41 protein-coding genes and 2 rRNA genes (1 of these 43 only partly in view) are annotated in these 44,502 nt (G+C 71.1%); 34 read left to right on the top strand and 9 right to left on the bottom strand.

Annotated features, from left to right (window positions below):
- The 4 genes from BLU79_RS42625 to BLU79_RS48690 all read left to right on the top strand — a co-directional run.
- Positions 1–265, top strand: a 23S ribosomal RNA gene (locus BLU79_RS42625); the annotation flags it as partial.
- Between the two features lie 103 nt (positions 266–368).
- Positions 369–485: ribosomal RNA gene (gene rrf / locus BLU79_RS42620) — 5S ribosomal RNA — on the top strand.
- Between the two features lie 156 nt (positions 486–641).
- Positions 642–1,805, top strand: coding sequence for a hypothetical protein (locus tag BLU79_RS48695; RefSeq protein WP_256333683.1), 1,164 nt, complete (start codon positions 642–644; stop codon positions 1,803–1,805).
- Positions 1,697–2,455 carry a hypothetical protein gene (locus BLU79_RS48690; RefSeq protein ID WP_218137834.1) on the top strand — a complete coding sequence of 253 codons (759 nt, stop codon included), beginning with the start codon at positions 1,697–1,699 and terminating at the stop codon, positions 2,453–2,455. Before BLU79_RS48695 ends, BLU79_RS48690 begins: the two co-directional genes overlap by 109 nt.
- Positions 2,456–2,510: 55 nt before the next feature.
- Here the strand turns inward: BLU79_RS48690 and BLU79_RS42610 are convergent, their stop codons facing one another.
- Positions 2,511–3,803, bottom strand: coding sequence for a DUF1015 domain-containing protein (locus tag BLU79_RS42610; protein WP_093911421.1), 1,293 nt, complete (start codon positions 3,801–3,803; stop codon positions 2,511–2,513).
- A gap of 72 nt (positions 3,804–3,875) precedes the next feature.
- Here BLU79_RS42610 and BLU79_RS42605 point away from each other — a divergent pair, with 72 nt between their 5' ends.
- The 4 genes from BLU79_RS42605 to BLU79_RS42590 all read left to right on the top strand — a co-directional run bounded on the left by BLU79_RS42605 (position 3,876) and on the right by BLU79_RS42590 (position 8,130).
- Entirely contained in the window at positions 3,876–4,904 is a 1,029-nt protein-coding gene (locus tag BLU79_RS42605) for an HAD hydrolase-like protein (RefSeq protein WP_093911420.1), read from the top strand.
- A gap of 123 nt (positions 4,905–5,027) precedes the next feature.
- Entirely contained in the window at positions 5,028–6,071 is a 1,044-nt protein-coding gene (locus tag BLU79_RS42600) for a FecCD family ABC transporter permease (protein WP_093911419.1), read from the top strand.
- 107 nt (positions 6,072–6,178) lie between these two features.
- Positions 6,179–7,198, top strand: coding sequence for a FecCD family ABC transporter permease (locus BLU79_RS42595; RefSeq protein ID WP_093911429.1), 1,020 nt, complete (start codon positions 6,179–6,181; stop codon positions 7,196–7,198).
- Positions 7,195–8,130 carry an ABC transporter ATP-binding protein gene (locus BLU79_RS42590; protein WP_093911418.1) on the top strand — a complete coding sequence of 312 codons (936 nt, stop codon included), beginning with the start codon at positions 7,195–7,197 and terminating at the stop codon, positions 8,128–8,130. Before BLU79_RS42595 ends, BLU79_RS42590 begins: the two co-directional genes overlap by 4 nt.
- Positions 8,131–8,138: 8 nt before the next feature.
- On the opposite strand, the gene BLU79_RS42585 is transcribed toward BLU79_RS42590, so the two are convergent.
- Positions 8,139–8,486 (bottom strand): SCP2 sterol-binding domain-containing protein, encoded by a 348-nt coding sequence (locus tag BLU79_RS42585; protein WP_093911417.1) that lies wholly within the window; start codon positions 8,484–8,486, stop codon positions 8,139–8,141.
- Between the two features lie 42 nt (positions 8,487–8,528).
- On the opposite strand from BLU79_RS42585, the gene BLU79_RS42580 reads away from it, so the two are divergent.
- From BLU79_RS42580 to BLU79_RS42555, 6 genes are all read left to right on the top strand, one after another.
- Positions 8,529–8,834, top strand: coding sequence for a hypothetical protein (locus tag BLU79_RS42580; protein ID WP_093911416.1), 306 nt, complete (start codon positions 8,529–8,531; stop codon positions 8,832–8,834).
- Positions 8,835–8,889: 55 nt separating this feature from the next.
- Entirely contained in the window at positions 8,890–9,705 is an 816-nt protein-coding gene (locus BLU79_RS42575) for a TlyA family RNA methyltransferase (protein WP_093911415.1), read from the top strand.
- The gene (locus tag BLU79_RS42570) at positions 9,702–10,607 is read left to right on the top strand and encodes an NAD kinase (RefSeq protein WP_093911414.1); all 906 of its coding nucleotides are present in this window, start codon (positions 9,702–9,704) and stop codon (positions 10,605–10,607) included. Before BLU79_RS42575 ends, BLU79_RS42570 begins: the two co-directional genes overlap by 4 nt.
- 181 nt (positions 10,608–10,788) lie before the next feature.
- Entirely contained in the window at positions 10,789–12,531 is a 1,743-nt protein-coding gene (recN, locus tag BLU79_RS42565; protein ID WP_177001402.1) for a DNA repair protein RecN, read from the top strand.
- A gap of 91 nt (positions 12,532–12,622) precedes the next feature.
- The gene (locus BLU79_RS42560) at positions 12,623–13,387 is read left to right on the top strand and encodes a hypothetical protein (protein ID WP_093911413.1); all 765 of its coding nucleotides are present in this window, start codon (positions 12,623–12,625) and stop codon (positions 13,385–13,387) included.
- A 357-nt stretch (positions 13,388–13,744) separates the two neighbouring features.
- On the top strand, positions 13,745–14,881 hold the full coding sequence (locus BLU79_RS42555; RefSeq protein WP_093911412.1) for a glycosyltransferase family 4 protein: 1,137 nt from the start codon (positions 13,745–13,747) through the stop codon (positions 14,879–14,881).
- Between the two features lie 12 nt (positions 14,882–14,893).
- On the opposite strand, the gene BLU79_RS42550 is transcribed toward BLU79_RS42555, so the two are convergent.
- Positions 14,894–16,555, bottom strand: a complete 1,662-nt coding sequence (locus tag BLU79_RS42550; protein WP_093911411.1) for a PucR family transcriptional regulator — start codon at positions 16,553–16,555, stop codon at positions 14,894–14,896.
- A 222-nt stretch (positions 16,556–16,777) separates the two neighbouring features.
- Here BLU79_RS42550 and BLU79_RS42545 point away from each other — a divergent pair, with 222 nt between their 5' ends.
- Together BLU79_RS42545 and BLU79_RS42540 are read left to right on the top strand one after the other, a co-directional pair.
- Positions 16,778–18,283: an APC family permease gene (locus tag BLU79_RS42545; protein WP_093911410.1), complete on the top strand. Its 1,506-nt coding sequence runs from the start codon at positions 16,778–16,780 to the stop codon at positions 18,281–18,283.
- 10 nt (positions 18,284–18,293) lie between these two features.
- Positions 18,294–19,253 (top strand): LLM class F420-dependent oxidoreductase, encoded by a 960-nt coding sequence (locus tag BLU79_RS42540; protein ID WP_093911409.1) that lies wholly within the window; start codon positions 18,294–18,296, stop codon positions 19,251–19,253.
- On the opposite strand, the gene BLU79_RS42535 is transcribed toward BLU79_RS42540, so the two are convergent.
- Both BLU79_RS42535 and BLU79_RS42530 read right to left on the bottom strand, forming a co-directional pair.
- Positions 19,240–20,622: an FAD-binding oxidoreductase gene (locus tag BLU79_RS42535; RefSeq protein ID WP_093911408.1), complete on the bottom strand. Its 1,383-nt coding sequence runs from the start codon at positions 20,620–20,622 to the stop codon at positions 19,240–19,242. The two genes, BLU79_RS42540 and BLU79_RS42535, sit on opposite strands and share 14 nt — an antisense overlap.
- A gap of 113 nt (positions 20,623–20,735) precedes the next feature.
- The gene (locus BLU79_RS42530) at positions 20,736–22,538 is read right to left on the bottom strand and encodes a glycoside hydrolase family 15 protein (RefSeq protein ID WP_093911407.1); all 1,803 of its coding nucleotides are present in this window, start codon (positions 22,536–22,538) and stop codon (positions 20,736–20,738) included.
- Between the two features lie 530 nt (positions 22,539–23,068).
- Between BLU79_RS42530 and BLU79_RS42525 the strand changes: the two genes are divergently transcribed.
- The 13 genes from BLU79_RS42525 to BLU79_RS42465 all read left to right on the top strand — a co-directional run bounded on the left by BLU79_RS42525 (position 23,069) and on the right by BLU79_RS42465 (position 37,528).
- The gene (locus BLU79_RS42525) at positions 23,069–24,739 is read left to right on the top strand and encodes a CTP synthase (RefSeq protein ID WP_093911406.1); all 1,671 of its coding nucleotides are present in this window, start codon (positions 23,069–23,071) and stop codon (positions 24,737–24,739) included.
- A 97-nt stretch (positions 24,740–24,836) separates the two neighbouring features.
- Positions 24,837–25,463, top strand: coding sequence for an NUDIX domain-containing protein (locus BLU79_RS42520; RefSeq protein ID WP_093911405.1), 627 nt, complete (start codon positions 24,837–24,839; stop codon positions 25,461–25,463).
- 162 nt (positions 25,464–25,625) lie between these two features.
- Positions 25,626–27,713 carry a tetratricopeptide repeat protein gene (locus BLU79_RS42515; RefSeq protein ID WP_093911404.1) on the top strand — a complete coding sequence of 696 codons (2,088 nt, stop codon included), beginning with the start codon at positions 25,626–25,628 and terminating at the stop codon, positions 27,711–27,713.
- Positions 27,714–27,848: 135 nt separating this feature from the next.
- Positions 27,849–28,973 (top strand): alanine dehydrogenase, encoded by a 1,125-nt coding sequence (gene ald, locus BLU79_RS42510; RefSeq protein WP_177001401.1) that lies wholly within the window; start codon positions 27,849–27,851, stop codon positions 28,971–28,973.
- A gap of 399 nt (positions 28,974–29,372) precedes the next feature.
- Entirely contained in the window at positions 29,373–30,509 is a 1,137-nt protein-coding gene (locus tag BLU79_RS42505) for a ParA family protein (RefSeq protein ID WP_093911403.1), read from the top strand.
- Positions 30,494–31,120 carry a hypothetical protein gene (locus tag BLU79_RS42500; RefSeq protein WP_093911402.1) on the top strand — a complete coding sequence of 209 codons (627 nt, stop codon included), beginning with the start codon at positions 30,494–30,496 and terminating at the stop codon, positions 31,118–31,120. The genes BLU79_RS42505 and BLU79_RS42500 overlap by 16 nt, the downstream gene beginning before the upstream one ends.
- A gap of 18 nt (positions 31,121–31,138) precedes the next feature.
- Positions 31,139–32,266, top strand: a complete 1,128-nt coding sequence (locus tag BLU79_RS42495) for a segregation/condensation protein A (RefSeq protein WP_093911401.1) — start codon at positions 31,139–31,141, stop codon at positions 32,264–32,266.
- Positions 32,263–32,916 carry an SMC-Scp complex subunit ScpB gene (scpB, locus tag BLU79_RS42490; RefSeq protein WP_093911400.1) on the top strand — a complete coding sequence of 218 codons (654 nt, stop codon included), beginning with the start codon at positions 32,263–32,265 and terminating at the stop codon, positions 32,914–32,916. The genes BLU79_RS42495 and scpB overlap by 4 nt, the downstream gene beginning before the upstream one ends.
- A complete protein-coding gene (locus tag BLU79_RS42485) occupies positions 32,916–34,043 on the top strand; it encodes a pseudouridine synthase (RefSeq protein ID WP_093911399.1) in 1,128 nt (375 codons plus the stop codon). The genes scpB and BLU79_RS42485 overlap by 1 nt, the downstream gene beginning before the upstream one ends.
- Positions 34,044–34,334: 291 nt before the next feature.
- On the top strand, positions 34,335–34,880 hold the full coding sequence (locus BLU79_RS42480; RefSeq protein WP_093911398.1) for a TIGR03086 family metal-binding protein: 546 nt from the start codon (positions 34,335–34,337) through the stop codon (positions 34,878–34,880).
- A 138-nt stretch (positions 34,881–35,018) separates the two neighbouring features.
- Positions 35,019–35,756, top strand: a complete 738-nt coding sequence (locus tag BLU79_RS42475; protein WP_093911397.1) for an NUDIX hydrolase — start codon at positions 35,019–35,021, stop codon at positions 35,754–35,756.
- Positions 35,753–36,775, top strand: a complete 1,023-nt coding sequence (locus tag BLU79_RS42470; protein ID WP_093911396.1) for an ADP-ribosylglycohydrolase family protein — start codon at positions 35,753–35,755, stop codon at positions 36,773–36,775. The genes BLU79_RS42475 and BLU79_RS42470 overlap by 4 nt, the downstream gene beginning before the upstream one ends.
- A gap of 3 nt (positions 36,776–36,778) precedes the next feature.
- Positions 36,779–37,528, top strand: a complete 750-nt coding sequence (locus BLU79_RS42465) for a nucleotidyltransferase domain-containing protein (RefSeq protein WP_093911395.1) — start codon at positions 36,779–36,781, stop codon at positions 37,526–37,528.
- On the opposite strand, the gene BLU79_RS42460 is transcribed toward BLU79_RS42465, so the two are convergent.
- The 4 genes from BLU79_RS42460 to BLU79_RS42445 are packed head-to-tail and all read right to left on the bottom strand — an operon-like array spanning position 37,454 to position 39,927.
- Positions 37,454–38,212, bottom strand: coding sequence for a nucleotidyltransferase domain-containing protein (locus tag BLU79_RS42460; protein WP_093911394.1), 759 nt, complete (start codon positions 38,210–38,212; stop codon positions 37,454–37,456). The two genes, BLU79_RS42465 and BLU79_RS42460, sit on opposite strands and share 75 nt — an antisense overlap.
- A 22-nt stretch (positions 38,213–38,234) precedes the next feature.
- Positions 38,235–38,678, bottom strand: a complete 444-nt coding sequence (locus BLU79_RS42455; protein WP_093911393.1) for a Rieske (2Fe-2S) protein — start codon at positions 38,676–38,678, stop codon at positions 38,235–38,237.
- On the bottom strand, positions 38,675–39,259 hold the full coding sequence (locus BLU79_RS42450) for a DUF6529 family protein (protein ID WP_093911392.1): 585 nt from the start codon (positions 39,257–39,259) through the stop codon (positions 38,675–38,677). The genes BLU79_RS42455 and BLU79_RS42450 overlap by 4 nt, the downstream gene beginning before the upstream one ends.
- Before the next feature lie 17 nt (positions 39,260–39,276).
- Positions 39,277–39,927 (bottom strand): hypothetical protein, encoded by a 651-nt coding sequence (locus tag BLU79_RS42445; RefSeq protein WP_093911391.1) that lies wholly within the window; start codon positions 39,925–39,927, stop codon positions 39,277–39,279.
- A gap of 264 nt (positions 39,928–40,191) precedes the next feature.
- Here BLU79_RS42445 and aroH point away from each other — a divergent pair, with 264 nt between their 5' ends.
- The 5 genes from aroH to der form a co-directional block, all read left to right on the top strand.
- Entirely contained in the window at positions 40,192–40,560 is a 369-nt protein-coding gene (aroH, locus tag BLU79_RS42440) for a chorismate mutase (RefSeq protein WP_093911390.1), read from the top strand.
- Positions 40,557–41,642 carry a prephenate dehydrogenase gene (locus BLU79_RS42435; protein WP_093911389.1) on the top strand — a complete coding sequence of 362 codons (1,086 nt, stop codon included), beginning with the start codon at positions 40,557–40,559 and terminating at the stop codon, positions 41,640–41,642. Before aroH ends, BLU79_RS42435 begins: the two co-directional genes overlap by 4 nt.
- A gap of 117 nt (positions 41,643–41,759) precedes the next feature.
- A complete protein-coding gene (cmk, locus tag BLU79_RS42430) occupies positions 41,760–42,446 on the top strand; it encodes a (d)CMP kinase (protein ID WP_093911388.1) in 687 nt (228 codons plus the stop codon).
- A 53-nt stretch (positions 42,447–42,499) separates the two neighbouring features.
- Positions 42,500–43,087 (top strand): lysophospholipid acyltransferase family protein, encoded by a 588-nt coding sequence (locus BLU79_RS42425; RefSeq protein ID WP_093911426.1) that lies wholly within the window; start codon positions 42,500–42,502, stop codon positions 43,085–43,087.
- 80 nt (positions 43,088–43,167) lie between these two features.
- A protein-coding gene (gene der, locus BLU79_RS42420; RefSeq protein ID WP_093911387.1) for a ribosome biogenesis GTPase Der crosses the window boundary here: on the top strand, positions 43,168–44,502 show its 5' portion. It continues 147 nt past the right edge of the window; the window shows 1,335 of its 1,482 coding nt (coding positions 1–1,335); the start codon lies at positions 43,168–43,170; its stop codon lies beyond the right edge, outside the window.

Genomic DNA, 44,502 nt, shown 5'->3' with positions numbered 1-44,502 from the left:
TTGAGAAGGGCTGTCCCTAGTACGAGAGGACCGGGACGGACGAACCTCTGGTGTGCCAGTTGTTCTGCCAAGGGCATGGCTGGTTGGCTACGTTCGGGAGGGATAACCGCTGAAAGCATCTAAGCGGGAAGCCTGCTTCGAGATGAGGACTCCCACCCACTTGATGGGGTAAGGCTCCCAGTAGACGACTGGGTTGATAGGCCGGATCTGGAAGCACAGTAATGTGTGGAGGTGACCGGTACTAATAGGCCGAGGGCTTGTCCTCAGTTGCTCGCGTCCACTGTGTTAGTTCTGAGACAACGACCGTTGTCGGCTTTGAGTAGAACAACAATAGAAGAGTGTGCTTGTTCGCTCGAAACCATTAGGGTTTCGGTGGTTATAGCGTGAGGGAAACGCCCGGTTACATTCCGAACCCGGAAGCTAAGCCTTACAGCGCCGATGGTACTGCAGGGGGGACCCTGTGGGAGAGTAGGACGCCGCCGAACAATCTTTGGAGGACCCCTGGTCCCAGCGTTCAGCTGGGACCAGGGGTCCTTTTGTTTTTACAATGCTTGCGGTACCGAAGACAGGAGTCACCATGTCCACCAACTCTCCCGACGATCGACCGGAGCGCGACCAGCGGCGACGGGACAGTGGTGACCGTGGCGGCTACCGAGGAGACCGTGGCGGCTTCCGCCGCGACAACGACCGTGGTGGTTACGGGCGTCGCGACGATCGCCGTGGCGATGACCGGGGCGGCGATCGCGGCGGCTTCCGTCGTGACGACCGCCGCGATGACCGTCGTGACGACCGCGGCGGCGACCGTCGTGACGACCGCGGCGGCGACCGTCGGGATGATCGCCGTGACGACCGTCGTGGCGATGACCGCGGTGGCGACCGTGGTGGTTTCCGGCGTGACGACAACCGTGGCGGCGGGTACGGCCGGCGCGATGACCGGCGTGAGGGCGATCGTGGGCCTCGTCCGCCGTTCCGCAGGGACGACCGTTCCGGTGGGCCGCGTCGGGACGACCGCGACCGTGGCTTCCGTCGCGACGGCGATCGCCCGTCCTTCCGCCGCGACGACGAGCGCGGTGGCTTCCGCCGCGACGATCGCCGCGATGACCGCCGTGACGATCGTCGTGGTGATGACCGCCGCGATGACCGTCGTGACGATCGTCGGGATGATCGGCGTGATGACCGTCGTGGTGATGACCGTGGTGGCTTCCGGCGTGACGACAACCGTGGTGGCGGGTACGGCCGGCGCGATGACCGGGGCGGCGACCGTCGTAGCGACACTCGTCGGGATGGTGACCGCGGTGGCTTCCGTCGCGATGACCGGGACCGCGGGTTCCGTGGCGACGATCGCGACCGGGGCTTCCGCCGTGACGATCGTCGTGGTGATGACCGTCGTGACGATCGTCGGGATGATCGCCGTGACGACCGTCGTGGCGATGACCGCGGTGGCGACCGTGGGGGCTTCCGGCGCGATGATCGTCGTGACGACCGGGGTGGGTTCCGGCGGGACGACAGCCGCGGTGACCGGGGTGGGTTCCGTGGGCGGGATGACCGTGGGGGCCGTGGGCCGCGTCGGGACGACCGTGATGGTCGGCCGGGTGGGTTCCGTGGGCGTGACGGCGGTCGTGACGACCGACGCGGCGGTGGCCGGTTCCGTGATGAGCGGGATCGGGACCGTGGGGACCGCGAGCCGATCAAGCGGCTGCCGATCCCCGAGGACGTCACGGGTGACGAGATCGACAAGGACGTACGGCAGGAGCTTCAGAGCCTGCCGAAGACGCTCGCGGAGGATGTCGCCAAGAACCTGGTGATGGTCGCGCGGCTCATCGACGAGGACCCCGAGGGCGCTTACGGCTACTCCAAGGTGGCCCTGCGGCTGGCGTCGCGTGTTGCGGCCGTACGCGAGGCGGCCGGGTTCGCGGCGTACGCGAATCAGAAGTATTCCGAGGCGCTCGCCGAGTTCCGGGCGGCGCGGCGGATGACCGGGACGGTGGACCTGTGGCCGCTCATGGCCGACTGCGAGCGTGGGCTCGGGCGGCCGGAGAAGGCGCTGGACATGGCCGGGGCGCCCGAGGTGTCCAAGCTCGACAAGGCCGGGCAGGTCGAGATGCGGCTCGTCGCGGCCGGTGCCCGGCGTGACCTGGGGCAGCTGGACGCGGCCATCGTGACGCTGCAGAGCCCTGAGCTGGCCTCCAACGCCGTACAGCCGTGGACCGCGCGGCTGAGGTACGCGTACGCCGACGCGCTGTTCGCCGCTGGGCGGGAGGGTGAGGCGCGGGAGTGGTTCGCCAAGGCTGTCGAGGCCGACAAGGACGGCAGCACGGACGCCTCCGACCGGCTTGCCGAGCTGGACGGGGTCGACTTCGTGGACGCCCTCGACGAGAACGAGGATGAGAACGAGGGCGACGACAGCGACGAGCAGCAGGATCAGGGCGGGTCCGACGAGGGCCACAAGGAGTGAGCGACGTCTGATGTGAGGGGCGGGATCCCGGGCCGGGGTTCCGCCCCTTCTGCGTTCAGAGGTTCAGGGCGCGCAGGACCAGGCCAGAGGCCGGCTTCGGGCCGAACGACGTCGACTTGCGAGGCATCGTGACGCCCTGGCGGGCGAGGTCGCGTACGACGTCCTCGCGGACCGGGTGCATCAGGACGGCCGTACCGCCGTCGCGTTCCGCCTTGTCGACGGTGGCGGCGGTGTCGTGGATGTAGGCGATACGGGTGGGGTCGTCCTCGGGGATGTGCCAGACGTGGGCGAGGAGGGCGGCGTGCAGGACCGTCGCGTCCAGGGTGCGCCAGGCGGTGGGGCGGTCGGTGGGGACCGTACGGGCCAGGAGGGCCGGGTCCGGTTGGTCGACGAGGTGGAAGGTGCCGTCTCCGGCGAGGAGGTAGGCGTTGCTCGCGCAGGCCGCGTCGGCCAGCGCCGCCAGGGCCTCGGGCAGCGGGACTTCGAGGCGGCGTACCCGGAACAGACCGTCGAGGGCGGCGAGGGCGTCCGGCACGGGCAGGTTGTGCAGGAGGCGGTGGATGGCGCGGACGCGGAGGGGGTAGCGGGCGGTGTCGACCAGGAGGACGAGGCCGTAGTCCCAGGCGCTGGGTGAGGGGTGCTCCGCGCGTAGACGGCGATACGTCTCCCAGCGGTGGTGGCCGTCGGCGATCAGGGCCTGGTGGCGGGTCAGGTCGGACTGGACGCGGGCCAGCTCGGTGGGGTCGGTGATCGACCACAGGCGGTGGCTGAAGCCGTCCTCCGTGGTGGTCGCGAAGAGCGGGGGACGTTCGGCCGTTCGCTCGATGACGGCGGTCGTGTCGGCCGCCGTGCCGTTGCCGCGGTAGGTCAGGAGCAGGGGTTCGAGGTTCGCGGACGTGGCACGCATCAGGGCCGCTCGGTCGGCGACCACGTGCGGCATGACGTCCTCGTGCGGCAGGACCAGGCCCTCCGACGGCTCCGAGACGCGCAGGGCGCCGATGATGCCGCGCTGCAGCATGCCGTCGCCGTCGTGCTGTTCGTAGACGTAGAGGCCGGGCTCGGGGTCGGCGGTCAGCACGCCTTCGGACAGCCAGCGGCGCAGGGTTTTCGCCGCCTGTTCGTTGCGGGCGCCGGGAGTGTCGGCCTGGGGGAGGATCAGGCGGACGATGTTGTACGGGTCGGCCGACTCGAGATGGAGCAGGCCGTCGGGGCGGACCACGACGTCGTACGGCGGCGAAGTAACGGCCGCCAGGCTGCCGACCCGGTCGGGGTCGTAGCGAAGCCCTCGGAACGGGGTGAGTTCGAGGCCTCGGCGCACCGTTGCTTCCGGGTGACCTGCTGTGTTCATCCAGGCATCGTACGGGTGTCAGTGGCATGGGGGATGATCGGGGGAAAGCCGTCGAACGAGGAGCGATGCGGAATGAGCCAGAGCGTCAGGACGAGGCCCGAGGGCAGTGGCCAGGCCCTGAGCGAGGCGTACGACACGGCGCTGCTCGACCTCGACGGTGTGGTGTACGCGGGGGGCAACGCGATCGTGCACGCCGTCGAGTCGCTCGCCGAGGCTCGTGCGGGCGGGATGCATCTGGCGTACGTCACCAACAACGCCCTGCGGACTCCGGATGTCGTGGCCGCGCATTTGACGGCCCTGGGGATACCGACCGGGGCGGACGACGTCATCACTTCGGCGCAGGCGGTCGCGCGGCTGATCAGTGAGCAGGTGCCGGCGGGGGCCAGGGTGCTGGTGATCGGCGGGGAGGGGCTGCGGGTGGCGCTGCGGGAGCGCGGGCTGGAGCCGGTGGAGTCGGCGGACGACGATCCGGTGGCGGTCGTACAGGGGTACGGCGGGCCGGAGCTGCCGTGGGGGCGGTTCGCGGAGGCCTGTTACGCCGTCGCGCGCGGGGTGCCGTGGTTCGCGTCCAACACCGACCTGACGATCCCGGGTGCGCGGGGGATCGGACCGGGCAACGGCGCGGCGGTGGAGGTCGTGCGGATAGCCACCGGGGCCGAGCCTCAGGTGGCGGGCAAGCCGCTGCCTCCCATGCACCGGGAGACGATCCTGCGGACCGGCGCCGAGCGGGCGCTGGTGGTCGGGGACCGGCTGGACACGGACATCGAGGGCGCGTTCAACGGGGAAGTGGACTCGCTGCTCGTGCTGACCGGGGTGACCGACGGCGCCCAGTTGCTGGCCGCGCCGCCGCAGCACCGGCCGACGTATGTCGACGCCGATCTGCGGGGGTTGCTGACCGGGCAGCCGGAGGTCGTGGCGGACGGGAGCGGCTTCCGGTGTGGTGGCTGGATGGCGACCGCCGGGGCGGAGCGGCTGGAACTCGACGGTGACGGTTCGGGCTTGGACGGGCTGCGGGCGCTCTGCGCGGCTGCCTGGACCGTGGCCGGGGAGGGGTCTTGCGCGCTGGACTCGGAGAAGGCGCTGGTGCGGCTGGGGTTGTGAGCCGTCCTACGGTTCCAGAGTGGTCGTACGGCTTCGTCGTGGTTGTGCGGCTGCGGAAGGGCGGTCGGGCATGGGCGCGCAGCGGGATCGTGGCTAAATGGGAGGGTAGGCTAACCTAACTGGGTGTTGGTCGACAGTCCTCCCGAACAGCGCGCGGAGTCCGAGTCCGCGCCCCCAACCCGACGGGCGATACGAGCCGTTGGGCTGCTCGTCTCTGTCCTGATTCTGGTGGTCGTCGCGTTGGCGAGCATCGCGATCGGGGCGAAACAGCTGTCCATCGGGGAGGTCTGGCACGGCTTGTTCGAGGCCTCCGGGACCTACGGCGACGTCGTGGTCGACGACCGGATCTCGCGCACCGTCCTCGGACTGCTCGCCGGCGCCGCCCTGGGGCTCGCCGGGGCCGTGCTCCAGGCGCTGACCCGCAACCCGCTCGCCGATCCGGGGCTGCTCGGCATCAACGCGGGCGCGTCCGCCGCCGTCGTCACCGCCATCACCTTCTTCGGCGTCACAAGTCTGAGCGGCTATGTCTGGTTCGCCTTCCTCGGCGCGGCCGCGGTCGGGGCGATGGTCTGGTTCCTCGGCGGCAGCCGGGGCGCCACGCCGGTGCGGCTCGCCCTGGCGGGTACGGCGATCAGTGCCGCGCTCTACGGCTATCTCCAGGCCGTGATGATCACGGACGACGCGGCGCTCAACAAGATGCGCTTCTGGACGGTCGGTTCGCTGACCTCGGCGACCGACGCGACCATCACCCAGGTGCTGCCGTTCCTGCTCGCGGGCAGCGTCCTCGCACTCGCCCTCGCCCGGCCGCTGAACGCCATGGAGATGGGCGACGACACCGCCAAGGCCCTCGGCGCCCATCTGAACCGCACCCGGGTGCTGTCGATGCTCGCCGCGACCGTGCTGTGCGGTGCCGCGACCGCGGCCTGCGGCCCGATCGTGTTCGTCGGCCTGATGGTGCCGCATGTCGTGCGGTCCTTCACCGGCCCCGACATGCGCTGGATCCTGCCGTACGCGGCCGTCCTGTCGCCCGTGCTGCTGCTCGGCGCCGACGTCCTCGGCCGGATCGTCGCCCGGCCCGCCGAGCTCCAGGTCGGCATCGTCACCGCGATCCTCGGCGGACCGGTCTTCATCTTTCTCGTACGACGGCGGAGGACGGCGCAGCTGTGAGGACCGCAGTGAAGAGCGATGCGAAGGACGCCTCCAAGAGCGCGTCGAAGAGCGAGGCGAGGAACGCGGAGAAGGGTGCCGGGAAGACCCCCCGTGGCAACCGTGCCGTGCGGACCCCGGGCGGGCTCTCCGTCCGGCTGGACGTACGGGCGCTGATCGTCGTCGTCCTGCTGCTGGCCGCCGGGCTCGCCGCGAGCGTCCTGCTGATCGGCACCGGCGACTTCCCGATCTCGGCGGGCGATGTACTCAAGACGCTGCTCGGCAACGGCAACGCGGGGCAGGAGTTCATCGTCAACGAGCTGCGGCTGCCGCGGGTCCTGGTCGGGCTCCTCGTCGGGGCCTCGCTCGGCCTCGGCGGTGCGCTGTTCCAGGCGCTGTCCCGCAACCCGCTGGGCAGCCCCGACATCCTCGGCCTCGGGCAGGGGGCCACGGCCGGGGCGCTCGTGGTGATCGTGCTGTTCTCCGGGAACGCCGGCCAGGTCACCGTCGGCGCGCTCGTGGGCGGGCTCGCGACCGGGCTCGCCATCTATCTGCTCGCCTGGAAGCGGGGCGTGCACGGATATCGACTGGTCCTGGTCGGTATCGGCATGTCCGCGATCATGACGGCGGTCAACGGCTATCTGCTGACCAAGGCCGATCTGGTCGACGCGGCCCGTGCGGTGGTGTGGATGACCGGCTCCCTCAGCGGCCGTGACTGGGCCCAGGTCTGGCCGCTGCTCGCGCTGTGCGCCGTCCTCGTACCGCTCGTCCTCGCCAATGCGCGGGGGCTGCGGATGATGGAGATGGGCGACGACGTGTCGTACGCCCTCGGGGTGCGCGTCGAACGCGTACGGCTGCTGCTGATGCTGGCCGCCGTGCTGCTCACCGCGGCCGCCACCGCCGCCGCGGGACCGGTCAGCTTCGTGGCGCTCACCGCCCCGCAGCTCGCCCGGCGTCTCACCCGCTCGCCCGGGCCGAACCTGCTGCCCTCCCTGTGCATGGGCGCCGCTCTCCTCGTCGCCGCCGACTGGATCTCCCAGCGGGTCTTCGGCGCCGACCAGATGCCGGTGGGTGTGGTCACGGGCGTGCTCGGCGGCGTATACCTGCTCTGGCTTCTGGTCACCGAGCGCAAGGCGGGCCGGATATGAGCGCCGGCAGCAGCATCAGCAGAGAAAGCCTCAGCAGCGGGCCGAACAATGGGCTGAACAACCGAAGGAGCACTGTGAACCGCCTGTCCGCCGACAACGTCACCCTCGCCTACGACCAGCGGGTCATCGCCGAGCAGCTGTCGGTGGAGATACCCGACAACTCCTTCACCGTGATCGTCGGCCCGAACGCGTGCGGCAAGTCCACGCTGCTGCGGGCGCTGTCGCGGATGCTCAAGCCCAGCCAGGGCCGGGTCCTGCTGGACGGGTCGGTCATCCAGTCGATGCCGGCGAAGAAGGTCGCGCGCACGCTGGGGCTGCTGCCGCAGTCGTCGATCGCGCCGGACGGGATCACCGTGGCCGACCTGGTGGGCCGTGGCCGTTACCCGCACCAGGGCATCCTGCGCCAGTGGTCGACCGAGGACGAGCGGGTCGTCCAGGAGTCGATGGAGCAGACCGGGGTGGCCGAGCTGGCCGATCGCTATGTCGACGAATTGTCGGGCGGTCAGCGGCAGCGTGTGTGGATCGCCATGGCGCTCGCCCAGCAGACCCCGCTGCTGCTGCTCGACGAGCCGACGACCTACCTCGACATCCAGCACCAGATCGACGTCCTCGACCTGTGTGCCGAACTGCACGAGGAGCAGGGGCGGACCCTGGTCGCCGTACTGCACGACCTCAACCACGCCGCCCGGTACGCCACGCACCTCATCGCCCTGCGCGGCGGGCAGATCATCGCCGAGGGCGCGCCGAACGACATCGTGACGGCCGAGTTGGTCGAGGAGGTGTTCGGGCTGCGCTGCCAGGTCATCGACGATCCGGAGACGGGGACGCCGCTGGTGGTGCCGGCGGCGCGGAAGGCGCGCGCCGGGGACAAGTCCGACGTCCAGGGCGACAAGTCCGACGTCAAGAAGGTCGTGGCCACGGAAGCGTCCTGAGGGACGGGCTAGAGAATCTTTCTGAGGAGCATCAGGTCGCGCAGGCCCGCGTGCAGTTTCAGCCGACCGGAGCCCCAGGCCTTGGCGAAGTGCAGTTCGCCGTCGACCAGGGAGACCAGGTCGTCGCCGGTCATGCTGAGCCTGATCTGGGCCTTCTCGCGGGGCGGGCCCTGGAGCGTGTCGTGGACGTGGATCCGGCCGTCCGCCATGCGGCCGGTGAACGTGACGTCCAGGTCGGTGATGTGGCAGCTCACCGAGCGGTCCAGGGCCGCGGCCGTACGGACGTCCCCTTCGGCACGCTGCATGCTGTCCGAGAGCTTTTCGAGTGCGGCGCGGCACTCATCGATCGTGGCCATCGCGATCGACGGTACCCCAGCGAATCGGGGTAGCGTCTGGGCATGAGCGACACAGTTCCGGAGACGGAGATCCCGGAGGGGCAGGCCGAGGAGGAGGCCGAGCTCGCGGCTGAGCCCGAGTACGACCCCGCCGCCCCCGCCCCGCTGAACGTCCCGCGCATCCCGACCGGCAACGCCGACGTCGACGCCGGGCTGGAGCGGCTCGGTGATGCCGACCACCTCGCTACCGACGGACACGTCGAGGTGTACGAGGATGTGCATCGGGGGCTGCGTGACGCGCTCACCGCGCTCGACGCCCGCCCGGGACCTCCGGCTCCCACCCGCCACCCGACCACCACCCCTCAATGAGACCCTTCGGGTCACACCTATTGGATGCCGTACGGGAACAGGAGCTGAACCGAACGTGGCAGGAGTCGCACGCCGCCGTCTCGACGCCGAGCTGGTCCGCCGGAAGCTCGCGCGGTCACGCGAGCATGCCAGCCAGCTGATCGCCTCCGGGCGGGTCAGCGTCGGCAAGACCGTCGCGACCAAGCCGGCCACGCAGGTGGAGACCGCGGCGGCGATCGTCGTCGCGGCGGACGGCAGCGACCCCGAGTACGTGTCGCGGGGCGGGCACAAGCTCGCGGGCGCGCTGGAGGCGTTCGTGCCCCAGGGGCTCGCGGTGGAAGGGCGGCGGGCACTGGACGCCGGGGCGTCGACCGGTGGGTTCACCGATGTCCTGCTGCGGTCGGGAGCCGCGCACGTCGTCGCCGTCGACGTCGGATACGGCCAACTCGCCTGGACTCTCCAGAGTGATGAACGCGTCACCGTCAAGGACCGTACGAACGTACGCGAGTTGACGCTCGAAGCGATCGATGGGGAACCAGTGGATCTTGTCGTGGGGGATCTGTCCTTCATCCCGCTCGGACTGGTGCTGCCCGCCCTGGTGCGGTGCGTGAAGCCGGACGCCGACCTGGTGATGATGGTCAAGCCACAGTTCGAGGTGGGGAAGGAACGGCTGGGCAGCGGCGGGGTCGTCCGCAGCACCCAGTTGCGGGCCGAGGCCGTGCGCGGCGTGGCCGAGAAGGCATGGGAACTCGGGCTCGGAGTGAAGGGGGTCACGGCGAGTCCGTTGCCCGGACCCTCCGGGAATGTCGAGTACTTTCTGTGGCTGCGTGCCGGGGCGCCCGCTCTGGACCCGGCCGACGTTGACCGAGCAGTGGCGGAGGGGCCGCGTTGATGCAGAACCTAGCTCGTACTGTTTTTCTGCTCGCCCACACGGGACGACCCGCTGCCATTCGCAGCGCGGAGCTCGTGGTGAAGGGGCTGCTGCGGGAGGGCATCGGGGTGCGCGTCCTGGAGTACGAGGCCGCCGACCTGCCGTTGCCGGACGAGGTGCAACTCGTCAAGGAGGCGACCCCGAAGTGCCTCGACGGGTGCGAGCTGCTCATCGTGCTCGGCGGTGACGGGACGCTGCTGCGCGGCGCCGAGTTCGCCCGGGCGTCCGGGGTGCCGATGCTGGGTGTCAACCTCGGGCGGGTCGGGTTCCTCGCGGAGGCCGAGCGGGACGATCTCGACAAGGTTGTCGACCGGGTCGTGACCAAGGCGTACGAGGTCGAGGAGCGGATGACCGTCGACGTCGTCGTGCATCAGAACGGCGATGTCGTGCACACGGACTGGGCGCTGAACGAGGCGGCCGTGCAGAAGGCCGGGGCCGAGAAGCTGCTCGAGGTCGTGCTGGAGATCGACGGGCGGCCGGTGACGGGGTTCGGGTGCGACGGCATCGTGCTGTCCACTCCGACGGGGTCCACGGCGTATGCGTTCTCCGCGGGTGGGCCTGTGGTGTGGCCTGAGGTCGAGGCGTTGTTGATGGTGCCGATCAGTGCGCATGCGTTGTTCGCGAAGCCGTTGGTGACGTCGCCGGATTCTGTGCTCGCGGTGGAGGTTCTGCCTCACATTCCGCCGGGTGTGCTGTGGTGTGACGGGCGGCGGACCGTGGAGCTGCCGCCGGGGGCGAGGGTCGAGGTGCGGCGGGGGGCTGTGCCGGTGCGGTTGGCTCGGCTGCATCACGCTTCGTTCACGGATCGGTTGGTTGCGAAGTTCGCGTTGCCGGTTTCTGGGTGGCGGGGGGCGCCTCACTAGCCATCTGTGTGGGGGGCGGAGCGTCGGCGGCTGCGGGCGGTTTGTGGCTGGTCGCGCAGTTCCCCGCGCGCCTGGGTACCTCCACTCGCCTGGGTGACATGTGCGGCCGATACCCATTCGTCACCTGGACCTTCACATGACTGGGGCCGGGGGCCGTCGCACTTCCCGCCCCCGACCTCGTATGGTCGTGTCCGTGTTGGAGGAGATGCGGATACGGTCGCTCGGAGTCATCGACGATGCGGTCGTCGAATTGTCGCCGGGGTTCACTGCCGTCACCGGTGAGACGGGTGCGGGCAAGACCATGGTGGTCACCAGCCTCGGGCTGTTGCTGGGTGGGCGTGCCGACCCGGCGCTCGTGCGGATCGGGGCCGGCAAGGCGGTCGTGGAGGGGCGGATCACCGTCGCTGCGGGCGCCTCGGCCGTCGTGCGGGCCGAGGAGGCCGGGGCCGAGCTCGACGACGGTGCGCTGTTGATCAGCCGTACCGTTTCCGCCGAGGGGCGGTCGCGGGCGCACGTGGGCGGGCGCAGTGTGCCCGTGGGGCTGCTGGCCGACCTCGCCGACGACCTCGTGGCCGTGCACGGGCAGACCGACCAGCAGGGGCTGCTGAAGCTGTCCCGGCAGCGTCAGGCGCTCGACCGGTACGCCGGTGAGGCTGTCGCCGGGCCGTTGGCCAAGTACGGCGAGGCCTACCGGCGGCTGCGGGCCGTGGCGGTCGAGCTGGAGGAGATCGTCACGCGCGCGCGTGAGCGGGCCCAGGAAGCCGACATGCTGCGGTACGGGCTCGACGAGATCGCGGGCGTGGAGCCGCGTGCCGGGGAGGATGTCGAGCTGGCGGAGGAGGCGGAGCGGCTCGGGCATGCCGAGGCGCTGTCGTCGGCCGCCACGGCCGCTCATGCTGCGCTCGCCGGGAATCCCGAGGACCCCGAGGGCATCGACGCCGCCACGCTCGTCGCGGGTGCTCAGCGGGCCCTGGACGCCGTGCGGTCGCACGACCCGGCGCTGGCCGCGCTGGCCGACCGGATCGGCGAGATCGGGATCCTGCTGGGCGATGTGGCGGGGGAGTTGGCGGGTTACGCCGACGACCTGGACGCCGATCCCCGGCGGCTGGCGGTCGTCGAGGAACGGCGGGCCGCGCTCGGCGCGCTGACGCGGAAGTACGGCGAGGACGTCGCCTCCGTGCTGGCCTGGGCCGAGCGGAGTGCCGCGCGGCTCACCGAACTGGACGGTGACGACGAGCGGATCGACGAGCTGACCGCCGAGCGGGACGCGCTGCGGGCCGAGCTGGGCGGGCTGGCGCAGGCGTTGACCGATGCGCGGGCGGAGGCCGCCGACCGGTTCGCCGCCGCCGTGACCGCCGAGCTGGCCTCGCTCGCCATGCCGCACGCGCGCGTGTCCTTCGAGATCCGGCAGACCGAGGATCCGGAGGGGGTCGAGGTCGGCGGGCGTACGGTCGTGTACGGGCCGTCGGGTGTCGATGAGGTCGAGCTGCTGCTCGCCCCGCACCCCGGGGCGCCGCCGCGGCCCATCGCCAAGGGCGCGTCCGGTGGTGAGCTCTCGCGCGTGATGCTCGCCGTCGAGGTCGTGTTCGCGGGGACGGATCCCGTGCCGACGTACCTCTTCGACGAGGTCGACGCCGGTGTCGGTGGCAAGGCGGCCGTCGAGATCGGGCGGCGGCTCGCCCGGCTGGCCAAGAGCGCCCAGGTGGTCGTGGTGACCCATCTGCCGCAGGTGGCCGCCTTCGCCGATCGGCAGCTGCTCGTGGAGAAGACCAACGACGGGTCGGTCACCCGGTCCGGTGTGAAGGTCCTGGAGGGCGAGGAGCGGATTCGGGAGCTGTCCCGGATGCTCGCCGGGCAGGAGGACTCGGAGACCGCGCGGGCGCACGCCGAGGAGCTGCTGGCGACCGCTCGGGCGGACGGGTAGCGGGTCCTCCGGGCCGCTCTGCGAGGGGCGGCGCCGTCCGCCGGGGGCGCGTGAGAGCCGGGCTGTCAGTGGTGGCCCGTAAGGTGGCCGAATGATCGAACGTGCCCCCAGGACCACCGCCTTCGGCCTCTCCGCAGCCCTCACCCGCGCCGGCGTCGCCGCCCTGCGTGCCAAGGCCCCCGGTGGCCGCGGCCGTTGGGAGCGGAAGAACTACGCGGGCCGGACCGTGGAGCTGTACGCCGGTGCGGCCTCCGCGCTGGCGGCGACGGTCGGTGCCGGGCGGATACGGCCGGCCGCCGGGGTCGCCGTGGCCGTCGCAGGAGCCTGCGGGGCGTACGACGACGTCGCCGGGGCGGGGGATCCGCGGCGTGGGTTGCGGGCGCACCTGTCCGCCCTGCGGGACGGCGAAGTCACCAGCGGCGCGGTCAAGTTGTTCGGGATCTCCGCCGCGGGGCTCGTCGCGGGGGCGTTCCTCAAGGAGCGGCCCGTGGACAAGCTCCTCGCGGGCGTGGTGATCGCCGGGGCCGCGCACTTCGTCAACCTCGTCGACGTACACCCGGGAAGGGCCACCACCGCGGTGCTCGCGCTCGGGGCGCCGGGGCTGCTCCGCGAAGGGCCCGGTGCCGGGATCGCCGCCACCGCCATGGGAGCCGCCGCGGCCGTGCTGCCCGACGACCTCGGGGAGCGGGCGATGATCGGCGACACCGGCGCGCATGCGCTGGGCGCGGCCCTGGGCGCAGCTGTCGTCGCAGGGAACGGCCGGGCCGGGCTGGTCGCGCATGCCGCCGCGCTCGTGGCCGCCGCGGTGTACGGCGACAAGGTGAGCGAGGCGGCGGGGGCGTTGGGCGCGCGCTGAGGTGAACGGCGGCTCACCGGGGTGCGTTCGGAGGACGACGGGTCCATCGGCCCGGCGCGGCGCGCTGGTTCGGGGGCCGCACCTGTGCCGTGCCGCCGGGGCGGGCCGGCTGCCGAGACGTCCGCCACGCGCGCGTGTTCGGGCACACCGGCCCACCCCACCTCACTCGTGCAGGTGACTCGGCACGCCGTGTTGCCTGCCTTCCGCGCTCCCGCGATGCCCGGAACACCCGTGCGTCCTGGCATCCTTGGCGTAAGCACGTCGTATGCGCGGGGATCCGCGCGGTACACCCCCTCCGCGCGATCCTTCTGTACGTTCTTCGTGACCGCCCGACCCACAACCAGGAGCCCCGGCCACGTGACCTCCGCGAGCAGCCACTCACCGCACGGCCAGTCGTCGCTGCGCACCGTGCAGGTGCTGGGCGGCGGCAACGCCGGCAGTAGTGCGCATGTGCGATCGCTGGCCTCGGGGCTGGTCGCGCGGGGCGTGCGGGTTCTCGTGTGCTCACCCGTCGAGGCCGATCACCTCTACGACTTCACCGGCGCCGGCGCGGAGCACGTGCATGTGCCGCGCAGCAGCGATCCCGGTTCCGTGGCCGCCCTGCGGGCCGCCTGCGCGGACGCCGACCTGGTGCACGCGCACGGGCTGCACGCCTCCTTCCGTACCGTGCTCGCCCTCAGCGGGCGGCGTACTCCGCTCGTCGTCACCTGGCACGACCGGGCGGAGGCCGAAGGAGCCCGCGCCCATCTCGTGCGGCTGTTGGAACGGCGGGTCGTCAAGGCCGCCTCGGTCGTGCTCGGAACCACCTCGGCGCTCGTGGACCGGGCCCGCCGGACCGGAGCGCGGGACGCGCGCCTGGCCGCCGTCGCGCTGCCCGGGTCCCGCCGTGCCGTCGAACGCGACGACCCCGACCGGCTGCGGCCCAAGGTCAGGGCCGAACTCGGCGCCACCGGGCGCCCGTTGCTGATCGCCGTCGGCTCGCTCGACCGGCAGCGCGGATACGACGTGCTGCTGGACGCCTCGCGCGCGTGGCGTGGGCTCGATCCCGTGCCGTTGGTCGTGATCGCGGGGGAGGGGGCGCTGCGGGGGGCACTGCAGCGCCGGATCGAGGACGAGGGGCTGCCCGTGCGGCTCATCGGGCGGCGCGACGACGTCTCCGAGCTGCTCGCCGCCGCCGATGCCGCGCTGCTGCCGAGCAGTTGGGAGTCGCGGTCCGTGCTGGCACAGGAGGCCCTGCACACGCGTGTGCCGCTCATCGCGACCGACGTCGGCGGCATCCCGGAACTCGTCGGGGACGCGGCCGAACTCGTCCCGTACGGCGACCCGCAGGCGCTCGCCGACGCCGTCGTACGGCTGCTGGGCGATCCCGAGCGTCAGGAGCTTCTCAAGGAGCGGGGCGTGCGGCAGGCGGCCACATGGCCGACGGAGGACGAGACGGTCGCTCAAGTCCTCAGCGTCTACGACGAATTGACCCAACCCCGGCCCATGATCTAGGCGCCGCCCGCCCTATGGCACGTGTCGCCGCGCCCGCAGCGCCAGGCTCAACGCCAGTACCGTCTGCGGGTCGTCGAGGTCGGTGCCGAGCAACTCGCCGATGCGGGCGAGGCGGTTGTAGAGGGTCTGCCGGTTGAGGTGCAGTTCGCGGGCCGTCTCCGCCTTGCGGCCCGTGTGCGCCAAGTACGTCTCCAGCGTGGGCAGCAGAGGCGGTTTCGAGCGGTTGTCGTGGTCGCGGAGCGGGCCGATCGCGCGGTCCACGAAGGCCGCGAGGTCGGGCTGGTCGCGCAGCCGCCACAGCAGCAGGTCGATGTCCAGGCGGCGGGCGTCGTACCAGGGTCGGTCCGACAGGCCCTGTGCCGCCGTCGCCGTCTCCGCCGCGTGCCTGAGGCCCGCCGAGGCCGCCGCCCAGCCGCCGGCCACCCCGACGACCACCACCGGCGGCTGTGCCCCGGGCCGCTGGATCCCGGCCCGCTCCACGCCCGCCCGCAGTGCCGCCGCCACCCGGTTCGCGACCGCCGAGCGCTCCGCCTCCGAACGCAGGCCCACCAGCAGCGGGACGCGCCCCTCGACCGGCCGTACGCCCAGCAGGACCGGAACCCCCACGGCCGCCAGTTCCTCCCCGACGGCGCGCGCCAGCACCGCCCAGCCGCCGCCCGGCGACAGCACGTCCCCGAGCCTCATCACCACCGGCAGCAGCGGGCTGTTGCCCGGCTTGAAGCCCAGCACGCGCGCCTGTGCCGGGGCGTCCGCCGCGTCGACACGGCCCTCCGCGAGGTCGGTCAGGAAGTCGCCGCGCCCGCGTGCCGCCAGCTCCTCCTCCTGCCGGGCCTGCATCAGTACCACGGCCAGGATCCCCGCGGCCCGCTCGGCGGCGATGCGATGGACGGGCGCGAGCAGGCCCCGCACGGGCAGCAGGACCAGCCGCGCCCGGACCGACCCCGTCCCGGGCCCGCCGCCCGGAACATCCACCAGCACCGAACCGGCGGGCGGCGGCGCATCCTTGTGGTGCCCCCGCAGCCCCTCCCACACCTGCAACGGATCCGCGCCCTCGGGACCGGCCCCGGCGGCGTAGAGCAGCTGCCCGTCGGTCGTCTCCAGGAAGACCGGGTTGCCGCCGAAGTCGGCCAGGATGCCGAGCACTTGGGGCACACCGCCGCCGCCGAGCAGTGCTTCCGTGCACCGGCGGTGCACCTCCTCCGCCCGTTGCAGCAGCGCGTAGTGGCCGTTGACGATCTCGGTGTGGATCTCCTCGGTGACCGTCACGAAGGGCACCTCACGATGCAGCTGGACCAGCGGCAGACCGGCCGTACGGGCCGTGTCGACCAGCGCGGCGGGCAGGCGCGTGAAGCGCGGGCCGAGTTCGATGACGAGGGCCGCGATGCCGCGCTCGGCCAGGGTGCGCACGAACGCCCGCTGGTCGGCCGGTCGGGTGCCGAGGCCGTAGCCCGTGGTCAGCAGCAGCTCGCCGCCCTTCAGCAGGGAGGCGATGTGGGGCACCTCGCCCGCGTGCACCCAGCGCACGGTCCGCCCCAGCCGGTCCGCGCCCGCGAGGACCTCGGGCAGCCCACTGCGCAGCCCGGGCAGCTCCAGCGCCCGCCGCACGGTGATCCCGGCGCCGTAGGTCTCGAATCCGCTGTCCTTACCGCCCGTACCGCCCGTACCGCTGTCCATGAGCCGGACGCTACCCGCGCGTGTGCTTCCACGACATCTCCGGACGGTTACGGAGACGATCAACAGCCCCCGGCACACGACACTGCGTCGCGCCGCGCGCCGAATCGCGGGACCCCCTGTCGGTTGTGGCGTACATCACCGCCCCGCCAGACTGTCGCATCCGAAAGAAAGCAGCGCCTTCAGCTTCGGATTCCGTTGCGGAAGCACCTTGAGAGGGATGGAATGACGGAAACACCCCAGCGTGAGGTTCATCGGCTCAAGGCGAACTCCGTAGGTCTGGTGGGCGTCGTCTTCATGGCGGTCGCCACCGCCGCGCCGATCACCGCGATGACCGGCAACCTGCCCATCGCGGTCGGCTTCGGAAACGGCACGGGCGCGCCCGCCGGCTATCTCTTCGCGACGCTCGTGCTGACGGTGTTCTCCGTCGGATACGTCGCCATGGCCCGCCGTATCACCGCCGCGGGCGCCTTCTACGGCTACATCTCGCACGGGCTCGGCCGGATCACCGGCATGGCGTCCGGGATGCTCGCCGTGCTGGCGTACGTCGTCTTCGAGGCGTCCATCGTCGGAGTCTTCTCGTACTTCGCGCAGACGACGGTCCACGACCAGCTCGGCCTGGACCTGCCCTGGATCCTGTACGCCGCCGCCATGCTGGCCGTCACCGCGGTCCTGGCGTACTTCGACATCAACCTCACCGCGAAGGCCCTCGGCGTGATGCTGATCGCGGAGATCGCGGTCCTCTTCGCGGTCGCCACGGCCGTATTGCTGCACGGTGGCGGGCCCGACGGCATCCCCATCGAGCCGATCAACCCCAAGAACGCCTTCACCGGAGCCTCCGCCGGTCTCGGCCTGTTCTTCGCCTTCTGGTCGTGGGTCGGCTTCGAGTCGACGGCGATGTACGGCGAGGAGTCCCGCGACCCCAAGCGCGTCATCCCGCGCGCGACGCTCATCTCGGTGGTCGGCGTCGGGATCTTCTACATCTACGTCTCCTGGATGACCATCGCCGGCAACGGCCTCAAGGGCTCCGTCGAGATCTCCTCCGGCACCAGCCCGCTCGATCTGTTCTTCGCCCCGGCGCACACCTTCATCGGCGCCTGGGCGGTCGACGCCTTCCAGTGGCTTCTGATCACCGGCTCGTTCGCCTGCGGGATGGCCTTCCACCAGTGCGCCGCGCGGTATCTGTACGCCGTCGGCCGCGAGGGCTTCCTGCACCCCGCGCTCGGCCGTACGCACGCCCGGCACGGGTCGCCGTACATCGCGTCCTTCGTGCAGTCGCTCATCGCGGTCGCGCTCGTCGGCGCCTTCTGGCTGACCGGTCAGGACCCGTACGTCCACCTCTACACGCTGCTGGCGATCCTCGGCACGATGGCGATCCTCATCGTGCAGACCCTGTGCTCCTTCGCGGTCATCGGCTACTTCCGCCGGAACCACCCCGAGGACCGGCACTGGTTCCGCACGTTCACCGCCCCGCTGCTCGGCGGCATCGGCATGATCGCCGTCGTGGGGCTGCTGGTGGCCAACCTGGACACCGCGGCCGGTACCGCGGCCGACTCGCTGTTCTTCAAGGCCATCCCGTGGATCGTGGGCCTGGTCTTCTTCGGCGGTCTCGGGCTCGGTCTGTACCTGAAGGCGCGGCGGCCGGAGCGCTACGACGTCATCGGCCGGATCGTGCTTGAGGACTCGACGGAGCGGACGGAGGCCCCGGTTACGGCACGCTCGGCCGGGTAGCGGCGCCCCCATGGACTTCAGTGTGGTCGCCGTGGCACGGGAGGACGACAGTCCGGTCGAGGAGCCGCTGCGGGTGGCGGCGGTCGCCGACCGGCTCGGGTACCGCGAGGTGTGGGCGGGGGAGGGGCCGACCTGGGACTCCTTCGTCCTCGCCGCGGCCATCGGGCGGGCCACCGAGAGGGTTGCGCTGACGGCCGGTCCCGTGGCGGTGTCGGTGCGGGACGCGTTCGGCATCGCGCGGGGTGCCGCCTCGGTCGCCGCCGTCACCGGGCGGCGGGTCGGGGTGGCGCTGGGGACGTCCAGCAAGCGGGTCGTCGAGGGCGTGCACGGCGTACCGCGGATGCGGCCCGCCGCGGCGATGGAGGCCTCGGCGGCGGCCGTGCGCGGCTTCCTGCACGGCAGGCCCGGCGAGCCGGTCGTCCCCGGCAGCGCCTTCCCACGCCGCCTGCCGCCGCCCGGCGGCCCGCTCACCGTGGCCGCATTCGGCGACCGCGCGATCGCCACGGCCGCCGTGCACGCCGACCGGATGCTGCTCGACATCGTCTCGCCGGAACAGGTGCGGACGCTGCGGGCCAAGCTCGAAGCGGCTGCCACGCGCGCGGGCCGTTCGTCGCCGCCGACCCTGGCCGCCTGGCTGCCGGCAGCCGTCGATCCGGCCCCGGACTCGCTGGCGCAGATCCTGCGGAGCATCGCCGGGTATCTGACCGTCCCGGGCTACAGCGACATGTTCGAGGCCGCCGGTTTCGGGGAGGCCGTCGAGCTGGCCCGTACCGGTGCCGACTCCGGCACGCTGGTGCGCGCGTTGCCCGCTGAGGCGGCGGGGTCGGTCGGCCTGGTGGGCGGCTTGGACGCCGTACGCGCGCGTGTCGAGGAGTACGCCGCGGCCGGGCTCGACGAGATCGCCCTCGTCCCGGCGACGGCGGGCGATCCGGGCGGGGAACGGACGCTGACGGAGCTCAGGTCGGCTTGATGTTGTGGTTGAAGCGGAAGACGTTGTCGGGGTCGTACTGCCGCTTCAGTGCCGCCAGGCGCCGGTAGTTGTCGGCGCCCAGGCCGGCGATCACCCGTTCCTGGCCCTCCGCGCCGATGAAGTTCAGGTACACCGCACCGGTGCTCCACGGCCGGACGTCGGTGCGCACGTCACGTACCCACTGAACGCACCGCTCGTCGTCCGCCGGGTCCTCCCACATTCCGTAGGGATGGATCGCCCAGGGCGCGTCCCGGTAGGGCACCGGGTACTCGTGCGGGCCGGCCGCGATCGCGCCGCCCTGGGGGAACAGGGCGTGCTGGGTGCCGGTCGGTACGGGCATCGTCCGCGCCTCGGCGCTGTAGACGTCCACGAAGTCGTCCGGCGCGCCCGTCAGGTACTCCGCCGACCAGTAGTGCCGCATGCCGGGCGGATCGTCGAGCAGACACTGCACATCGGCGTACGGCCTCGCGCCCACGATCTCCGCCTCGTGCGGCAGCGCCAGCAGCGGCTCGGCGTACTTGCGCATGTCCTGCTCGGCACCGGCGTACGTCAGGAGCACACCGCACACCAAGGCGCCGACCAGGGACGGCGGTACGAACTCCTCGGGCGGGCCGGTGAAGTGGATGACGCCGCCGCCCACCTCGTCGGGGCCGGACTCGACCACGTCGCGGAAGGTGCGGACGGCCTCGGGCCCGAACTCGGGCCGGTACAGCACCATCGCGATGGCGAACTCCGGCAGTTCGTGCAGCTTCAGCGTGATCGCGGTGGCGACGCCGAAGTTGCCGCCGCCCCCGTGCAGGGCCCAGAACAGGTCGGGGTTCTCGTCCGCGTTGGCGTGCACCTGGCTGCCGTCGGCGGTGACCAGCTCCACGCCGAGCAGATTGTCCACGGCGAGCCCGCAGCAGCGGTCCAGCCATCCGGTGCCGCCGCCGAGGACGAAGCCGCCGACGCCGGTGGTCGAGGCCCGGCCGCCGGTCGTGGCGAGGCCGAAGGGCTCGGTGGCGCGGTCCAGGTCGCTCATCGTGGCGCCGCCCGCGATCCGAACCGCCTCGGCCGCCGGGTGCACCGTGACCGCGCGCATATGGCGCAGGTCGACGACCAGACCGTTGTCGTTCAGCGCCATGCCCGCCACGCTGTGCCCGCCGCCGCGCACCGCGATGTGGAGGTCCAGCTCCCGCCCGAACCGCACGGCCCGCACGACGTCGTCCTCGTCCACGCACTGCGCGATCACCGCGGGCCGCCGGTCGATCATCGCGTTGAAGACGCCCCGGGCGTCGTCGTAGCCGAAGTCCCCCGGGGCGAACACATCACCGGAGAGATCCTCGCGCAGCGCGTCCAGGGCCGCGCCCGCCTTCGACCGGGAAGCCATGGCCGCCCCCTTCCGAAAAACGGCAGGACAAGGGGCAATCGCTTGTTTCCAGGCTAGGCGGGCGCGTCAGGTCCGTCCTGTCGAGCGCTGCTGCGGGCCCTTCGGAGGCCCTGTCAGCCGCCGTACGCCCCCGACGCCGTCAGCCGCAGAGCGGTGTCGATCAGCGGGACGTGGCTGAAGGCCTGCGGGAAGTTGCCGACCTGGCGCTGCAGGCGCGGGTCCCACTCCTCGGCCAGCAGACCGAGGTCGTTGCGCAGCGACAGGAGCTTCTCGAACAGCTTGCGGGCCTCGTCGACCCGGCCGATCATCGCCAGGTCGTCCGCCATCCAGAACGAGCAGGCCAGGAAGGCGCCCTCGTCACCGGGGAGGCCGTCGACGCCCTCGTGCTCGCCCTGCGTCGGGTAGCGCAGGATGAAGCCGTCCGGCGTGGACAGCTCGCGCTGGATCGCCTCGATGGTGCCGATGACGCGCTTGTCGTCCGGCGGGAGGAAGCCCATCTGCGGGATCAGCAGCAGGGAGGCGTCCAGCTCCTTGGAGCCGTACGACTGCGTGAAGGTGTTGCGCTCCTTGTCGTAGCCCTTCTCGCACACGTCCCGGTGGATGTCGTCGCGCAGCTCGCGCCAGCGCTCCAGCGGGCCGTCGGCGTCGCCGGACTCGATGAGCTTGATCGTGCGGTCGACGGCGACCCAGGCCATCACCTTGGAGTGCACGAAGTGGCGGCGCGGGCCGCGCACCTCCCAGATGCCCTCGTCCGGCTCGTCCCAGTGGTCTTCCAGGTAGCGGATCAGCTTGAGCTGGAGCAGGGAGGCGTAGTCGTTGCGGGCCAGGCCCGTCATGTGGGCCAGGTGCAGGGCCTCGGTGACCTCGCCGTACACGTCCAGCTGGAGCTGGTGCGCGGCGCCGTTGCCGACCCGCACCGGCGCGGACTCCTCGTAGCCGGGCAGCCAGTCCAGCTCGGCCTCGCCCAGCTCGCGCTCGCCGGCGATGCCGTACATGATCTGCAGGTTCTCGGGGTCACCGGCGACGGCCCGCAGCAGCCACTCGCGCCAGGCGCGGGCCTCCTCGCGGTAGCCGGTGCGCAGCAGCGAGGACAGGGTGATGGCCGCGTCGCGCAGCCAGGTGTAGCGGTAGTCCCAGTTGCGGACGCCGCCGATGTCCTCCGGCAGGGAGGTGGTGGGCGCGGCGACGATGCCGCCGGTCGGGGCGTACGTCAGGGCCTTCAGCGTGATCAGCGAGCGGATGACCGCCTCGCGGTAGGGGCCGTGGTACGTACAGTGCTCGACCCACTCGCGCCAGAAGTCCTCGGTCGCCTCCAGCGACTGCTCCGGCTCCGGCAGCGCCGGCGGCTGCTTGTGCGAGGGCTCCCAGGAGATGGTGAACGCGATCCGCTCACCCGGGGCGACCGTGAAGTCCGAGTACGTCGTCAGCGACTTGCCGTAGGTCTCGGTCTCCGCGTCGAACCACACCGAGTCCGGGCCGGCGACGGCGACCGTACGGCCCTCGTGCTTGTGCACCCACGGCACGACACGGCCGTACGAGAAACGCATCCTGAGCGCCGAGCGCATTGGCACCCGGCCCGAGACGCCCTCCACGATCCGGATCAGCTGGGGCGCGCCGTCACGCGGCGGCATGAAGTCGATCACTCGGACCGTGCCGCGCGGCGTGTCCCACTCGGACTCCAGGATCAGGGAGTCGCCGCGGTAGCTGCGCCGGGCCGCGGTGGGCGGCGGGGCGTCGGAGGCGTGGGCGGGGCCGAGCCGCCAGAAGCCGTGCTCCTCGGTGCCCAGCAGGCCGGCGAAGATGGCGTGCGAGTCGAAGCGGGGCAGGCACAGCCAGTCGACTGTGCCGTCCCGGCAGACCAGCGCTGCGGTCTGCATGTCTCCGATGAGTGCGTAGTCTTCGATGCGCCCGGCCACGTGCAACTCCAGTCGAACGGCCACGTCACCCCCTCTTCTGGCAAGGGGGCTCTCGCTAGTGCGGTCAAGGGGTGGTTGTTATGCGTCGTTGAGCGGTGAAGCAAAGCAGTCGCTTCGGTCGTGAAGCAAAACGACAGTCGCTTCTCAACAATCTCTGCTCAACGAACTGACGAGCTCTCGTTGTTCCGGTGGTTACGGGCGAGGGGTGGTGCCGTGTTGCCGGCCGGGCTCGGCAGCGAATGTCCGAGCAGGATACGACGCACGTAGATGATCTGCGTGCCGCTCCGGGCAACCCGGGTCGGCCGAACGGGTGAGCAACGGGTGAGAAACCGAAACACCTGTGCAGGTTCGTGGTGACTCGTGTGCGGAGCGTGGCCGGAAGCCATCGGTCTCCGTCGCTGATACCCTGGTAGCCCGTGGACCGGTGGGCGAGAAACCCCGGAACCGCAGCGACGGCGACCCCGGAGATCTCTTCGGTCAGGCAGCCGCACCGCACCCCAGACCGCGACCACGGGAGCACCCTCTTGGCCATGACGCCCAAATCCACGACGACCAAGCACATCTTCGTCACCGGGGGTGTCGCCTCCTCGCTCGGCAAGGGCCTGACGGCCTCCAGCCTCGGCATGCTCCTCAAGGCCCGGGGCCTGCGGGTGGTCATGCAGAAGCTGGACCCGTACCTCAATGTCGACCCTGGCACGATGAACCCCTTCCAGCACGGCGAGGTGTTCGTCACCAACGACGGCGCCGAGACCGACCTGGACATCGGCCACTACGAGCGCTTCCTCGACCGTGACCTGGACGGTTCGGCGAACGTCACCACCGGTCAGGTGTACTCGACGGTGATCGCCAAGGAGCGGCGCGGCGAGTACCTGGGTGACACCGTGCAGGTCATCCCGCACATCACCAACGAGATCAAGCACCGCATCCGCCGCATGGCGACGGACGAGGTCGACGTGGTGATCACGGAGGTCGGCGGCACGGTCGGCGACATCGAGTCGCTGCCGTTCCTGGAGACCGTCCGCCAGGTCCGTCACGAGGTCGGTCGCGACAACGTCTTCGTCGTCCACATCTCGCTCCTGCCGTACATCGGCCCCTCGGGAGAGCTGAAGACGAAGCCGACCCAGCACTCGGTTGCGGCTCTGCGGAACATCGGTATTCAGCCAGACGCGATCGTGCTGCGCTGCGACCGTGAGGTGCCGACCGCGATCAAGCGCAAGATCTCCCTGATGTGCGACGTCGACGAGGCGGCCGTGGTCGCCTGCCCCGACGCCCGCTCCATCTACGACATCCCGAAGACCGTGCACGGCGAGGGCCTGGACGCCTATGTCGTCCGCAAGCTGGACCTGCCGTTCCGCGATGTGGACTGGACGACCTGGGACGACCTGCTCGACCGCGTCCACAACCCCGACCACGAGATCACCCTCGCGCTGGTCGGCAAGTACATCGACCTGCCCGACGCCTACCTCTCGGTCACCGAGGCGCTGCGTGCGGGCGGCTTCGCCAACAAGGCCCGCGTGAAGATCAAGTGGGTCACGTCCGACGACTGCAAGACCCCGGCCGGCGCGAAGCAGCAGCTCGCCGACGTGGACGGCATCTGCATCCCGGGCGGCTTCGGCGACCGTGGTGTGCTCGGCAAGGTCGGCGCGATCAAGTACGCCCGCGAGAACCGGATCCCGCTGCTGGGCCTGTGCCTGGGCCTGCAGTGCATCGTGATCGAGGCGGCCCGCAACCTGGCCGACATCTCCGACGCCAACTCCACCGAGTTCGACCCGGCCACCTCGCACCCGGTCATCTCCACGATGGCCGAGCAGCTCGACATCGTCGCCGGTGAGGGCGACATGGGCGGCACGATGCGGCTGGGCATGTACCCGGCCAAGCTGGCCGAGGGCTCGATCGTGCGCGAGGTGTACGACGGCAAGGAGTACATCGAGGAGCGGCACCGTCACCGGTACGAGGTGAACAACGCCTACCGCGCGGAGCTGGAGAAGAAGGCGGGCATCCTGTTCTCCGGCACGTCGCCGGACGGCAAGCTCGTCGAGTACGTGGAGTACCCGCGCGAGGTCCACCCTTACCTGGTGGCCACGCAGGCCCACCCCGAGCTGCGTTCGCGCCCGACGCGTCCGCACCCGCTGTTCGCCGGGCTCGTGAAGGCCTCGGTCGAGCGCCAGCAGGCTGAAGGCCTCGGCAAGAATTCGGACTGACACGAGAGTTGTACGGTGGCCGGGGTGCAAACCTTCAAAGGTTCGCACCCCGGTTTTCTTTGGCGGGTTCTTTTTGAAAGCGTGTGGAAGGCAGGGCATGACGATCAAGGACACCCCGCAGGAGTGGGAGATCCGGGCGACGGACACCCCCTTCGTGGGCAACAAGACCTCCGTCCGCACGGACGACGTGGTCATGCCCGACGGCTCGGTGGTGCGACGTGACTACCAGGTCCACCCCGGCTCGGTGGCCGTCCTCGCCCTCGACCACGAAGACCGCGTCCTGCTCATCAAGCAGTACCGCCACCCCGTGCGGCAGAAGCTCTGGGAGATCCCGGCCGGCCTGCTCGACATCCCCGGCGAGAACCCGCTGCACGCCGCCCAGCGCGAGCTGTACGAGGAGGCGCACGTCAAGGCCGAGGACTGGCGGGTGCTGACCGACGTGTACACCACCCCCGGCGGCTGCGACGAGGCCGTACGGATCTTCCTCGCCCGCAACCTCTCCGAGGCCGACGGGGAGCGTTTCGAGGTGGAGGACGAGGAGGCCGACATGGAGCACGCGCGCGTGCCGGTCGGCGAACTCGTCCGGGGTGTGCTTGCGGGCGAGTTGCACAACAACTGCCTCGTCGTGGGTGTGTTGTCCCTGGTCGCCGCTCGCGGCGGCGACGGACTCGACGCGCTGCGGCCGGCGGAGGCGCCGTGGCCGGCTCGTCCCTTCGCGTCCTGAACACACCCTTCAGTGTGAAGATCGGCTGATCCGATCGGGGGACGTCCTCTCCCTGCCCGCCGTGCTCCGCACGGAACGTAGCAGAGCGTGAACTAGGCTCTGAATACGCCCGAACCGGAGTCCCGGCGGGCTTGCGCGTGTGGTGGGACGGGAGCGTGGCCCGTGACGGATCAGGTGGTGGACACAGGCGGCGTGCAGATGTCGGCGCAGGCGTCCGGCGAGAACCAATTCCTGGGCCGTACCCGCGAGTTGAAGGAACTCCGCGCCGACATCGAGCGCGCGGGCCTGGACACCCTCTCCGGCCGCAAGGCACCACGCGCGCGCGTACTGCTCATCGCGGGCCGCCCCGGTTCCGGCCGCACCGCGGTCGCCGAGGAACTCGTACGGCAGGTGGCGGACCGTTACTCCGACGGCGTGCTGCGCGCCCGGCTGAGCGAGCCCGACGGCACCCCCGTCCCCGTCGAGCGCGCCGCCCGCGTGCTGCTCGCCGCCCTGGACTGGCCCATCCCGCCCGGCGCCGGTGCGGACCACCTCACGGCGGCCCTGCGTGTGGCCCTCGCCGAGCGCCGGGTCCTGCTCCTGCTGGACGACGCGGCCGAGGCCGAGCAGGTCGACGAGCTGCTGCCGGACTCCCCGGAGTGCCTGGCCGTCGCCGTCTCCGACGGCCCGCTGACCGGGATCTCGGACGTACGGCCCTGCACGCTCGGCGGCCTGGACACCAAGTCGGCGGTGGAGCTGCTGTCCCGGTTCGCCGGCTCGGTCCGCATCACCGTCGACCCGCGGTCCGCCGAGGGCCTCGTCGAGGTGTGCCAGGGGCAGCCCGCCGCGCTGATGCTGGCGGGTGGCTGGCTCGCCGCCCGCCCCAAGGCGGCCGTCGCCGACCTCGCCAAACAGCTGCGGGCCGAGGGCGAGGAGGGCGCGCCGCTCGGCCGGGTCTTCCGGCTTGCCTACGCCTCCCTTCCGACCCCGGCCGCCCGCATACTGCGCCTGCTCTGCCTCGCCCCCGGTGGCGTCGTCGACCCGCACACGGCCTCCGCCCTCGCCGGCTGCTCGGTCGACGGGGCCCGCACCACCCTGGACGACCTCACCGCCCTCGGCCTGCTGCACTCCGTCGACTCACCGCTGCCCCAGTACGAGGTCCCGGCCTGCCTTCACCCGTACCTCAAGACCCTCACCGAGACCCAGGACCGCCCCGCCGAGCTGCAGCTCGCCCGGGCCCGCATGCTGGAGCGGACGGTACGGCTGCTGCAGTCCTGCCGGGCGATCACCGAGACCGACAGCCCCGAGACCCGTCAGAAGCTCCTGGGCATGCCCCAGGCCCTGCGCTTCCCCAATCCCCGCGCTGCCGCCGACTGGCTGCGCATCCGCAGGCCCGCCCTGCTGGCCGCGGCCCGGGCCGCCGTCGCCGACGGGGAGCTGGACACCCTGGCCCGGCGGCTGATGTCCCAGCTGGTCAGGGCGCTGGTCGTGCACGTCGGCACGCAGGCCGCCGCCGATGATCTGTACGCCGTCCACAGCCTGGTCCTCGACGTGGCCGAGCGGCAGAACCTGCCCCGCGAGAAGGCCGCAGCCCTGCTGAACCTCGGCGACGTCGACGCCCGGACGGGGCGCAAGCAGGATGCGCTGGCACGCTATCGGGCCGCGCTGGACGCCGGACGGCAGGCGAACGATCCGTATGCGACCGGTCGCGCGATGGAATCCGTAGGCGGTGCCCATCTGGAGCTCGCGGACTACGACCGGGCCGCCGACTGGTTCGGCCGGGCACTGGCCCAGCGGCTGGCCCGGGACGAGCGCGCGGACGCCGCCCGGCTGTACGGCCGTATCGCCCAGGCCCACACCTATGCGGGCCGGTACGGCGAGGCGCTGCGGAACTGGCGGTCCGCGGTCGCCGGGCACCGCAAGAACGGCGATGTCGGCGGTCACGCCCGGGCGTTGAGCGAGCTGGCCCGGGTCCAGGAGTACGCGGGGCGGCCCGAGGAGTCGCTGCGAACCTGCCAGGAGGCGGTCGAGTGGGCGCGGCGCGCCGAGGACTCTCGGCTGCAGGGCGCCCTGTATCTGCGGCTCGCCGACACCCTCGACCACCTCGGTGATTCGGCGGCGGCGCAGCTGCACCGGAGCGCGGCCCGGCGGATGCTGGGGGAGGAGCCCGAGGAGCCCGATCTGGACGAGCTGAGCCCCCTACAAGACGCTTTCGAGCCGGAACACGACCCTAACGCCTGCGAAATCCGTAGTACATCCGCAGAAGATTGATGCAATGAAAGGCTAGACAGCGGGAACGCCTTCATTAGACTGGCTCTGCCGCACCTTCTCCTGCGGTGTCTCCCGGTGTGCCCTGCATGCCTGGGTATGTCTTGCAATGCCCCCACACCCTCTGAGCCAAGGACCGTGATCGACGTGAAGGTCGGCATCCCCCGCGAGGTCAAGAACAACGAGTTCCGGGTGGCCATCACCCCCGCCGGCGTGCTGGAGCTGGTGCGCCACGGCCACCAGGTCGTCGTCGAGCAAGGAGCCGGTGTCGGCTCGTCGATCCCGGACAGCGAGTACGTCGCCGCCGGCGCCCAGATCCTGCCCACCGCCGACGAGGTCTGGGCCACCGCCGACCTGCTGCTGAAGGTCAAGGAGCCCATCGCCGAGGAGTACCACCGCCTCCGCAAGGACCAGACGCTCTTCACCTACCTGCACCTGGCCGCCTCCAAGGAGTGCACGGACGCCCTCGTCGAGTCCGGCACCACGGCGATCGCCTACGAGACGGTCGAGCTGCCCTCCCGTGCCCTGCCGCTGCTCGCCCCCATGTCCGAGGTGGCCGGCCGCCTCGCCCCGCAGGTCGGCGCCTACCACCTGATGCGCGCCAACGGCGGCCGTGGCGTGCTGCCGGGCGGTGTCCCGGGTGTGCTGGCCGGCCGGGCCGTGGTCATCGGCGGTGGCGTCTCCGGCTGGAACGCCGCGCAGATCGCCATCGGCATGGGCTTCCACGTGACCCTGCTCGACAAGGACATCAACAAGCTCAAGGAGGCGGACAAGGTCTTCGGCACGAAGATCCAGACCGTCGTCTCCAACGCCCTCGAGCTGGAGAAGGCCTGCCTGGAGGCCGACCTCGTCATCGGTGCCGTGCTCATCCCGGGCGCCAAGGCTCCGAAGCTGGTCACCAACGAGCTGGTCTCCCGGATGAAGCCGGGAAGTGTTCTTGTCGACATCGCCATCGACCAGGGCGGCTGCTTCGAGGACTCGCGTCCCACCACGCACGCCGAGCCGACCTTCCCGGTCCACAACTCGGTCTTCTACTGCGTCGCGAACATGCCCGGCGCGGTGCCCAACACCTCCACCTACGCGCTGACCAACGCCACGCTGCCGTACATCCTCGAGCTGGCCAACAAGGGCTGGGTCGAGGCGCTGCGCCGCGACGCCTCGCTGGCCAAGGGCCTCAACACGCATGACGGCAAGGTCGTTTACCGCGAGGTCGCGGAGGCGCACGGCCTGGAGCACGTGGAGCTCGAAACGCTGCTCGGCTGAGCCGATCGGTTAAGTCACTTTCTGGTAAAGGCGATACGTCAACACGAGTCGTCAACCGTACGCACCCGGCCGGACCTTGCCCGAAAAGGTCCGGCCGGATGTGTGTATGGTCACTTTGCGACTCTCGGTCAACTCGCCTCGAACGCAACCCTTCGACCGATTCGCACACCCGTGAAACCTGCCGTGCGACGGCCGTACGCCCTTGACAGCGGGATGTTTCATTGTCGACACATCTGCTCGGTCCGGCGGATTGTGTTGCTGCGGACCACCGACACGCCATAGAGTCGCCAACCGTCGGCATGGTGCCACGCTGACCTGTCTAGAAGTTTCCTGGTCACCAAGGAGGTAAGACGACTTGTGAATGAGTCGACATTTTCTCCCGGGGGTGGTCAACCAGGAATGCCGGTACGGGACCAGGGTCCCGCGGGATTCGAGGCTGTCGGCTCCGTTGCGGTGCGCACCTTCGCAGCCCACCAGAGTCACCAGATCTCAGGGTTGACTCAGACAGCACACCAGAGCATGGATGGCCATCACGTGAACGCCATGGCCGGCGACGGAAGTGGCGCGCCCCACAACCAATTCGCCGCCTACGACGAACTGCCCGACGGGCACTTCTACGACCCCGACGCGGAGTACGAGCCCGACCCCGAGTACGCGGCCACGCTCGCGCCCGACGCTGCCCGGCAGCGCCGCGAGCGCGTCGGCCCGACCGGGCGTCCGCTGCCGTACTTCCCGATCCCGGGTCCGCTGACCGACCACGGCCCCGCGAAGATCATCGCGATGTGCAACCAGAAGGGTGGCGTCGGCAAGACGACGTCGACCATCAACCTGGGTGCCGCGCTCGCGGAATACGGACGCCGGGTCCTGCTCGTCGACTTCGACCCCCAGGGCGCGCTCTCGGTCGGTCTCGGCGTCAACCCGATGGAGCTCGACCTCACGGTCTACAACCTGCTCATGGAGCGGGGCATGTCGGCCGACGAGGTGCTCCTGAAGACGGCGGTCCCCAACATGGACCTGCTGCCGAGCAACATCGACCTGTCGGCCGCCGAGGTCCAGCTGGTCAGCGAGGTCGCGCGCGAGTCCACGCTCCAGCGCGCCCTGAAACCACTGCTGCCCGACTACGACTTCATCGTGATCGACTGTCAGCCCTCGCTCGGCCTGCTCACGGTCAACGCGCTGACGGCCGCCCACAAGGTGATCGTGCCGCTGGAGTGCGAGTTCTTCGCGCTGCGTGGTGTGGCGCTGCTGACCGAGACGATCGAGAAGGTCCAGGAGCGGCTCAACCCGGACCTGGAGCTCGACGGGATCCTCGCCACGATGTACGACTCGCGCACGGTGCACAGCCGTGAGGTGCTCGCGCGTGTCGTTGAGGCGTTCGACGACCACGTCTACCACACGGTCATCGGGCGCACGGTCCGCTTCCCGGAGACCACGGTCGCCGGTGAGCCGATCACCACGTACGCCTCCAACTCCGTCGGTGCCGCCGCCTATCGCCAGCTCGCCAGGGAGGTGCTCGCCCGGTGTCACGCCGAGTGAGTCTGCCGGGGGCCGACGAACTGTTCCGCACGACAGGGGGTACGGCGCTCCAGCCGTCCACTCCCCGGCGCCCGGTCAACGGCGAGGCCCGGGTGCCGGCTCCCGCGGGGGAGTCCGATGCCGTCGCGGCGGAGGACGCGCCGCAGTCGGTGCCCGCGCAGGGCGGTGACGGTGACGGCGCGGAGCATGTGGCCGCCGACGCGGAGTCCGTGGACGCCGGCGAGTCACGCAGCCGGGCCGCGGCGGCCGAGCGCTCCGCTCGCCGTCAGGGGGCGCAGGAAGGTTCTGCCGGGGCCTCCGCGGGTACCGTCGGCGGTTCTGCCGGGTCCGGTGCCGCTGCTTCTGCCGCCGCCTCCGCCGCGCCGCGCAAGCGCGGACGGCAGGCCTCGCGCCGGCCCAGTGGTCGCGAACGGCACGACGAGAAGATCACCGTGTACGTCTCCGCCGAGGAGCTCATGGATCTGGAGCACGCGCGTCTGGTGCTCCGCGGTGAGCACGGGCTGGCCGTCGACCGTGGGCGGATCGTCCGCGAGGCGGTGGCCGTGGTCCTCGCGGATCTGGAGAGCCGGGGAGACGCGAGCATCCTCGTACGACGGCTTCGCGGGCGGTAGCGGTAGCCTGCGGGGGCCATGACCTCGAACAACCCTCCCGTTTCCGGCGCCGGTGCCTCCGGCGGTCGGCGGCGTGTGCTGGGGCGAGGGCCGGGAGCATCGCCGGTGCCCGTGTCGGCTCCGGTTGTCACGGAACCGGAGCCCGAGGTTCCCGAGGTCGCAGTACCGGAGCCGGAACCTCAGGTCCTTGTCCCGGAGCCGGACCCCGAGCCGCAGGCCGCTGCTCCGGAACCCGACCTCGAACCGGAGCCGCAGACAGAGCCGGTACCTGAGGGTCCCGCCGCCGAGCCCGCTCCTGAGCCGCCTGCCCGGCAGGACGAAACCGAGGCCGGTGAAGACGGCGTCTTCAAGGTTCGGCTGTCCAACTTCGAGGGTCCCTTCGATCTGCTCCTCCAGCTGATCTCCAAGCACAAGCTCGACGTCACCGAAGTCGCGTTGTCCAAGGTGACCGACGAGTTCATGGCCCACATCAGGGCGATGGGGGCGGACTGGGACCTCGACGAGACGACCGAGTTCCTCGTGGTCGCGGCCACCCTGCTCGACCTCAAGGCGGCCCGGCTGCTGCCCTCCGCCGAGGTGGAGGACGAGGCCGATCTCGCGCTGCTGGAGGCACGGGACCTGCTGTTCGCGCGGCTGCTGCAGTATCGGGCGTACAAGCAGATCGCCGACATCTTCAGCCGGCGGCTCGACGACGAGGCGCGGCGCTATCCGCGGACCGTCGGACTGGAGCCGCAGCACGCCGAGCTGTTGCCCGAGGTCGTCATCAGCATCGGGGCGGAAGGATTCGCCAAGCTCGCGGTCAAGGCGATGCAGCCCAAGCCCAAGCCGCAGGTCTACGTCGATCACATCCACGCGCCGCTGGTGAGCGTGCAGGAGCAGGCCGGGATCGTCGTCGCGCGGCTCCGGGAGGTCGGCGAGGCCAGCTTCCGGTCCCTCGTCGCGGACACCGACGACACCCTCACCGTCGTAGCCCGCTTCCTCGCGCTGCTGGAGCTGTACCGGGAGAAGGCCGTGGCCCTCGACCAGGAGACCGCCCTCGGGGAGCTGATGGTGCGCTGGACCGGAGGGGACGGAGACGAGACGCCGACGGTCACCGACGAGTTCGACCGGCCGCCGGAGCAGCCGAAGGAGGAGAAGAAGGCGTGAGTGAGGAGACCACCGAACTTCCGGTCGGGCTGCGTACCGTCGCCGACCTCGACCTCAAGCCCGCCCTGGAGGCGATGCTCATGGTCGTGGACGAGCCCGCGACCGAGGAGCGCCTCGCGAAGCTCCTGGAGAGGCCGCGGCGGCAGATCGCCGGTGCCCTGCGGGAGCTGGCCGACGACTACGCCGTGCAGGGGCGTGGCTTCGAGCTGCGGTTCGTCGCCGGCGGCTGGCGCTTCTACACCCGCCCCGAGTACGCGGCGGCGGTCGAGCGGCTCGTCCTGGACGGGCAGACGGCCCGGCTCACCCAGGCCGCTCTGGAGACACTCGCCGTCGTCGCGTACCGCCAGCCGGTCAGCCGCAGCCGTGTCTCGGCCGTACGCGGAGTGAACTGCGACGGTGTCATGCGCACCCTCCTCCAGCGCGGGCTGGTCGAGGAGGCGGGCACGGAACCCGAAACAGGTGCGATCCTGTACAGGACGACGAACTACTTCCTGGAGCGGATGGGCCTGCGCGGTCTGGACGAGCTCCCGGAACTCGCGCCCTTCCTCCCGGAGGCGGAGGCGATCGAGGCCGAGACGCTGGAAGGAGTCCCGTCGTTCGATCCGGACGCTCCGGATTCCGAGGACGCAGACGACAAGACGGAACTTTGATGCGAAGCAGCAGCGGCAGGAACAGCAGCGGAAACAACGGCGGGAGCCGTGGTGGCAACAGCGGCGGCCGCGGCGGGAGCAGCGGTGGCCGCGGTAATTACCGTGGCGCCGGTAACAACCGCGACGACAAGCAGGGGGGCCGGCCGAAGAAGCCGCGCCCGGAGGAGCGGCGCTACGACGTAGGCCCCGGCGCCACCCAGGACGGCCCGAAGTCCGGCCGCGGCGCCTCGGCGCGCGGCGGCGCCAAGGGCGGGCCCAAGCAGGGCCAGCAGCGCGGCACCGGTCGGGGCCGTACGGCTCCGGCGAGTTCCCGCGAGTACGACGCGCGGGCCGAGGAGCGCAACCGCGAGCGCTACGCCGGCAAGAAGGACGTCAAGCTGCCCAAGACCTTCCCGGGCGCCGAGCAGGAGGGCGAGCGGCTGCAGAAGGTGCTCGCGCGGGCCGGATACGGCTCCCGGCGTTCCTGCGAGGAGCTCATCGAGCAGGCACGGGTCGAGGTCAACGGCGAGATCGTGCTGGAGCAAGGCAAGCGGGTCGACCCGGAGAAGGACGAGGTCAAGGTCGACGGCCTGACGGTCGCCACGCAGTCGTACCAGTTCTTCTCGCTCAACAAGCCCGCCGGTGTCGTCTCGACGATGGAGGACCCCGAGGGCCGCCAGTGCCTCGGCGACTACGTCACCAACCGTGAGACGCGGCTCTTCCACGTCGGGCGGCTCGACACCGAGACCGAGGGCGTCATCCTGCTCACCAACCACGGCGAGCTGGCCCACCGCCTCACCCACCCCAAGTACGGCGTCAAAAAGACGTACCTCGCGGCCATCGTCGGCCCGATCCCGCGCGACCTGGGCAAGAAGCTCAAGGACGGCATCCAGCTGGAGGACGGCTACGCGCGCGCGGACCACTTCCGGGTGGTCGAGCAGACCGGCAAGAACTACCTGGTCGAGGTCACCCTGCACGAGGGCCGCAAGCACATCGTGCGGCGCATGCTGGCGGAGGCCGGCTTCCCTGTGGAGAAGCTGGTGCGCACCTCCTTCGGGCCGATCACGCTCGGCGACCAGAAGTCGGGCTGGCTGCGGCGGCTGTCGAACACCGAGGTCGGGATGCTGATGCAGGAAGTCGATCTGTAGGCCCACACCTGTAGGTCCACGCGTGCTGTAGGTCCACGCGTGTGTGCAGGCCGGTTCCGGGTTGAGTCCGGGACCGGCCGATTTGTTTTCGTCCCTCGGCCGGTCTGTATCGGTGACGGAGGGAGCGGCCATGGGGACGATCGAGGACCGGAACGCCACGAGCGCGTTTCTGGCGGCGCTGGAGGGCCGCGCGCGGACTCCGCTGCCCTCGGGGCCCGAAGGGCCGTGGGAGGTGCCTGAGGGGCCGCTGAGGGCCTTTGCGGCGGGGCGGCGCGGTCGGGGTGAGGGGCGATGAACTCCGGTGAGCTCCTGGAGCGTTCGCTCACGTACGCGCTGGGCAGCGTCGTCGGTGTGGAGGCGGCGAGCCCGGGGCGCGGGACGCCCTGCGCCGAGTGGGATCTGGGGGAGTTGCTCGGACACCTCGACGACTCGTTGGACGCTTTGTACGAGGGCCTGACCGGCGGGCGGATCGGACTGTTCCCGCGCGCCGACCGCGCCTGCGGCTTCCGTACGCGCGCGTGTGCTGTCCTCGGCGCCTGGGCGGCCGGGCCGCCGGAGTCGGCACTCGTGGGCGAACGGTCGCTGGACGTGCGGGTGATGGCCGCCCTGGGGGCGGTGGAGATCGCCGTGCACGGGTGGGACGTCGCGCAGGCCTGCGGGCGGCCGTGGCCCCTGCCCGACGTGCTCGCGGCCGAGCTGCTGCCCGTCGCCCGGTGCGTGGTCGCGGAGGCCGATCGGGGTGTGCGGTTCGGCGCGCCGGTCGCGGTGCCGGTGGGGGCCGGTCCTGGTGCGCGGTTGCTGGGGTTCCTGGGGCGGCGCGACTCCTTGCCGGGGTGACGCGGGGCCGGGTGGCGGGGGAATGGCGTGACGAGGGTTTGCCTTCCGTTGGGTTGTGCAACCCGTCCACCCTCCTTATAGTCATGATGACTAATAGTCGTGCTGACTATAAAGCTGGCCGCAGAAGGGGTGAGCGACATGCCGGGACCCACCGTTCCCGAGGGCTACGACAAGTACGCCCACGAGCCCTTCGCCGTCACCTCCGACCTCGCCGTCCTCACCATCCGCGACGGCGTCCTGCACGTCCTGCTCGTCGAACGCGGGCAGGAGCCGTACCAGGGTCACTGGGCGCTGCCCGGCGGCTTCGTACAGCCCGACGAGTCGGCGGAGACGGCGGCCCGGCGTGAACTCGCCGAGGAGACCGGGCTGTCGGACGTCTCCGAGCTGCATCTGGAGCAGCTGCGCACCTACAGCGAGCCCGGCCGCGACCCCCGCATGCGGGTCGTCACGGTCGCCTTCACCGCGCTGCTGCCCCACCCGCCCGAACCGCACGGCGGCAGCGACGCGGCGCAGGCGTGCTGGGTGCCGTACGACAAGGCGGGGCCGCTCGCCTTCGACCACGACCGGATCCTGGCCGACGCCCATGAACGCGTCGGCGCCAAGCTCGAGTACTCGAGCCTCGCCACCGCCTTCTGCCCGCCCGAGTTCACGCTCGGCGAGCTGCAGCACGTCTACGAGGTGGTGTGGGGCACCGCCCTCGACCGGCCCAACTTCCGCCGCAAGGTGCTCGCCACGCCGGGCTTCGTCGCACCCGTCCCCGGCGCCGCCCGGCTCACCGGCGGCCGAGGCAAACCGGCCGCGCTGTACCGCGCGGGCACCGCGACCACCCTTCACCCGCCCCTGCTCCGGCCCACCCCCGAAGGACGCCCCGCATGACCACGACCACCGTGCGCAAGCGCGCCGCCACCGGCTCCCTGCTCGGCCTCGCCCTCGGGGACGCGCTCGGCTTCCCGACCGAGTTCAACGACGTGCCGTCGATCCTCGCCAAGTGCGGGCCGTGGCGCGAGATGGAGCTGCCGACGCCTGCGATCGTCACCGACGACACGCAGATGACGCTGGCGTTGGGGAAGGGGCTGCGGACGGCGATGGATCTGGGGCTGCTGGGTCCCAGGACCATGGTGGAGCCGGTGCGTGCGGAGTTCGTGGCGTGGAACCGGTCTCCGGAGAACAACCGGGCGCCGGGCAACACCTGCCTCAGGGCCTGTGACCTGCTGGAGCGCACCGACCTGCCCTGGCAGGACGCCAGCCAGATCGGCTCCAAGGGCTGCGGCGCCAACATGCGCGTGGCGCCCCTCGGGCTCGTCCCCGGTCTGAGCGAGGAACAGCGCGCGGGCGCCGCCCAGTTGCAGTCCGCGCTCACCCACGGGCATCCGACGGCACTCGCCGCGTCCGACCTGACCGCGCACGCCGTACGACTGCTCGCGCAGGGCACCGAACCGACCGGACTGATCGGCCTGCTGCGGTCGTACGCCTACGAGAACCGCACCCGCTACCACGAGCGCTGGCTCGGCGACCTGTGGACCCGCAGCCAGGACCCCACGGCCGAGCACTTCATCGCGCGCGGCTGGGACGAGTGCCAGGCGATCCTGGACCGGCTCCACGACGCCGTGCGCACCGCCTCGCCCGAGACCGATCCGTGCCTGGCCACCGGTGCGGGCTGGATCGCCGAAGAGGCCCTGGCCACCGGCCTGTTGTGCTTCCTGTGGTTCGTCGACGAGCCGCTGACCGCCTTGCGCCGGGCGGCCTGCACCTCCGGCGACTCGGACTCGATCGCGTGCCTGACGGGCGCGTTCGCGGGCGCCTGGCTCGGGGCCGACGCCTGGCCCACGGAGTGGGCGGACCGCATCGAGTACCGGGGGGACCTGCTGACCCTCGGGGCGCTCTGGGACGCTTGACGGATGATCGACGCCCTGGACCTCGACCTCGCACCCGTCGTCGCCGAACAGCCCGACCCGGTGCTGTTCGCGACCGTCTCCGGCGCGCATCTGTACGGCTTCCCGTCGCGCGACTCCGACGTGGACCTGCGGGGCGTGCACCTGCTGCCGGCCGCCGACCTCGTCGGGCTGCGGGAGCCGGAGGAGACGCGGTCGCGGATGTGGGTGCGGGACGGCGTCGAGATGGACCTGGTCACACACGACCTGCGCAAGTTCGTACGGCTGATGCTGCGCCGCAACGGCTATGTGCTGGAGCAGTTGCTCTCGCCGCTCGTCGTGCACACGACCGACGCGCACCGGGAGCTGGCCGAACTCGCGCCCGGCGTGCTCACGAGCCACCACGCCCATCACTACCGGGGATTCGCCCACACGCAGTCGCGGCTGTTCGAGAAGACCGGGGAGCTCAAGCCGCTGCTGTACACGTTCCGGGTGCTGCTCACCGGCGTTCATCTGATGCGCAGCGGTGAGGTGCAGGCCCATCTGCCCACACTGCTGGAGCAGGTCGACGCCCCGGCCTACCTGCCGGAGCTGATCGCCGCGAAGGCGGAACAGGAGCACGGGGCCGCCGATGTCGAGCACGCGCGCGTGGCGGCCGACATCGAGCGGCTGCACGCTGTGCTCGACGACGCGCAGGCGGCCTCAGCGCTGCCCGACGCCCCGAGCGTCCACGACGCCCTGCACGCCTTCGTCGTACGGAGCCGGCTGGAGGGCTGAGGCGCGGCGGACGCGGATCAGGAAGTCCTCCACGCGGCGGCGGTCCGGCTCGGCCGGGAGCGGGCTGTGGTGCAGGCACTCCTCCGCCTCCCTCGCCAGGCGGGTCATCCGGGACTCGACCTCCGGCCAGGGGACCTCGCCGCGCTTGACCGCCAGCAGGGGTTCGCGCTCGTCGCCCACGTCGATCGTCAGGCTGCCGGTGCGCATCAGGTCGCGGGCGCTCGTCAGCAGGCGCAGGAGGTGCATCGCGTGCTTCCAGCGCGGGGCGCCGTGGGAGCGGATGTCCGCCTCCAGCTTCTTGCGCTGGCCCAGCGCGTAGCGGGTGAACGTCTCATGGGCCTGGCGGGACAGGAACGCCTCGCGCAGGGCGAGGAGTTCGCGGCCCGTGTCGTCGACGTACTCGACGCGCGGGGAGTGCAGGCACTCCAGGATGTTCGGGTTGGCGCGCAGGGCCAGCTCGCAGAAGCGCTCCAGTTCCCAGCTGAACTGCTCCTCCTGGGGGCCCTCGACGTGCGTCGGCGGCTTGTCGAAGCGCCAGTAGAGCGCAGTGGGGGCGAGGAACACGCCCCGGCGGTCGGTGTCGCTGCCGTCCGTCGCCAGACCGAAGGCACGCGAGCCCATCACACAGGCGTAGATCGTGTGGTCGCGTACCAGGGTCAAGTGCTCGGAGGGCTCGGGGCGCATGCCCCGGAGCGTACGCGGCCGGTCACACCAGGCGGATCGATTTTCCGTCCACAGTGATCTGCTTCTCGGGCAGCGGCTTCGTCGCCGGAGGGTGGGCCACCGAGCCGTCCGTGATCTTGAACTTGCTGCCGTGGCAGGCGCAGTTGATCGTGCCGTCGGCGACGGTGGCGACCGTGCACCGCTGATGCGTGCAGATGGCGGAGAAGGCTTTGAACTCGCCCTGCTCCGGCTGGGTCACCACCACCTCCTCGTCCTTGAAGATCGTGCCGCCGCCGACCGGGATGTCGTCTGTGCTGGCCAGCTCCTCTCCGTCCTGGCCGTCCTGGTCGGGGGAAGCGGTCGAGGTCGGTGTCGAGTCGCTCGTGTCGCCGTTGTCGCCGGAATCGCCGCAACCCGCGACGAGCGCCGCCGCGCCCGCCCCGCCTGTCGCGATGAGAATCGTGCGCCGCGTCGGACGGTTGCTCATGTCGTCACTCCGAAAGTGCGGAAGAACCAGAGGGCGGAGGTCAGCCAGATGATCGTGAGAGCGGTGAAAACCACTCCGCCCACGATGGGCAGCAGCCAGCCGGGAAGTCGCTCCGACCGGAGCAACAGCATCTTTGCACTGAAAGCACCGAAGAAGAAACAACCCAGGGCAGAGTGCATGAAAACGCGCGTTTCGTACGTCTGGTAGCCCATCGCGTACAGGCAGTGCACCGCCACCGGGACGGACACCAGGAACGCCACACGGCCCGACCAGCGGTGCAGCCCGGACGACCAGGCCGGCCCCGGGAGCCTGCCGTACACCATGAACGCGGAGACCAGTTGCACCAGCGCGAAGAAGATCGCCGCCGTGGCCAGCCATGACTTGACCGCGCCGGTGCTGCTGAACCCGGCGAGGTTGAAGGCCGTCCCCGACGGGTCGTGCACCTTGCCGTACGCCCCGAAGCCCACCGCGACCGCGCCGGCGACCAGCGCCGGGACCAGGTAGCGGGCCGGGCTCGGGCGGCGGTGGCCGGGCTGCGGGGACGGGAAGTCCTGGGTGACGGCGTTCGGGTCGACGGTCATGATCGACTCCAGTGGGGTCAGGGGGCCGCGGGGCGGGCCGTGAGCTGCTGTCCGTCGACCGTCACCGCGCCGGTCTCCGGGTCGATCCGCGGGGCGGGCGAGGGCTTGCCGTCGCGGGTGAGCACGCCGACCTGCCGGCCGTCCGGCAGCACGATCCAGCCGCCGTCGATCTCGGCGCCGCGCACGGTGGTGGTGGCCCGGTACAGACCCGACGGCTTCTTCGTCCTGTCGGCGGTGAAGGCGTAGTGCCCGCCGTCGATGTCGACCGTGCCGCGGATCCGCTCGCCCTCCTCGAGGGTGCCGTTCAGGACAGAACCGGCCTTGCCGGTGAGCCGCATGGTCCCGTCGTCCTTCACATCGCCCTTGAGCCAGGACTCCTTGGCGCGGCCGTCGCAGAAGTACGCGATCGCCCTGCCGTCGCGCAGGGTGACGGCCACGGCGGAGGAGTCGTCGTCGGTACGGCCCGCGTAGCCGGCGTTCGGGACGGGGACCTTCGACGGTGACGATGACGGCGACGGGGACGACTTCGGCGTCGGTGACGACGGTAACGGTGACGGTGACGACGAGGAGGGCGCGCTCTTCGTCCCCGTCGTCACGTTGAGCGCCAGCAGGAACGCGCCGGCCAACAGCCCCGCGAGAAGGGTGAGCAAGGGTCCCGGACGCTTCATGAGGCCTCCCCCGAGGCGAGCTTGCTGCCCATGAGAGCGGACCTGTGCGACGCCGTCCAGAGGCGTACGGAGGCGTTCGTGGTCCGGTAGCGAAATCGGGATGGACGGGTGACATTGACTCAAAGCCGACCGGCCGGGTCGCGGGAGTGCCAGCGGGTGTCTCAACGTGCGTCTCAGCGGGCGGGCGACCTGCGTCCGCCGCACGCGGGCTGACTAGGCTGGCCGGTCGAAGAGCCGATCCGTACAGCAGCAAGGAGCAGAGCCGTGGCGGTACGAGCGGTCCGGGGGGCCGTCCAACTGGAGCGGGACGAGGCCGGCCACATGGACGAGCAGGTCGGGGCCCTGCTCACGGCGATCCTGGAGCGCAACGGCCTGAGCGCGGACGACCTGATCAGCATCTGGTTCACGGCCACGCCCGACCTGCACAGCGACTTCCCGGCGGCCGCCGCCCGCAAGCTCGGCAGCGGCTTCGCCGACGTACCGCTGATCTGCGCCCAGGAACTGGACATCGAGGGCGCCATGCCACGGGTCGTACGCGTCCTCGCGCACATCGAGTCCGACCGGGCACGTGCCGACATCGCGCACGTCTACCTCGGCGCCGCCGCCGCTCTGCGCAAGGACATCGCCCAGTGAGAACCGCACTCGTCATCGGCACCGGCCTCATCGGTACGTCCGCCGCGCTGGCGCTGGCCGGGCGCGGTGTGGTCGTCCACCTCGCCGACCACGACCCCGAGCAGGCCCGTACGGCGTCCGCGCTCGGCGCCGGCACCGACGAGGCGCCCGAGGGCCCCGTCGACCTCGCGATCGTCGCCGCCCCGCCCGCGCACGTGGCCGACGTGCTCGCCGACGCCATGCGCCGGGGCGTGGCCCGCGGCTACCTCGACGTGGCCAGCGTCAAGGGCGGTCCGCGCCGGGCGCTGGAGGCGCTCGGGCTCGACCTGTCGTCCTACATCGGTACGCATCCCATGTCGGGGCGTGAGAAGTCCGGGCCGCTGGCCGCCACCGGTGACCTCTTCGAGGGCCGGCCCTGGGTGCTCACGCCGACCCGGGACACCGACACCGAGGTGCTGAACCTCGCCCTGGAGCTGGTCTCGCACTGCCGTGCCGTGCCGGTGGTGATGGACGCCGACGCCCACGACCGCGCGGTCGCGCTGGTGTCCCACATGCCTCACCTGGTGTCCAGCATGGTCGCCGCGCGTCTGGAGAACGCCGAGGAGGCGGCCGTACGGCTGTGTGGTCAGGGCATCCGGGACGTGACCCGGATCGCCGCGTCCGATCCCCGGATGTGGATCGACATCCTCTCCGCGAACCCGGGGCCCGTCGCCGACCTGCTCACCGACGTCGCCGCGGACCTGGAGGAGACGGTGCGGGCGCTGCGGGCGCTGCAGTCGTCCGACGAGGCGAAGCGGCTGGAGGGGACCTCCGGGGTCGAGGACGTGCTGCGGCGTGGGAACGCCGGGCAGGTCCGGGTGCCAGGTAAGCACGGGGCCGCTCCGCGGGTCTACGAGGTCGTCGCCGTGCTGATCGACGACCAGCCGGGGCAGCTGGCGCGGATCTTCGCGGACGCGGGACGGGCCGGGGTCAACGTCGAGGACGTGCGCATCGAGCATGCGACGGGGCAGCAGGCGGGTCTGGTGCAGCTCATGGTGGAGCCGAAGGCCGCGACGCTGCTGTCTGCGGCGTTGCGGGAGCGGGGCTGGGCGATCCGGCAGTAGGGGTCTCACCGGGCTGAGGTGCGCGCGGCCGGACGAGTGACGCGAACCCAGTAACCTTGTGCGGGGCGCCCTCGCGTCCCCACACCCCGCCTCACCGCACCAGGAAGGTGTCCTCCCGTGGAAAACGGTGCCGCCAAGCCCGTGATTGTCGCCATCGACGGCCCCTCCGGCACGGGCAAGTCGAGCACGTCGAAGGCCGTCGCCGCGCAGCTCGGGCTGAGCTACCTCGACACCGGCGCCCAGTACCGGGCGATCACCTGGTGGATGGTGACCAGCGGCATCGACATCGAGGACCCGACCGCGATCGCCGCGGTGGCCGGCAAGCCCGAGATCATCTCCGGCACCGACCCGGCGGGCCCGACGATCACCGTCGACGGCACCGACGTGTCCGGCCCGATCCGCACCCAGGAGGTCACCTCCAAGGTCAGCGCCGTCAGCGCGGTGCCCGAGGTGCGGGCCCGGATCACCGAGCTGCAGCGCTCGCTGGCCACCTCGGCCGAGCAGGGCATCGTCGTCGAGGGCCGCGACATCGGTACGACCGTGCTGCCCGACGCCGACCTGAAGATCTTCCTCACCGCCTCCCCGGAGGCCCGTGCCGCCCGTCGCAGCGGTGAGCTGAAGGGCGCCGACGTCAACGCCACCCGCGAGGCCCTGATCAAGCGGGACGCGGCCGACTCCAGCCGCAAGACCTCGCCGCTCGCCAAGGCGGGCGACGCCGTCGAGGTGGACACCACCGAGCTCACGCTGGCGCAGGTCATCGAGTGCGTCGTCACGCTCGTCGAGGAGAAGCGGGCCGCGAAGTGACAGCTCCCTCCGAGCGGGGTGCCGAGGTCGGGCGGCGTATCGGCGTCGGCCTGATGTTCGGGCTGTGGAAGCCGCGCGTGCTGGGTGCCTGGAAGGTCCCCGCGACCGGCCCGGTGATCTTCGCGGTCAACCACTCCCACAACATCGACGGCCCCATGGTCATGGGTGTGGCGCCCCGTCCGACCCACTTCCTGATCAAGAAGGAAGCGTTCAAGGGACCGCTCGACCCGTTCCTGCTCGGCATCGGGCAGGTCAAGGTCGACCGCGAGAGCACCGACCGCACGGCGATCACCCAGGCACTGGCAGTGCTGGACAACGGCGGCGTCCTCGGGATCTTCCCCGAGGGCACCCGCGGCGAGGGCGACTTCGCCGCGCTGCGGGCCGGGCTCGCGTACTTCGCGGTGCGCGGCAACGCCCTGATCGTCCCGGTCGCCGTGCTGGGAAGTTCCGACCGGCCCGGACGGTTGATAAAGGGGCTGCCTCCGCTGCGCAGCCGCGTCGACGTCGTCTTCGGCGACGCCTTCGAGGCGGGCGACGGCAGCGGACGGCGTACGCGCAAGGCGCTCGACGAGGCGACCGAGCGCATCCAGAAGCAGCTCACCGAGCACCTGGAAAACGCCAGGCGACTGACCGGTCGCTAGGCGAAACTGAGTAGTGGATCAGCCGGGGGACAACCGGGTGGTCCACCGATCACCACGATGAACGACGAGGTACGGACTTCATGAACGACCACATCCACTCCGAGGGCTCGCCCGACGGGCACGACCACGGAGAGCTTGGCGATGCCGAGTACGCGGAGTTCATGGAGCTCGCCGCGGAAGAGGGCTTCGACCTCGAGGACGTCGAGGGTGCCATCGAGGCGGCCGGGCACGGGCCGTTGCCCGTCCTCGCCGTCGTCGGCCGGCCGAATGTCGGCAAGTCGACCCTCGTCAACCGCATCATCGGGCGCCGCGAGGCCGTCGTCGAGGACAAGCCCGGCGTCACCCGCGACCGGGTGACCTACGAGGCCGAGTGGGCCGGCCGCCGCTTCAAGGTCGTCGACACCGGCGGCTGGGAGCAGGACGTCCTCGGTATCGACGCCTCCGTGGCCGCGCAGGCCGAGTACGCGATCGAGGCCGCCGACGCCGTCGTGTTCGTCGTCGACGCCAAGGTCGGGGCCACCGACACCGACGAGGCCGTCGTACGACTGCTGCGCAAGGCCGGCAAGCCCGTGGTGCTGTGCGCCAACAAGGTGGACGGTCCCAGCGGTGAGGCGGACGCCACGTACCTGTGGTCCCTGGGCCTCGGCGAGCCGCACCCCGTATCCGCCCTGCACGGTCGTGGCACCGGCGACATGCTGGACTCGGTCCTGGAGGCCCTGCCGGACGCGCCCGCGCAGACCTTCGGCGGCGCCGGGATCGGCGGCCCCCGCCGCATCGCGCTCATCGGCCGCCCGAACGTCGGCAAGTCCTCCCTGCTGAACAAGGTTGCGGGCGAGGAGCGCGTCGTCGTCAACGAGCTGGCCGGCACCACTCGGGACCCGGTCGACGAGCTCATCGAACTCGGCGGCGTCACCTGGAAGTTCGTCGACACGGCCGGCATCCGCAAGCGCGTCCACCTCCAGCAGGGCGCCGACTACTACGCCTCGCTGCGCACCGCGGCCGCCGTCGAGAAGGCCGAGGTGGCGGTCATCCTGATCGACGCCGCCGAGTCCATCTCGGTCCAGGACCAGCGCATCGTGACGATGGCCGTCGAGGCGGGCCGCGCGATGGTGATCGCCTACAACAAGTGGGACACCCTCGACGAGGAGCGCCGTTACTACCTGGAGCGGGAGATCGAGACCGAGTTCGGCCAGGTCGCGTGGGCGCCCCGGGTGAACGTCTCGGCGTACACCGGGCGGCACATGGAGAAGCTGGTCCCGGCGATCGAGACGGCCCTCGCGGGCTGGGAGACCCGGGTCCCGACCGGTCGGCTGAACGCCTTCCTCGGTGAGCTGGTCGCCGCCCACCCGCACCCGGTCCGCGGCGGCAAGCAGCCCCGCATCCTCTTCGGCACCCAGGCCGGCACCAAGCCCCCG

The sequence above is a fragment of the Streptomyces sp. cf386 genome (genome assembly GCF_900103585.1).
Lineage (GTDB): Bacteria > Actinomycetota > Actinomycetes > Streptomycetales > Streptomycetaceae > Streptomyces.
This window is presented reverse-complemented; position numbering and strand designations above follow the sequence as displayed.

Excerpts from the sequence above, each read along its gene's own strand:
- BLU79_RS42455 (WP_093911393.1), bottom strand. The coding sequence starts at position 38,678 with ATGAGCAACCGTCCGACGCGGCGCACGATTCTCATCGCGACAGGCGGG.
- BLU79_RS42545 (WP_093911410.1), top strand. The coding sequence starts at position 16,778 with ATGACGGAAACACCCCAGCGTGAGGTTCATCGGCTCAAGGCGAACTCC.
- BLU79_RS42465 (WP_093911395.1), top strand. The coding sequence starts at position 36,779 with ATGATCGACGCCCTGGACCTCGACCTCGCACCCGTCGTCGCCGAACAG.
- BLU79_RS42540 (WP_093911409.1), top strand. The coding sequence starts at position 18,294 with ATGGACTTCAGTGTGGTCGCCGTGGCACGGGAGGACGACAGTCCGGTC.
- BLU79_RS42450 (WP_093911392.1), bottom strand. The coding sequence starts at position 39,259 with ATGACCGTCGACCCGAACGCCGTCACCCAGGACTTCCCGTCCCCGCAG.
- BLU79_RS42485 (WP_093911399.1), top strand. The coding sequence starts at position 32,916 with ATGCGAAGCAGCAGCGGCAGGAACAGCAGCGGAAACAACGGCGGGAGC.
- BLU79_RS42550 (WP_093911411.1), bottom strand. The coding sequence starts at position 16,555 with ATGGACAGCGGTACGGGCGGTACGGGCGGTAAGGACAGCGGATTCGAG.
- BLU79_RS42610 (WP_093911421.1), bottom strand. The coding sequence starts at position 3,803 with ATGAACACAGCAGGTCACCCGGAAGCAACGGTGCGCCGAGGCCTCGAA.
- BLU79_RS42605 (WP_093911420.1), top strand. The coding sequence starts at position 3,876 with ATGAGCCAGAGCGTCAGGACGAGGCCCGAGGGCAGTGGCCAGGCCCTG.
- BLU79_RS42475 (WP_093911397.1), top strand. The coding sequence starts at position 35,019 with ATGCCGGGACCCACCGTTCCCGAGGGCTACGACAAGTACGCCCACGAG.
- BLU79_RS42445 (WP_093911391.1), bottom strand. The coding sequence starts at position 39,927 with ATGAAGCGTCCGGGACCCTTGCTCACCCTTCTCGCGGGGCTGTTGGCC.
- BLU79_RS42460 (WP_093911394.1), bottom strand. The coding sequence starts at position 38,212 with ATGCGCCCCGAGCCCTCCGAGCACTTGACCCTGGTACGCGACCACACG.
- BLU79_RS42535 (WP_093911408.1), bottom strand. The coding sequence starts at position 20,622 with ATGGCTTCCCGGTCGAAGGCGGGCGCGGCCCTGGACGCGCTGCGCGAG.
- BLU79_RS42525 (WP_093911406.1), top strand. The coding sequence starts at position 23,069 with ATGACGCCCAAATCCACGACGACCAAGCACATCTTCGTCACCGGGGGT.
- BLU79_RS42585 (WP_093911417.1), bottom strand. The coding sequence starts at position 8,486 with ATGGCCACGATCGATGAGTGCCGCGCCGCACTCGAAAAGCTCTCGGAC.
- BLU79_RS42505 (WP_093911403.1), top strand. The coding sequence starts at position 29,373 with ATGCCGGTACGGGACCAGGGTCCCGCGGGATTCGAGGCTGTCGGCTCC.
- recN (WP_177001402.1), top strand. The coding sequence starts at position 10,789 with ATGGTCGTGTCCGTGTTGGAGGAGATGCGGATACGGTCGCTCGGAGTC.
- BLU79_RS42580 (WP_093911416.1), top strand. The coding sequence starts at position 8,529 with ATGAGCGACACAGTTCCGGAGACGGAGATCCCGGAGGGGCAGGCCGAG.
- BLU79_RS42480 (WP_093911398.1), top strand. The coding sequence starts at position 34,335 with ATGAACTCCGGTGAGCTCCTGGAGCGTTCGCTCACGTACGCGCTGGGC.
- BLU79_RS42470 (WP_093911396.1), top strand. The coding sequence starts at position 35,753 with ATGACCACGACCACCGTGCGCAAGCGCGCCGCCACCGGCTCCCTGCTC.
- BLU79_RS42495 (WP_093911401.1), top strand. The coding sequence starts at position 31,139 with ATGACCTCGAACAACCCTCCCGTTTCCGGCGCCGGTGCCTCCGGCGGT.
- BLU79_RS42560 (WP_093911413.1), top strand. The coding sequence starts at position 12,623 with ATGATCGAACGTGCCCCCAGGACCACCGCCTTCGGCCTCTCCGCAGCC.
- BLU79_RS42520 (WP_093911405.1), top strand. The coding sequence starts at position 24,837 with ATGACGATCAAGGACACCCCGCAGGAGTGGGAGATCCGGGCGACGGAC.
- BLU79_RS42425 (WP_093911426.1), top strand. The coding sequence starts at position 42,500 with ATGTTCGGGCTGTGGAAGCCGCGCGTGCTGGGTGCCTGGAAGGTCCCC.
- BLU79_RS42590 (WP_093911418.1), top strand. The coding sequence starts at position 7,195 with ATGAGCGCCGGCAGCAGCATCAGCAGAGAAAGCCTCAGCAGCGGGCCG.